55 protein-coding genes, 1 pseudogene and 1 riboswitch (1 of these 57 only partly in view) are annotated in these 55,686 nt (G+C 54.8%); of the genes and pseudogenes, 32 read left to right on the top strand and 24 right to left on the bottom strand.

Annotation, left to right across the window (positions count from 1 at the left end; genetic code table 11):
* The 3 genes and pseudogenes from ACR6JA_RS20810 to pnuC form a co-directional block, all read left to right on the top strand.
* Nucleotides 1-68 (top strand): annotated as a pseudogene (locus ACR6JA_RS20810) (integrase); the annotation flags it as partial.
* Nucleotides 69-256: 188 nt separating this feature from the next.
* Complete coding sequence (gene nadA / locus ACR6JA_RS20815) at nt 257-1,318, top strand: quinolinate synthase NadA (protein ID WP_494494367.1); 1,062 nt, start codon at nt 257-259, stop codon at nt 1,316-1,318.
* Nucleotides 1,319-1,341: 23 nt separating this feature from the next.
* Nucleotides 1,342-2,058 (top strand): nicotinamide riboside transporter PnuC, encoded by a 717-nt coding sequence (gene pnuC / locus ACR6JA_RS20820; RefSeq protein ID WP_213713403.1) that lies wholly within the window; start codon nt 1,342-1,344, stop codon nt 2,056-2,058.
* Here pnuC and zitB read toward each other — a convergent pair whose 3' ends face one another.
* On the bottom strand, nt 2,059-2,994 hold the full coding sequence (zitB, locus tag ACR6JA_RS20825) for a CDF family zinc transporter ZitB (protein WP_213713405.1): 936 nt from the start codon (nt 2,992-2,994) through the stop codon (nt 2,059-2,061).
* 124 nt (nt 2,995-3,118) lie between these two features.
* On the bottom strand, nt 3,119-3,451 hold the full coding sequence (locus tag ACR6JA_RS20830) for a YbgS-like family protein (RefSeq protein WP_494494368.1): 333 nt from the start codon (nt 3,449-3,451) through the stop codon (nt 3,119-3,121).
* A 318-nt stretch (nt 3,452-3,769) separates the two neighbouring features.
* On the opposite strand from ACR6JA_RS20830, the gene aroG reads away from it, so the two are divergent.
* Nucleotides 3,770-4,822, top strand: a complete 1,053-nt coding sequence (gene aroG / locus ACR6JA_RS20835; protein ID WP_494494339.1) for a 3-deoxy-7-phosphoheptulonate synthase AroG — start codon at nt 3,770-3,772, stop codon at nt 4,820-4,822.
* A gap of 225 nt (nt 4,823-5,047) precedes the next feature.
* Here aroG and gpmA read toward each other — a convergent pair whose 3' ends face one another.
* From gpmA to modE, 7 genes are all read right to left on the bottom strand, one after another.
* A complete protein-coding gene (gpmA, locus tag ACR6JA_RS20840; protein ID WP_008456186.1) occupies nt 5,048-5,800 on the bottom strand; it encodes a 2,3-diphosphoglycerate-dependent phosphoglycerate mutase in 753 nt (250 codons plus the stop codon).
* Nucleotides 5,801-6,009: 209 nt separating this feature from the next.
* On the bottom strand, nt 6,010-7,050 hold the full coding sequence (gene galM, locus ACR6JA_RS20845; protein WP_494494340.1) for a galactose-1-epimerase: 1,041 nt from the start codon (nt 7,048-7,050) through the stop codon (nt 6,010-6,012).
* Nucleotides 7,044-8,192, bottom strand: coding sequence for a galactokinase (gene galK, locus ACR6JA_RS20850; protein ID WP_213716657.1), 1,149 nt, complete (start codon nt 8,190-8,192; stop codon nt 7,044-7,046). Before galK ends, galM begins: the two co-directional genes overlap by 7 nt.
* Nucleotides 8,189-9,241, bottom strand: a complete 1,053-nt coding sequence (galT, locus tag ACR6JA_RS20855) for a galactose-1-phosphate uridylyltransferase (protein ID WP_213716658.1) — start codon at nt 9,239-9,241, stop codon at nt 8,189-8,191. The genes galK and galT overlap by 4 nt, the downstream gene beginning before the upstream one ends.
* A gap of 9 nt (nt 9,242-9,250) precedes the next feature.
* Nucleotides 9,251-10,267, bottom strand: a complete 1,017-nt coding sequence (gene galE, locus ACR6JA_RS20860; RefSeq protein ID WP_008456192.1) for a UDP-glucose 4-epimerase GalE — start codon at nt 10,265-10,267, stop codon at nt 9,251-9,253.
* Nucleotides 10,268-10,476: 209 nt separating this feature from the next.
* A complete protein-coding gene (modF, locus tag ACR6JA_RS20865) occupies nt 10,477-11,955 on the bottom strand; it encodes a molybdate ABC transporter ATP-binding protein ModF (protein WP_213716659.1) in 1,479 nt (492 codons plus the stop codon).
* A 77-nt stretch (nt 11,956-12,032) separates the two neighbouring features.
* Nucleotides 12,033-12,824, bottom strand: coding sequence for a molybdenum-dependent transcriptional regulator (modE, locus tag ACR6JA_RS20870; protein WP_008456206.1), 792 nt, complete (start codon nt 12,822-12,824; stop codon nt 12,033-12,035).
* Nucleotides 12,825-13,123: 299 nt separating this feature from the next.
* On the opposite strand from modE, the gene ACR6JA_RS20875 reads away from it, so the two are divergent.
* From ACR6JA_RS20875 to modC, 5 genes are all read left to right on the top strand, one after another.
* A complete protein-coding gene (locus ACR6JA_RS20875; protein ID WP_494494341.1) occupies nt 13,124-14,686 on the top strand; it encodes an AbgT family transporter in 1,563 nt (520 codons plus the stop codon).
* A gap of 91 nt (nt 14,687-14,777) precedes the next feature.
* Nucleotides 14,778-14,930, top strand: a complete 153-nt coding sequence (locus ACR6JA_RS20880) for an AcrZ family multidrug efflux pump-associated protein (protein WP_008456213.1) — start codon at nt 14,778-14,780, stop codon at nt 14,928-14,930.
* A 187-nt stretch (nt 14,931-15,117) separates the two neighbouring features.
* The gene (gene modA / locus ACR6JA_RS20885; RefSeq protein WP_494494342.1) at nt 15,118-15,894 is read left to right on the top strand and encodes a molybdate ABC transporter substrate-binding protein; all 777 of its coding nucleotides are present in this window, start codon (nt 15,118-15,120) and stop codon (nt 15,892-15,894) included.
* Complete coding sequence (gene modB, locus ACR6JA_RS20890) at nt 15,891-16,583, top strand: molybdate ABC transporter permease subunit (protein WP_494494343.1); 693 nt, start codon at nt 15,891-15,893, stop codon at nt 16,581-16,583. The genes modA and modB overlap by 4 nt, the downstream gene beginning before the upstream one ends.
* On the top strand, nt 16,583-17,641 hold the full coding sequence (gene modC / locus ACR6JA_RS20895) for a molybdenum ABC transporter ATP-binding protein ModC (RefSeq protein WP_336709390.1): 1,059 nt from the start codon (nt 16,583-16,585) through the stop codon (nt 17,639-17,641). Before modB ends, modC begins: the two co-directional genes overlap by 1 nt.
* Here the strand turns inward: modC and ACR6JA_RS20900 are convergent, their stop codons facing one another.
* Nucleotides 17,642-18,472 (bottom strand): pyridoxal phosphatase, encoded by an 831-nt coding sequence (locus tag ACR6JA_RS20900; RefSeq protein ID WP_494494344.1) that lies wholly within the window; start codon nt 18,470-18,472, stop codon nt 17,642-17,644.
* 128 nt (nt 18,473-18,600) lie between these two features.
* Between ACR6JA_RS20900 and pgl the strand changes: the two genes are divergently transcribed.
* On the top strand, nt 18,601-19,599 hold the full coding sequence (gene pgl / locus ACR6JA_RS20905; protein ID WP_008456226.1) for a 6-phosphogluconolactonase: 999 nt from the start codon (nt 18,601-18,603) through the stop codon (nt 19,597-19,599).
* Between the two features lie 56 nt (nt 19,600-19,655).
* Here pgl and ACR6JA_RS20910 read toward each other — a convergent pair whose 3' ends face one another.
* From ACR6JA_RS20910 to bioA, 3 genes are all read right to left on the bottom strand, one after another.
* A complete protein-coding gene (locus ACR6JA_RS20910; RefSeq protein WP_494494345.1) occupies nt 19,656-20,924 on the bottom strand; it encodes a putative acyl-CoA thioester hydrolase in 1,269 nt (422 codons plus the stop codon).
* A gap of 145 nt (nt 20,925-21,069) precedes the next feature.
* Nucleotides 21,070-21,309, bottom strand: coding sequence for a hypothetical protein (locus ACR6JA_RS20915; RefSeq protein ID WP_008456230.1), 240 nt, complete (start codon nt 21,307-21,309; stop codon nt 21,070-21,072).
* 163 nt (nt 21,310-21,472) lie between these two features.
* The gene (gene bioA, locus ACR6JA_RS20920; protein ID WP_494494346.1) at nt 21,473-22,759 is read right to left on the bottom strand and encodes an adenosylmethionine--8-amino-7-oxononanoate transaminase; all 1,287 of its coding nucleotides are present in this window, start codon (nt 22,757-22,759) and stop codon (nt 21,473-21,475) included.
* 89 nt (nt 22,760-22,848) lie between these two features.
* On the opposite strand from bioA, the gene bioB reads away from it, so the two are divergent.
* From bioB to ACR6JA_RS20945, 5 genes are all read left to right on the top strand, one after another.
* Complete coding sequence (gene bioB, locus ACR6JA_RS20925) at nt 22,849-23,889, top strand: biotin synthase BioB (RefSeq protein ID WP_494494347.1); 1,041 nt, start codon at nt 22,849-22,851, stop codon at nt 23,887-23,889.
* Complete coding sequence (gene bioF, locus ACR6JA_RS20930) at nt 23,886-25,037, top strand: 8-amino-7-oxononanoate synthase (RefSeq protein WP_494494348.1); 1,152 nt, start codon at nt 23,886-23,888, stop codon at nt 25,035-25,037. Before bioB ends, bioF begins: the two co-directional genes overlap by 4 nt.
* Nucleotides 25,021-25,779 (top strand): malonyl-ACP O-methyltransferase BioC, encoded by a 759-nt coding sequence (bioC, locus tag ACR6JA_RS20935; protein WP_494494349.1) that lies wholly within the window; start codon nt 25,021-25,023, stop codon nt 25,777-25,779. The genes bioF and bioC overlap by 17 nt, the downstream gene beginning before the upstream one ends.
* Complete coding sequence (gene bioD / locus ACR6JA_RS20940) at nt 25,772-26,455, top strand: dethiobiotin synthase (RefSeq protein WP_494494350.1); 684 nt, start codon at nt 25,772-25,774, stop codon at nt 26,453-26,455. The genes bioC and bioD overlap by 8 nt, the downstream gene beginning before the upstream one ends.
* 452 nt (nt 26,456-26,907) lie before the next feature.
* Complete coding sequence (locus ACR6JA_RS20945) at nt 26,908-27,426, top strand: helix-turn-helix transcriptional regulator (protein WP_494494351.1); 519 nt, start codon at nt 26,908-26,910, stop codon at nt 27,424-27,426.
* 12 nt (nt 27,427-27,438) lie between these two features.
* On the opposite strand, the gene ACR6JA_RS20950 is transcribed toward ACR6JA_RS20945, so the two are convergent.
* Nucleotides 27,439-28,149 carry an ABC transporter ATP-binding protein gene (locus tag ACR6JA_RS20950; RefSeq protein WP_213716680.1) on the bottom strand — a complete coding sequence of 237 codons (711 nt, stop codon included), beginning with the start codon at nt 28,147-28,149 and terminating at the stop codon, nt 27,439-27,441.
* Between the two features lie 791 nt (nt 28,150-28,940).
* On the opposite strand from ACR6JA_RS20950, the gene uvrB reads away from it, so the two are divergent.
* Nucleotides 28,941-30,956 (top strand): excinuclease ABC subunit UvrB, encoded by a 2,016-nt coding sequence (uvrB, locus tag ACR6JA_RS20955; protein ID WP_494494352.1) that lies wholly within the window; start codon nt 28,941-28,943, stop codon nt 30,954-30,956.
* 10 nt (nt 30,957-30,966) lie between these two features.
* On the opposite strand, the gene yvcK is transcribed toward uvrB, so the two are convergent.
* Nucleotides 30,967-31,875: a uridine diphosphate-N-acetylglucosamine-binding protein YvcK gene (gene yvcK, locus ACR6JA_RS20960; RefSeq protein WP_494494353.1), complete on the bottom strand. Its 909-nt coding sequence runs from the start codon at nt 31,873-31,875 to the stop codon at nt 30,967-30,969.
* Between the two features lie 208 nt (nt 31,876-32,083).
* A riboswitch (molybdenum cofactor riboswitch) is annotated at nt 32,084-32,218 on the top strand.
* Here yvcK and moaA point away from each other — a divergent pair.
* The 7 genes from moaA (at nt 32,174) to ACR6JA_RS20995 (ending at nt 36,307) form a co-directional block, all read left to right on the top strand.
* Entirely contained in the window at nt 32,174-33,196 is a 1,023-nt protein-coding gene (gene moaA, locus ACR6JA_RS20965) for a GTP 3',8-cyclase MoaA (protein ID WP_494494354.1), read from the top strand. It overlaps the preceding riboswitch by 45 nt.
* Before the next feature lie 24 nt (nt 33,197-33,220).
* Nucleotides 33,221-33,733 (top strand): molybdenum cofactor biosynthesis protein B, encoded by a 513-nt coding sequence (moaB, locus tag ACR6JA_RS20970; protein ID WP_494494355.1) that lies wholly within the window; start codon nt 33,221-33,223, stop codon nt 33,731-33,733.
* A gap of 3 nt (nt 33,734-33,736) precedes the next feature.
* Nucleotides 33,737-34,222, top strand: coding sequence for a cyclic pyranopterin monophosphate synthase MoaC (moaC, locus tag ACR6JA_RS20975; RefSeq protein WP_213716690.1), 486 nt, complete (start codon nt 33,737-33,739; stop codon nt 34,220-34,222).
* Nucleotides 34,215-34,460, top strand: coding sequence for a molybdopterin synthase sulfur carrier subunit (moaD, locus tag ACR6JA_RS20980; RefSeq protein ID WP_213716692.1), 246 nt, complete (start codon nt 34,215-34,217; stop codon nt 34,458-34,460). Before moaC ends, moaD begins: the two co-directional genes overlap by 8 nt.
* Entirely contained in the window at nt 34,461-34,913 is a 453-nt protein-coding gene (gene moaE, locus ACR6JA_RS20985) for a molybdopterin synthase catalytic subunit MoaE (protein WP_494494356.1), read from the top strand.
* 90 nt (nt 34,914-35,003) lie between these two features.
* Nucleotides 35,004-35,714, top strand: a complete 711-nt coding sequence (locus ACR6JA_RS20990; protein WP_008456273.1) for a Bax inhibitor-1/YccA family protein — start codon at nt 35,004-35,006, stop codon at nt 35,712-35,714.
* Nucleotides 35,715-35,899: 185 nt separating this feature from the next.
* Nucleotides 35,900-36,307: a YbhQ family protein gene (locus ACR6JA_RS20995; RefSeq protein ID WP_008456275.1), complete on the top strand. Its 408-nt coding sequence runs from the start codon at nt 35,900-35,902 to the stop codon at nt 36,305-36,307.
* Here the strand turns inward: ACR6JA_RS20995 and ACR6JA_RS21000 are convergent.
* From ACR6JA_RS21000 to cecR, 5 genes are read right to left on the bottom strand one after another with little or no spacing between them, the layout of a single operon-like run.
* Complete coding sequence (locus ACR6JA_RS21000) at nt 36,269-37,375, bottom strand: ABC transporter permease (protein ID WP_166875710.1); 1,107 nt, start codon at nt 37,373-37,375, stop codon at nt 36,269-36,271. The genes ACR6JA_RS20995 and ACR6JA_RS21000 overlap by 39 nt on opposite strands.
* A 10-nt stretch (nt 37,376-37,385) precedes the next feature.
* A complete protein-coding gene (locus ACR6JA_RS21005) occupies nt 37,386-38,525 on the bottom strand; it encodes an ABC transporter permease (RefSeq protein ID WP_494494357.1) in 1,140 nt (379 codons plus the stop codon).
* Nucleotides 38,512-40,260, bottom strand: coding sequence for an ATP-binding cassette domain-containing protein (locus ACR6JA_RS21010; protein ID WP_494494358.1), 1,749 nt, complete (start codon nt 40,258-40,260; stop codon nt 38,512-38,514). Before ACR6JA_RS21010 ends, ACR6JA_RS21005 begins: the two co-directional genes overlap by 14 nt.
* Nucleotides 40,247-41,254 (bottom strand): secretion protein HlyD, encoded by a 1,008-nt coding sequence (gene hlyD, locus ACR6JA_RS21015; RefSeq protein ID WP_213716700.1) that lies wholly within the window; start codon nt 41,252-41,254, stop codon nt 40,247-40,249. The genes ACR6JA_RS21010 and hlyD overlap by 14 nt, the downstream gene beginning before the upstream one ends.
* Nucleotides 41,244-41,939: a transcriptional regulator CecR gene (gene cecR, locus ACR6JA_RS21020; RefSeq protein ID WP_494494359.1), complete on the bottom strand. Its 696-nt coding sequence runs from the start codon at nt 41,937-41,939 to the stop codon at nt 41,244-41,246. Before cecR ends, hlyD begins: the two co-directional genes overlap by 11 nt.
* A 253-nt stretch (nt 41,940-42,192) precedes the next feature.
* On the opposite strand from cecR, the gene rhlE reads away from it, so the two are divergent.
* The 7 genes from rhlE (at nt 42,193) to ACR6JA_RS21055 (ending at nt 51,612) form a co-directional block, all read left to right on the top strand.
* Entirely contained in the window at nt 42,193-43,590 is a 1,398-nt protein-coding gene (gene rhlE, locus ACR6JA_RS21025) for an ATP-dependent RNA helicase RhlE (protein ID WP_166995359.1), read from the top strand.
* 168 nt (nt 43,591-43,758) lie between these two features.
* Nucleotides 43,759-44,694: a tRNA dihydrouridine(16) synthase DusC gene (dusC, locus tag ACR6JA_RS21030; RefSeq protein ID WP_494494360.1), complete on the top strand. Its 936-nt coding sequence runs from the start codon at nt 43,759-43,761 to the stop codon at nt 44,692-44,694.
* Between the two features lie 279 nt (nt 44,695-44,973).
* A complete protein-coding gene (locus ACR6JA_RS21035; protein ID WP_494494361.1) occupies nt 44,974-46,302 on the top strand; it encodes an OprD family outer membrane porin in 1,329 nt (442 codons plus the stop codon).
* A 24-nt stretch (nt 46,303-46,326) separates the two neighbouring features.
* On the top strand, nt 46,327-47,217 hold the full coding sequence (gene surE / locus ACR6JA_RS21040) for a 5'/3'-nucleotidase SurE (protein ID WP_494494362.1): 891 nt from the start codon (nt 46,327-46,329) through the stop codon (nt 47,215-47,217).
* Between the two features lie 161 nt (nt 47,218-47,378).
* Nucleotides 47,379-48,218, top strand: a complete 840-nt coding sequence (licT, locus tag ACR6JA_RS21045; protein WP_494494363.1) for a BglG family transcription antiterminator LicT — start codon at nt 47,379-47,381, stop codon at nt 48,216-48,218.
* Between the two features lie 136 nt (nt 48,219-48,354).
* Nucleotides 48,355-50,202, top strand: a complete 1,848-nt coding sequence (bglF, locus tag ACR6JA_RS21050; RefSeq protein WP_213716710.1) for a PTS beta-glucoside transporter subunit IIABC — start codon at nt 48,355-48,357, stop codon at nt 50,200-50,202.
* Between the two features lie 15 nt (nt 50,203-50,217).
* Complete coding sequence (locus tag ACR6JA_RS21055) at nt 50,218-51,612, top strand: glycoside hydrolase family 1 protein (RefSeq protein ID WP_494494364.1); 1,395 nt, start codon at nt 50,218-50,220, stop codon at nt 51,610-51,612.
* Nucleotides 51,613-51,687: 75 nt separating this feature from the next.
* On the opposite strand, the gene ACR6JA_RS21060 is transcribed toward ACR6JA_RS21055, so the two are convergent.
* Nucleotides 51,688-52,608, bottom strand: coding sequence for a LysR family transcriptional regulator (locus ACR6JA_RS21060; protein WP_213716714.1), 921 nt, complete (start codon nt 52,606-52,608; stop codon nt 51,688-51,690).
* A gap of 78 nt (nt 52,609-52,686) precedes the next feature.
* On the opposite strand from ACR6JA_RS21060, the gene ACR6JA_RS21065 reads away from it, so the two are divergent.
* Complete coding sequence (locus tag ACR6JA_RS21065; protein ID WP_213716715.1) at nt 52,687-53,640, top strand: MBL fold metallo-hydrolase; 954 nt, start codon at nt 52,687-52,689, stop codon at nt 53,638-53,640.
* Between the two features lie 38 nt (nt 53,641-53,678).
* Here the strand turns inward: ACR6JA_RS21065 and yohP are convergent, their stop codons facing one another.
* From yohP to ACR6JA_RS21080, 3 genes are all read right to left on the bottom strand, one after another.
* Nucleotides 53,679-53,762 (bottom strand): small membrane protein YohP, encoded by an 84-nt coding sequence (gene yohP / locus ACR6JA_RS21070; RefSeq protein WP_008456306.1) that lies wholly within the window; start codon nt 53,760-53,762, stop codon nt 53,679-53,681.
* 112 nt (nt 53,763-53,874) lie between these two features.
* Nucleotides 53,875-54,612 (bottom strand): class I SAM-dependent methyltransferase, encoded by a 738-nt coding sequence (locus ACR6JA_RS21075; protein ID WP_213716717.1) that lies wholly within the window; start codon nt 54,610-54,612, stop codon nt 53,875-53,877.
* Nucleotides 54,613-54,702: 90 nt separating this feature from the next.
* Nucleotides 54,703-55,170 (bottom strand): nuclear transport factor 2 family protein, encoded by a 468-nt coding sequence (locus tag ACR6JA_RS21080; protein WP_166995375.1) that lies wholly within the window; start codon nt 55,168-55,170, stop codon nt 54,703-54,705.
* Between the two features lie 105 nt (nt 55,171-55,275).
* Between ACR6JA_RS21080 and ACR6JA_RS21085 the strand changes: the two genes are divergently transcribed.
* Nucleotides 55,276-55,686: the 5' portion of a TetR/AcrR family transcriptional regulator gene (locus tag ACR6JA_RS21085; RefSeq protein ID WP_213716719.1), read on the top strand. It continues 159 nt past the right edge of the window; only the first 411 of its 570 coding nucleotides appear in the window; the start codon lies at nt 55,276-55,278; its stop codon lies beyond the right edge, outside the window.

The raw sequence follows: 55,686 nt of genomic DNA on the forward strand, positions 1-55,686 counted from the left end.
ACCTGACGCCAGAAGAGTACCGGCTGATGGCTGAAAACCCGGAAATCTCAAAAAGTGCGTGGAACTAAAACGGGTGTGCTTACACTGGCACTCATTCCCCACTGCTCTGTTTCTCTCTGAGCATCGAGCAATAACCCACGACATTTCGACTAAATTTCGCTATCTTGTTTAGCATATAAAACAACGAGTGCTGAAGATGGCGTGAATCACGCTTGATTTGGCCTGTAATGTTAAGTCAGTAAAACGAGATTGCATGATGAGCGTAATGTTTGACCCGGAAACTGCGATTTATCCCTTCCCGCCGAAACCCACGCCTTTGAGCAGGGATGAAAAACAATTTTATCGTGAAAAAATCAAGCGCCAGCTTAAAGAGCGGGATGCGGTGATGGTGGCTCACTACTACACCGACCCGGAAATCCAGTCTCTTGCGGAAGAGACCGGCGGGTGTATTTCTGACTCGCTCGAGATGGCTCGATTCGGCGCTAACCACCCGGCGTCCACGCTACTGGTCGCAGGGGTTCGTTTCATGGGCGAAACGGCGAAAATCCTTAGCCCCGAAAAAACCATTTTAATGCCTACCCTCAATGCCGAATGCTCACTGGATCTCGGCTGCCCGATTGAGGCGTTCAATGCTTTCTGCGACCAGCACCCGGATCGCACGGTGGTCGTCTATGCTAATACCTCTGCCGCGGTAAAAGCCCGGGCGGACTGGGTCGTGACATCCAGTATTGCGGTAGAACTGATAGAACATCTCGACAGCCTGGGTGAGAAAATCATTTGGGCACCGGATCGCCACCTTGGCAGCTACGTTCAAAAGCAGACCGGCGCCGATGTGCTGTGCTGGCAGGGTGCCTGCATCGTGCATGATGAATTTAAAACTCAGGCGCTGGCGCGGATGAAGGCGCTGTACCCGAATGCAGCGGTGCTGGTTCATCCTGAATCACCGCAGGCCGTGGTGGATATGGCCGATGCTGTAGGCTCGACCAGCCAATTGATCAATGCTGCTAAAACTCTGCCGCACCAGCAGCTTATTGTGGCTACAGATCGCGGGATATTTTATAAAATGCAGCAGGCGTGTCCGGACAAAGAGCTACTGGAGGCGCCAACCGCTGGAGAAGGGGCAACCTGCCGCAGCTGTGCACATTGCCCGTGGATGGCAATGAACGGGCTTAAAGCGATTGCTGAGGGGCTGGAGCAGGGCGGGGCCGCACACACGATTGAAGTGGATGCGGCGCTGCGTGAAGGCGCGCTGGTTCCACTTAATCGCATGCTCGACTTTGCGGCAGAATTGCGTCGAACGATTAAAGGCAACGCGTAACAGCATTACGCTCTGGGGAGTTCATGGATTTTTTTAGCACGCAGAACATTCTCGTCCACATCCCCATTGGGGCGGGCGGGTATGACTTATCATGGATTGAAGCCGTGGGAACGCTGGCGGGATTGCTATGTATCTGGCTTGCCAGCCTGGAGAAGATAGGCAACTATGCCTTCGGGTTAATTAACGTCACGCTGTTTGCCATCATTTTCTTTCAGATTCAGCTCTACGCCAGCCTTCTTTTGCAGCTGTTCTTTTTTGTGGCGAACATTTACGGCTGGTACGCCTGGTCGAGGCAAAGCAGTAACCATCAATCCCTGCTGCATATTCGCTGGCTACCTTTGCCTAAGGCAATTGCATGGCTGGTGATTATCGTCGCAGCGATTGGGTTGATGACGCTGTTTATCGATCCGGTCTTTGCCTTCCTGACCCGGGTTGCGGTGTCTGTGATGCAGAGTCTGGGGCTGAACGTCACCTTGCCGGAACTACAGCCAGACGCCTATCCGTTCTGGGACTCGTGCATGATGGTGCTGTCGATTGTGGCGATGATACTTATGACCCGGAAATACGTGGAAAACTGGCTGCTGTGGACGGTCATTAACGTCATCAGCGTGGTTATCTTTGCCCTGCAGGGCGTTTACGCGATGTCGCTGGAATACCTCATTCTGACTTTCATTGCGCTCAATGGCAGCCGGATGTGGATTAACAGCGCGCGGCAGTCCGGCTCGCGCGCCTTCTCCTGATCAATGGTGATGATGGGCGTGGCCGGCGTGGTGGTCATGCTCATTCAGGTCGCAGTCCGGGCCGTGACAAACCTGATACTCCATCTGTACCGTGGCATGCTCTATCTGATACTCGTGCTCGAGGAAGTGATGTATGCGCGCCAGCAAAGCATCATGATCGTGAGGCGGTACAACCTGAACATGCAGCGTCATCAGCGGTTTTTCACCTACCAGCCAGATATGGACGTGATGCACGTTACGCACTTCTGGTATCGAGCGGGAAAGATTGCGCTTCAGGGCTGCAATGTCTATGGCGCCCGGCGCACCTTCTAATAGCTCATTGACGCTCTCTTTCAACAAACTCCAGGCGCTACGTAGCACCAGGCAGGACACCAGCACCGACAGGATGGGGTCAATCGGCGTCCAGCCGGTCCAGAGAATCACCACCGCGGCCACAATTGCCCCCACTGAACCCAGCAAATCACCCAGAACATGCAGCGCTGCCGCGCGGACGTTGAGGTTTTTCTCTCCGCTGCCGCTGTGCAGGATCCAGAAAGAGACCAGGTTCGCCAGCAGCCCGGCGATCGCAATGGTCAGCATTGCCCAGCCTGCAATAGGCTGAGGATTTGAGAAGCGCTGAATCGCTTCCCAGACGATAAGTATGGTGATAACCACCAAAGCGATAGCGTTTACAAAAGCGGCAAGCGTCGTCAGGCGTAGCCAGCCAAAGGTATGCCGGGCGTTGGGCGGCCGACGAGCAAAATGCACGGCCAACAAAGCAAACAGCAGCGCCGCTGCGTCGGTGAGCATATGGCCGGCATCGGCCAGCAGAGCCAGCGAGCCGGAAAGCAGGCCGCCGATAACTTCGGCAACCATAAAAATCGCCGTGATGAGGAAGGCAAACAACAGGCGTTTTACGTTACTGTCTGAAGGTGTGTGTTGGTGTGAATGCGCCATAATCTCTCACAAATATCAGTCGCGGTGAGCTAATTATAACCGTTTCCTGGTTTCAACTTGTTGAAAGATGCCGATAAAAAAAGAGAGCCGTCTGGCCCTCTTTCAACTATTTTTTGTGCGGGAACTACTGCGAGGTTCCGTCGACTTTTTTGTTCACCTCTTGCCCGCTCTTGGTCTCAACTTTTTTGTTGGTGTCCGGGCAGCGTCCATCTTTGCACATGCTGTTTTTGTGTACTTCGCTCTTGCTCATTTTGTGGTGAGAGCTGTTGATCTTGTCATTGCTGACGCCGTTCGGCGCTATTTTCTGATGTGCATCAGGCGCGACCTGGCCTGCTTCGGCACTGGCGTTTGCCTGCCCGTTATTTGCGCGCGACGCAGAGTCCGCGGCATAAACGATTCCGCTGCCCAGTGTCAGCGTGGCGGTTAATAGCAGTGTAGTTAACTTTTTCATATTGATGCTCCTGGTCTGGTCGTTATGGCTGGATAACGTCTTCCAACGGTGCAGTGAATAATGCTGAAAAGCCCTGCAGGGCAGCCGTCTGCATCGGGATTTAATTTTCAAAATAGTATTCCATATTGAAAATTTAATATTTTTCAGCGTTAACAGTTGAAAAGTGTAGTTATCAGGAGTGCGTTCGCCATGTTTTCGCTGTTTTTTCCAACTTTTCAGGATTAATCTGTGATAAGTGTAAAAGCCCGTTTACACTTGTGGTTATGCGAGTTAGATTGAAAGGATTGCAACGAAGAAAAATATCAGGACGACCCCGGAAATATCATGAATTATCAGAACGACGACTTAAGAATTAAAGAGATTAACGAGCTTCTCCCCCCTGTAGCGCTGTTGGAAAAATTCCCCGCCACTGAAAAAGCCGCCCACACTGTCTCTCAGGCGCGTAAAGCGATCCATAAAATCCTTAAAGGCAGCGACGATCGCCTGCTGGTGGTGATTGGGCCATGCTCCATTCACGACACGAAAGCCGCGAAAGAGTACGGCACGCGTCTGCTGGCATTGCGTGAAGAGCTACAGGGCGAGCTGGAAGTGGTGATGCGCGTCTATTTTGAAAAACCACGCACTACGGTGGGCTGGAAAGGCTTGATTAACGATCCGCACATGGACAGTAGCTACCAGATTAACGACGGTCTGCGTATTGCGCGTAAACTGCTGCTGGATATCAACGATTCCGGCCTGCCAGCGGCGGGGGAATTCCTCGATATGATCACGCCTCAGTATCTGGCGGATCTAATGAGCTGGGGCGCTATCGGTGCGCGTACCACTGAATCACAGGTGCACCGCGAACTGGCTTCTGGCCTCTCTTGCCCGGTTGGCTTTAAAAACGGCACCGACGGCACGATCAAAGTTGCGATTGATGCCATCAACGCCGCTGGAGCACCGCACTGCTTCCTGTCCGTAACCAAGTGGGGCCATTCCGCTATCGTCAACACCAGCGGGAACGGTGACTGCCACATTATTCTGCGTGGCGGCAAAGAGCCTAACTACAGCGCGAAGCATGTGGAAGAGGTCAAAGCTGGCCTGGTTAAAGCGGGGCTTGAGCCACAGGTGATGATCGATTTCAGCCACGCCAACAGCAGCAAACAGTTTAAAAAGCAGATGGATGTTTCTGCCGACGTTTGCGGCCAAATTGCCGGCGGCGAAAAGGCCATCATCGGCGTGATGATTGAAAGCCATCTGGTAGAAGGCAACCAAAGCCTGGAGAGCGGCGAGCCGCTGGTCTACGGCAAAAGCGTTACCGACGCCTGCATTGGCTGGGATGATACAGAAGTGGCGCTGCGCCAGCTTGCCGCTGCGGTAAAAGCTCGTCGCAACTAATGGCCTGATTTGAGCAATAAAAAAGGCGTGGTGCTTACCACGCCTTTTGTTTGCTGACAAAGAGGGAAAAATCGTGGTTTTTCCCTCTTTGTGGTTATCAGCCGAAAATCAATGAATTGATTTTCCTGTTTTTCAACAAGCCTTCTGGTATTTCTTCTATAACCATAGGTTTGTCAGCAGTCTTGGGGCGTGGTGCTTACCACGCCTTTTTTTATGGGCGGCGAATTACTTCGCTTTGCCCTGGTTGGCTACTGCGGCGGCTTTCGCTGCGATTTCGTCAGCGTTGCCCAGGTAGTAACGTTTCAGCGGTTTGAAGTTCTCATCGAACTCATAAACCAGCGGCACGCCGGTAGGGATGTTCAGCTCGAGGATCTCATCTTCGCTCAGGTTATCCAGGTATTTAACCAGTGCGCGCAGGGAGTTACCGTGAGCCGCAACGATAACGCGCTCGCCGGATTTCATGCGTGGCAGAATGGACTCATTCCAGAACGGCGTTACGCGGTCGATGGTCAGCGCCAGGCTTTCGGTAGTTGGCAGTTCGCTGTCGGTCAGTTTAGCGTAACGTGGATCGTGGCCAGGGAAGCGCTCGTCGTCTTTAGACAGCTCTGGTGGGGTGATTGCGAAGCCGCGACGCCACTGTTTAACCTGCTCGTCACCGTATTTTTCAGCGGTTTCAGCTTTGTTCAGACCCTGCAGGGCGCCGTAGTGACGCTCGTTCAGTTTCCAGGATTTCTCGACCGGCAGCCAGGCCTGGTCCAGTTCATCGAGGATGTTCCACAGAGTGTGGATGGCACGTTTCAGCACAGAGGTGTAAGCGAAGTCGAAAGTGAAGCCTTCGTCCTTCAGAAGCTTACCGGCAGCCTTAGCTTCGGTACGACCTTTATCAGACAGATCAACATCATACCAACCAGTGAAGCGGTTTTCGTTGTTCCACTGGCTTTCGCCGTGACGAACCAGTACCAGCTTAGTAACAGCCATGATTTACTCCTTAATGAGCCTGGGATTAATGATAACAATTATCATTATATTGCCGCGCCATAAGCCACGGCAATGATAAACGTTTAACATAGCGAAAAAGCGCGTGGAGTGTAAGGTGGTTGTAAAAGGTTGTTATATTTTTGGCTCGATCTGGCGGGAAAGTCAGCGATTTGGTGAGAAATTGCCCTTAATCAAAAGGGCAAGAGGTTTTAATGGGGCTGAAACTGGTATTCCGTAATGCTGAGATACGTCTCATCCGGTTTTAACCAGCAGTCCGGCTGCGGCCATTCCGGGTTATTTGGGCTGTCCGGCAGGAAGCCGCTCTCCAGCGCCAGACCGTTCCAGTCGCTGTAGTTTTCTTTATCGCGTGCAGGGGTGCCCGCCAGATAGTTTCCGCTATAGACCTGTAGCGCGGGTGCCGTCGTAAACACGTTCATTTCCAGCGCACCGTCGGTGGACCAGACTCGTGCAACGGGTTGGCTGAGATCGCCTTTGGCCTGCAGCAGAAAAGCATGGTCGTAGCCTTTGGTGATTTGCTGATCGGCGTCGGCCAGAAAATCTTGTGCAAGCGTCTTAGGTTCACGAAAGTCAAAGCCGGTGTTGACTACTTCTTTCAGGTCTCCAGCAGGCAAGCCGCTGGCGTTGACCGGTAAATAGCTGTCGGCCAGCAATTGAAGTTTATGCTGCCGCACATCGCTTTGAACGCTGTCAAGATTGAAGTAGGCGTGGTTGGTGAGACCGACCGGGCACGGCTTATCGACGGTGGCACGAAGCTCGATGCTGATGCGGTTATCTTCCGTTAAGGCATAGCGCGCCGTGGTGTGTAATTTACCGGGGAAACCCTGATCGCCGTCGCAGGAATCTAGCGCGTACGTCACAGCCTGCTCATTTTGCACGGCAATGCGCCAGCGTCGTTTGTCGAAGCCTTCCGGCCCGCCGTGAAGCTGATTTTCGCCCTGGTTAATCTCAAGCTGGAGCATTTCACCGCCAACGGTAAGCTTCCCTCCAGCAATACGGTTAGCGTAGCGCCCGACGGTCGCACCCATAAAGGCACTTTGCTGTAAATACTGCTCAGGCGAAGCGCAGCCCAGCAGCGTTTCCCGCACGCTACCGTCTTTGAGCGGCACCCGACAGGAAAGCAAGGTCGCGCCCCAGTCCATCAGCGTGACAACCATCCCCGCGCTATTGCGCAGGGTGGTAAGCCGAAACGGCTGGCCATCCGGCGCCAGCTGCGGCGTCTCTTTTAGCATTGACCTGCTCCTTCGGAGGCTTTGCAAATGTAGAAGGTTTCTTTAATCCCGGTTTTGCTCTCGTACTGTTCTTCCACAGCCTGTTTCACGGTCGGGACGAGATCTTCAGGCACCAGTGCGACAATACAGCCCCCAAAACCACCGCCGGTCATACGTACGCCACCTTTCTCGCCAATCGCCGCTTTGACGATCTCTACCAGAGTATCGATTTGTGGCACGGTGATTTCGAAATCATCGCGCATGGAGGCGTGAGATTCTGCCATCAGCTGGCCCATGCGAACCAGATCACCTTTGGCAAGTGCATCTGCGGCTTCCACGGTACGGATATTTTCTGTCAGCACGTGACGAACGCGTTTGGCAACAATTGGATCCAGCTCGTGCGCTACGGCATTGAATTTTGCCAGCTCAACGTCGCGCAGGGCTTTCTGGCTAAAGAAACGGGCACCGGTTTCACACTGTTCGCGGCGGGTGTTGTATTCGCTACCCACCAGCGTGCGCTTGAAGTTACTGTTGATGATGACTACTGCAACGCCTTTTGGCATGGAGACCGCTTTCGTTCCCAGGGAGCGGCAATCAATCAGCAGGGCGTGGTCTTTCTTGCCAAGGGCGGAAATCAGCTGATCCATAATGCCGCAGTTGCAGCCGACAAACTGATTCTCTGCTTCCTGGCCATTGAGCGCCAGTTGAGCGCCATCCAGAGGCAGGTGGTACAGATGCTGGAAGACTTTGCCGACCGCGACTTCCAGCGAGGCTGACGAACTTAACCCTGCGCCCTGCGGTACATTGCCGCTGATCACCATATCCACACCGGAAAAGTTTTTATCTCGCTTTTGCAGATGCTTCACTACGCCGCGAACATAGTTAGCCCACTGTTGCGTGTTATGCGAGACGATAGGGGCATCAAGGGAGAAACTGTCCTGTTGATTGTCATAATCAGCGGCAACAACTCGCACGATACGGTCATCTCGTTTGGCACAGCTGATAACCGTCTGGTAATCAATGGCGCAGGGCAGCACGAAACCATCATTGTAATCGGTGTGCTCACCAATCAGGTTTACACGGCCCGGGGCCTGAATAGCGTGGGTGGCCGGATAGCCAAATTGTTCAGCGAACAGACGCTGGGTTTTCTCTTTCAGACTCATAATGACGCTCCTGACTGGCGGAAATGGATATCACTGACGGCACGCAAGCGTTCTGCGGCTTGCTCTGCGGTTAAATCTCGTTGGGTTTCGGCCAGCATTTCATAGCCGACCATAAATTTACGTACCGTGGCGCTGCGCAGCAGCGGCGGGTAGAAATGTGCGTGAAGCTGCCAGTGCTGATTGCTTTCACCGTTGAACGGCGCGCCGTGCCAGCCCATTGAGTAGGGGAAGGAGCACTGAAAGAGGTTGTCATAGCGGCTGGTGAGTTTTTTCAGCGCTAACGCCAGGTCAGCACCTTGTTCTGCGCTGAGGTCGGTAATACGCAGGACGTGGGTTTTGGGCAGCAGCAGTGTTTCGAACGGCCAGGCTGCCCAGTAAGGGACGACGGCCAACCAGTGTTCGGTTTCAACCACGGTGCGTCTACCGTCCGCCCGTTCACGCTGCACGTAGTCCAGCAGCATTGGGGTGCCCTGGTGGGCGAAATATTCACGTTGTAGGGCGTCTTCACGGGCGACCTCATTAGGCAAAAAGCTGTTTGCCCAAACCTGTCCGTGAGGATGTGGGTTGGAGCAGCCCATGGCCGCGCCTTTGTTTTCAAATACCTGAACCCACGGGTATGTCTGCCCCAGCTCAGCGGTCTGCTGTTGCCAGGTTTGTACGACTTCTTCCAGAGCGGGAAGCGTAAGCTCTGGCAATGTTTTACTGTGGTCGGGAGAGAAGCAGATAACCCGGCTGGTACCGCGCGCGCTTTCGCAACGCATCAAGGGATCCTGGTTCGCTGGGGCATCGGGCGTGTTTGTCATCAGCGCCGCAAAATCGTTGGTAAAAACGAAAGTGCCGGTGTACTCGGGATTTTTATCCCCGGTAACGCGCGTATTCCCTGGGCAAAGAAAACAGTCCGGATCGTGCGTCGGAAGTTTTTCTTGCGCAGGTGTTTCCTGCGCGCCCTGCCAGGGGCGTTTCGCCCGATGTGGCGAAACCAAAATCCATTGACCCGTTAGAGGGTTATAGCGGCGATGCGGGTGATCGACCGGGTTAAACTGCTCCATCACATATCCTTAATCTTCATAACCTTGGGGATGGCGTGACTGCCAGCGCCAGGTATCGTCTGCCATTTCCTGCAGCGAACGGCTGACACGCCAGTTGAGTTCTTTGTCGGCTTTGGTGGCGTCGGCCCAGTAGGCCGGCAGATCGCCATCACGACGAGGGGCAAAGTGGTAGTTCACCGGTTTACCACAGGCTTTGCTGAAGGCGTTCACCACGTCGAGCACGCTGCTGCCGACGCCTGCGCCCAGGTTGTAAATATGGACGCCTGGTTTACCGTTAAGTGCCTGCATAGCGGCGACGTGGCCGTCGGCGAGATCCATCACGTGGATGTAATCACGCACGCCGGTGCCATCTTCGGTTGGGTAATCGTTACCAAAGATAGCCAGCGAGTCACGGCGGCCTACGGCAACCTGTGCGATGTACGGCATCAGGTTATTTGGGATGCCCTGAGGATCTTCACCCATATCGCCCGACGGATGGGCGCCAACCGGGTTGAAGTAGCGCAGCAGCGCAACGCTCCAGTTTGGCTGAGCTTTTTGCAGGTCGGTAAGAATTTGCTCAACCATCAGCTTGCTTTGGCCGTAAGGGCTGGCGGGTTTACCGGTAGGGAAACTTTCTACATAAGGGATTTGAGGCTGGTCACCGTAAACGGTAGCAGAAGAGCTGAAGATGAAGTTAGTGACATTTGCCGCGCGCATGGCGGCGATAAGCTTCAGGGTGCCGGTCACGTTGTTGTCGTAATACTCCAGCGGCTTATTCACCGATTCGCCGACGGCTTTCAGACCGGCAAAATGGATCACAGCGTCAATACGATGATCGTGGAAAATTTCTGCCAGCAGGGCTTCGTCGCGAATATCACCATTGATAAACAGCGGATGCTTGCCGCCCAGACGTTCAATTTCTGGCAGTACGCTGCGTTTGCTGTTGCAGAGGTTATCGAGGATCACCACGTCATGACCGTTTTGCAGCAATTGTACGCAGGTATGACTCCCAATGTAACCGCTACCACCTGTGACCAAAACTCTCATTTTTCGCTCCATATAGCCTATGGGTTAAGATAACCATAGCATAACAGATGGCTGAAAAATGTGATATGCACCAGATTAGTGGTATCGTTTACACTGCGTCAGTAATACGGCTAAAACAGTATACAAGGCATTGTAAAACAGACAGGTAGAATAAAAGCGTACGGCTATTCCGAAAGTCAGGTCAGGAATAGCCGCCGTGTGTTGCGAGATTACGCGGGAAGAATTTTTTCCAGCTGGTAGCCGTATTTGTCGCCGTCGGGTATGAACGTCAGCCGATGGGTAATGCACTGCGGCGCATCTTCGGCGTGGTGGGACACAAACAACAGCTGCGTTTCTCCCTCGCCAATCAAAATATCGACAAAGCGGCGTATCAGCTGCCGGTTGAGCGGATCCAGCCCTTGCAGAGGCTCGTCGAGGATGAGCAATGTGGGGTGCTTAACCAGCGCGCGGGCGATCAACGCCAGGCGCTGCTGTCCCCAGGACAAACTATGGAATGGCGCATCGGCGGTGGCGTTATCCATCCCTAACATATGCAGCCATTCTCGGGTCAGCTTCTGTTGACGATCTGAAACGGCCTGATAGATCCCAATGGAGTCAAAATAGCCCGACAGAATAACGTTTCGCACGGTGGTGCTCACGCGGTAATCCAGATGCAGGCTGCTGCTGACGTATCCAATGTGCTTTTTGATATCCCAGATTGTCTCGCCGCTGCCCCGGCGGCGGCCAAACAGCGTCAGATCGTTGCTGTAGCCCTGCGGATGATCGCCAGTGATCAGGCTGAGTAGCGTTGATTTTCCTGCGCCGTTAGGGCCGACAATTTGCCAGTGCTCGCCGGGATTCACTGACCAGCTAAGTTTGTGCAGGATAGGGCGATCGTTGTATTCCACCACGCCATCGTTAAGCACAATACGAGGCTGGTTTTCCGGCAGTGTATAGCGAGCGGAAGGATCGTCAGCTTCCGGGAGCGCCACGCCCGCCAGCTTCTCGCTGTGGGCTAACTGAGCGATGAGCGCCTGCTCAAGTAGCGCCTGCTTTTTACCGCTTTCTGTCAGCGTGCAGTCCGCCAGCACGCCGGCAAATTGCACAAAATCCGGGATTTCATCGAATCGGTTCAGGACCAGAACCAGGGTGTAGCCCTGGGCGCTAAGCTGCTCGAGAAGGCTTGCTAACTGCTGGCGGGATTTCACGTCCAGCCCGTCGAACGGCTCATCCAGGATCAGCAGTTCTGGCTCTGACATCAACGCCTGGCAAAGCAGCGTTTTGCGCGTTTCCCCCGTCGACAGGTATTTAAAGCGGCGAGTGAGCAGATGTTCAATGCCAAACAGTGCGGCCAGTTCGCCGCAACGAGCCTCGTCGACCACCTCTTCCTGTATAATTTCTGCGGTGGTGCGGCCGGTGTCGTCTTCGTCGGCGCTTAGCATATCGGTGTTATTACGCTGCCATTCGTCGCTGACCAGCTTTTGCAACTGTTCAAAAGAGAGATGAGCAATGCGGGTGAAGCCGCAGTGGCGTTCGCCCTTCATGATGGGCAGGCTACCGGCCAGCGCACGGGCAAGAGCGGATTTGCCGCTGCCGTTCGCCCCAACAAAGGCCCAGCTTTCTCCGGAGCGGAGGGTAAGGTCGTTCAGGGTAAGGGTTTTTATGTCGCTAAGGTGAAACGTACCTTGCGAAATTTGCAACGCAGACATGTTTTATCCCATTTTTTGCAGCGATGAAGCTACAGATTTACGGCGTGTCTGCGTTGATGTCAATGAGAAGCGGACTTTTAGCAGAGTGTGGCGACAATCACCCTGTCTGCATTGAAATATGCTGTGACCTTAGCACCTTCTGCCAGCGCCTGTTGTTCTACGTGGATATTCGGCAGGGTGGCACACAGCGTCTGGCCATCCGCCAACTGAACCAGCACTTCACTTTGTTCTTTGCCCTGCTCAATGCTGCTGATTTTGCCCGGCAACTGGTTATCGGCATTGCCCGCCGCATTAGCATCAGTCGTGACGTCTATCCACGGCGCTTTGATAAGCACCAATACTTCTTTGCCTTCATCCAGCCCAAGTCGCTCTGCGCTTTGGCGGGTAATCGCCGCTTTCAGACGAGTTTCACCGTCAGCCAGCAGAATATCGACGTGCTGCTGAACCTGTTCGTCATCGCGTTTAAGTACCGTACCAAACAGCTGATTGCGGGCGCTTGTTTGCAGCGAAAAGCGGGAAATGGCGGCGAGCAGACTGTCTAAAGGCAGGGCATCATCCTGCAGAACATCAAAGGCCTTTTGTTGAATTTGCGCGAGCAGATCGTAAAGCTGAATAAGGCGCTCGCCGTATCGTGTCAGGACGGCACCGCCGCCGCCTTTGCCGCCGGTAGCGCGATCAACCAGGCTTGATTCTGCCAACTGGTTCATTTCGTTAATGGCATCCCAGGCGCTTTTGTAACTGATACCCGCCAGTTTTGCACCCTGGCTAATGGAACCCGTGTGGCGAATTTGTTTAAGCAGCGCAATGCGTCGCGGGTCGGCGAACAGCCGTTGCTGGAGTTTCAGCGTTAATAAAATTTCAGCCTGCATAGTTTCTCCGCGCCGCAAACCGGCTCAGCGTTTCCCTTTGTAATCATGGGGAAAATTATATCAGCTCGCCGCCAGGGGACAAATCGTTCCTGATTGAGCACAGCAATTTCATGGTTACTTTTCGATTATATCGAGTTAATAACCAGTTTTTTTCTTTTTATTAGATTTTAATTTTTATTAACTAGGTCTTATTTAGAGATTAATTTCATTAAAAGAATAGTTTCGTCTTGTGATTACCCCTATTATCCCTGCCGTACATTGGATGACAGAACAGACATATCTCGGGATTGGGGGCAACTATGAGTACGCTGACAACAAAAGGAAATGAGGCAAAAGAGAACCGCTTACTGAACGGTTTTCTTAATGCCATTGAAAAAGCCGGTAACCGATTGCCTGAACCCGCGCTGATTTTCTTCTATTTTTTACTGATTGTGATGGGGCTGTCCGCCGTGCTGTCACAGCTGGAGTTTGACATCGTTAATCCGGTAACGCAGCAGGCCGTGCAGATCAATAATCTGCTTTCCGCCGAGGCGTTAACGCTTACGCTTTCTACGATGGTGACCACTTTTACCAGCTTTGCTCCTTTAGGCATTGTTCTGGTGGCGATGCTGGGCGTCGGTGTTGCTGAAAGCTCCGGCTTTATTAACGTTGCGTTGAAAAAAATGCTGCGCGTTACGCCGAAAAAACTGCTGACGCCGATGCTGATTTTTGTCGCTATGTTTAGCCACGTCGCGGCGGATGCGGGATATGTGCTGGTGATCCCTCTCGGTGCCATTATTTTTATGTCTGCCGGGCGCCATCCTTTGGTGGGGATCGCGGCGGCATTTTCCGGCGTATCCGGTGGCTTTGCGGCCAATATGGTGCCAACCGGGAACGACGCGCTGCTGCAAGGTTTCACCCAGGCCGCAGCTCAGCTGCTCGACTCAACGTATACCGTGAACACGCTGTGTAATCTGTTCTTCGGGATCGGCTCAACAATATTGATTACTCTCGTTGGCTGGTGGGTGACGGAGAAAATCGTCGAGCCCCGGGTCAGTAAAATGGCGGTTGATGGCGACTTTAAGCATGATGAAGACATGTCCAGCGTCACGCCAGAAGAGAGCCGGGCATTCCGTCGTGCGGGGCTGGTGATGCTCCTGAGTTTGCTGGGGCTAGCCGCTGCCGCCTGGCCTGAAAGCTCAACGCTACGAAGCTCTGCAGGCGCGTTAACCGACTTTGGGGCGCCCATCATGAAGTCTATCGTCCCGCTTATCTTCCTTATTTTTATTCTGCCGGGCATTGTCTATGGTTTTGCGGCGGGCACCTTCAAATCGGGGAAAGATGTCATTGGGGCGATGAACGACTCAATGAGCAAAATGGGTTCTTATATGGTGATGGCGTTTTTCTGTGCGCTGTTTATCAAAGCCTTCAGCGATTCGAATATTGGTACACTGGTGGCGCTGGCGGGGGCGGACGGCCTGAAAGCCATGGCGCTGCCGGGAGAGGCGACAATCATCGGCATGGTGCTTCTGACGGCGCTGGTTAATCTGCTGATTGGTTCGGCTTCGGCAAAATGGGCGCTGCTGTCGCCTATTATGGTGCCGATGCTTATGGCCGTGGGGATATCGCCAGAGCTTACGCAGGCGGCATTCCGCATCGGTGATTCTTCCACAAACATTATCACGCCGATGATGGTGTTCTTCCCGCTGATCGTGATTTACTGCCAGCGCTATGTGAAAGGCGCTGGCGTGGGCACGCTGGTGTCGATGATGATGCCTTATTCTATCGCCTTCCTGGTGAGCTGGAGCCTCTTCCTGCTGGTATGGTGGGGACTTGAAATGCCGCTTGGTATTGCGGCACCTTATACCTGGTCAGCCGGATAAGCCGAGGTAGGCGGGCAAATGGCACAAAAGGAGAGTGCGTTTTTCTCAACCGACGCTAGAATAATCATTCTCGCTTTTGCCGGAGGCAACTATGTTCGAGTTATTGAAAAGCCTGGTGTTTGCCGTGGTCATGGTGCCGGTTGTGATGGCAGTGATCCTCGGTCTCATCTACGGATTGGGTGAAGTGTTTAACGTCTTTTCAAAAGTCGGTCATCGCGACCAACAGCCGAAACAGCATCACTGATTCCCTGAAGGCCCGGCATTTGCCGGGTTTTCTCTTTCTGCCGCCTTAGCGCCCTCTACATACTCTCTTTCCGTTGATCTCCGTCAAGAACTTTAAAGCCCTTCTTCTTTCTGCCGATAAATTCTGTATCTTCCGCATTGCAATCGTTATATTTCACGTTACATAACGAAACAAACGGAGTGAAAACATGAATCAACGTTGGGTTCGCCTTGCCCTGGGCGCGGCATTATCTGTTTCTCTGGCAGGCCAGGCACTGGCTGAAAGTAGTAAAATTACCGTCTTTGCGGCGGCGTCGTTAACCAATGCGATGCAGGATATTGCCACGCAATATCAGAAAGAGAAGAAAGTTGAGATCGCTTCTTCTTTTGCCTCTTCCTCCACCCTGGCTCGCCAGATTGAAGCGGGGGCGCCGGCCGATCTGTTTATTTCTGCCGATCAGAAATGGATGGATTATGCTGTTGAGAAAGACACCATCAAAACGGACACTCGCAAAACGTTACTGGGTAACAGCCTGGTTGTCGTCGCGCCGACCGCCAGCAAGCAGGGCGACATCACCATTGATGCGAAAACCGACTGGGCATCGCTGCTGAAAGGTGGCCGTCTGGCCGTGGGCGATCCCGATCATGTTCCTGCGGGGATTTACGCCAAGGAGGCGCTGCAAAAGCTGGGCGCATGGGATAGCTTATCCAGTAAACTTGCTCCGGCGGAAGATGTCCGTGGTGCGCTGGCGCTGGTTGAGCGCGACGAAGCGCCGCTGGGCATCGTTTACGGTTCTGACGCCGTCGCTGGAAAAGGCGTAAAAGTCGTGGGGACCTTCCCGGAAGATTCCCACAAGAAAGTGGAATACCCGATTGCGATTGTGAAAGGCCACGATAACCCGTCAGTGACCGCGTTCTATAGCTATCTGAAAGGACCGGAAGCGGCGAAAGTCTTCCAAAAATACGGATTTACGACGAAACAATGATATTGAGCGATCCCGAGTGGCAGGCGGTACTGCTAAGCCTAAAAGTCTCATCTATTGCGGTACTCTTCAGCCTTCCTGTCGGGATCTTCTTTGCCTGGGTGCTGGTTCGTTGCCGCTTTCCGGGCAAAGCCTTGCTCGACAGCCTGATTCATCTTCCCTTAGTCCTGCCGCCGGTGGTGGTGGGCTATTTGCTATTGGTGGCTTTTGGCCGCCGTGGTTTTATTGGTGCCTGGCTATATGACTGGTTTGGCATTACCTTCGCCTTTAGCTGGCGAGGGGCGGTGCTGGCGGCGGCGGTGATGTCTTTCCCGCTGATGGTCAGGGCAATCCGCCTTGCGCTGGAAGGGGTTGATCTCCGTCTTGAGCAGGCCGCCAGAACGCTGGGCGCAGGGCGCTGGCGTGTTTTTTGCACCATTACTTTGCCGTTAACGTTGCCGGGTATTATTGCGGGTACCGTGCTGGCCTTTGCCCGATCGCTGGGCGAGTTTGGCGCGACAATTACTTTTGTGTCCAACATTCCCGGTGAAACCCGAACGCTGCCTTCGGCTATGTATACCCTGATTCAAACTCCCGGCGGAGAAAGCGCCGCCGCACGTTTGTGCCTGATCGCTATCGTGCTGGCGATGGTCTCACTGCTGGTGGCCGAATGGCTGGCGAGAGTCAGCCGCAAGCGTACGGGGGCAAACTGATGCTGGAACTTAACTTCGTTCAGACGCTGGGTACGCACCGGCTGGAAATCAACGAAACCCTGCCGGGCCAGGGCATCACGGCTGTTTTTGGTGTTTCTGGGGCAGGGAAAACCTCATTAATCAATGCGATTAGCGGCCTGACTAAGCCGGAGAAGGGGCGTATCGTGCTGAACGATCGCGTTCTGAGCGATGCCGAAAAACAGCTTTATCTGCCGCCGGAAAAACGCCGGGTGGGCTATGTCTTCCAGGACGCGCGCCTGTTCCCGCACTACCGCGTTCGCGGCAATTTAAAATACGGCATGGCAAAAAGCATGGCCGGCCAGTTTGATAAGCTGGTGGCATTGCTCGGCATCGAAGAGTTGCTGGAGCGTTTTCCCTGGAGCCTTTCCGGCGGTGAAAAGCAGCGTGTTGCCATTGGACGGGCACTTCTGACCGCGCCGGAACTGCTGCTGCTGGACGAGCCGCTAGCCTCTCTGGATATTCCCCGTAAACGTGAATTGTTGCCTTATCTCCAGCGGCTCGCCCGCGAGATCAATATTCCCATGCTGTACGTGAGCCACTCGCTGGAGGAAATCTTACATCTGGCGGATAAAGTGCTGGTGCTGGATGCGGGAAATGTTAAAGCGTTTGGTAACCTTGAAGAGGTTTGGGGCAGCAGCGTGATGCATCCGTGGCTGCCTAAAGAGCAGCAAAGCAGCGTGCTGAAAGTGACCGTGCTTGAGCATCATCCTCATTACGCTATGACGGCGCTGGCGCTTGGCGATCAGCACCTGTGGGTGAACAAAATCGACAAACCGGTGCAGGCCCCACTGCGCATTCGCATCCAGGCTTCTGACGTCTCGCTGGTGCTTCAGCCGCCGGTTAACAGTAGTATTCGTAACGTGCTGCGGGCAAGGGTTGCCCAGTGCTTTGACGACGAAGGGCAGGTGGAGGTTCAGCTCGAAGTGGGCTCCCGCACGCTGTGGGCGCGCATCAGCCCCTGGGCCCGGGACGAACTGGCGGTAAAACCCGGCCAGTGGCTGTATGCGCAAGTGAAAAGCGTGTCGATCGCAACCTGATTACAACACGTACTTATAAAGCGTTTCGGCGATGCCGGTTTCAAGATTCGTGCCGATAGTCATATCGGCGCGGAATTTAATTGCGTCGTCAGCATTGCCCATGGCCACACCCATCCCGGCGCTTTCCAGCATGCTCAGATCGTTGTAGTTGTCACCGAACGCAATCACCTGATCCATGGCCAGACCCTGAGACGCTACCCACTGAGCCAGACGGGCGCCTTTACTGTTGCCACGCTGGGCGACGTCAACCTGATCGTGCCACGACCACTCACAGGAGAGATCCAGTTCGCGCTCTACCTCAACGGTAAACTGCTTGAGCTTAGGAATATCTGAATCCGTCAGGGCGAATTTCCAGATAGCCTCCACATCCTGAGCCGCCTCTTTGAGTGAAGGCACGCTACGGAAAACCGGGCGCTGCTGCTCAGGTAATGATTGCGCCCAGGTTTGGGTGCGGGCGACGTGGGCTTTGACGTGTTCTGAGCTTTCGAGATAAAGCATCGCATCGTCGACGTACATCAGGCCATGTACCCGGTGAGCTGCCAGTAAATCCACCATTTGTGCGGCCTGCTCCGGGCGAAGAGGATCGGATGCCAGAACCTTTTTTGCATGATAATCATACAAATAAGTGCCATTGCAGCAAATTGCAGGTGTATCCAAAGCCAGTGCCTGATAAAAAGGATGTATGGCGACATGATGGCGACCCGTTACGATAACCACTTTCACGCCCGCTTCGCGAGCTTGCTGAAGGGCCGTAATGGACTCCGGGAGAATGGTTTTTTGCGGGGTCAGTAGGGTGCCATCGAGATCGAGAGCAATTACGCGATAACTCATTTAGGGTTCCAGTCATTATTCATAAGGTTCGTTCCGATGGTACACCGCTCACGCTATAGCGCAAAATAGCTCGCGCCGTGAGCCGGCCTTATGATGCTTACTTACGACGTCAGGAGGAAAGTAAAGTCATGAAACAGACAGTTTATACCGCCAGCCCGGAAAGCCAGCAGATCCACGTCTGGACGTTGCACGCCAGCGGTGAAATGACCCTTGTGCAGGTGGTTGATGCCCCAGGGCAAGTTCAGCCGATGGTTATCAGCCCGGATAAACGCTTCCTGTACGTTGGCGTGCGCCCCGAGTTTCGCGTAGTGGCTTACCGCATTACGCCGGATGATGGCTCTCTGACAGAAGCTGGCGTGGCACCTCTGCCGGGCAGCCCAACCCACATTTCTACCGATCGCAAAGGCCGCTTCTTGTTCAGCGCGTCATACAACGCGGCAAACGTGGCGGTGATTAGCCTTGAAAACGATGGCCTGCCGGGCGAAACCGTCGATGTGGTTGAAGGGCTGGACGGCTGCCACTCGGCGAATATTTCCCCGGATAACCGCACGCTCTGGACGCCTGCGCTGAAGCAGGATCGTATTTGCCTGTTCACGCTGTCCGATGACGGCAAGCTGGTGGCGCAAACGCCTGCTGAGGTCACGACGGTTGAGGGCGCAGGCCCGCGCCACATGGCGTTTCACCCGAACCAGCAGTATGTGTATTGCGTGAACGAGCTGAACAGCACCGTTGATGTCTGGGAACTGCGCGACCCGCACGGCAAAATTGAATGCGTGCAGACGCTGGACTTTATGCCGCCAGGTTTCACCGGTACCCGCTGGGCTGCCGATATCCATATCACCCCGGACGGTCGCCATCTTTATGCCTGTGACCGCACCGCCAGCATCATTACCGTCTTCAGCGTTTCCGAAGATGGCAGCGTGCTGAATATCGAAGGCTACCAGCCTACGGAAGAGCAGCCTCGCGGTTTCAACGTTGACCACAGCGGTAAGTACCTGGTTGCCGTTGGGCAGAAATCCCATCATGCCGCCGTGTACAAAATTAACGGCGAGCAGGGGCTGCTGGAAGAAAAAGGCCGCTACGCCGTCGGGCAGGGCCCAATGTGGGTTGTGATTAACGCGCACTGATTGTCAGCCATAAAAAAACCTCGCCGCGGCGAGGTTTTTTCTTACTGAACTAAAAATTACTTCTCTTCGACGACCGGGCTGCCTACACCACGGTTATTGAACTCCCACATGCGGTTGAAGCTCGGGTCATTCAGATCGCGTTTGATCGCGCCTTTATCGTCTTTGGTGCCAATGTTGCCAGCGAACGGACGCTTGGACTCCAGCGCATCGCCCCACGGTTTAGCCGTGTTGAAACCTTCGTTGATCACGCTGTCGCGGATCACAACCTGGCCATTTGCGGCCTGGCCTAAATCCCATGAGCGACCCAACTGAGCGTCACCGGCTGCGGTAAAGCGGCTGTTGATTGCCAGGAAGCCGTAGTAGATGTTTGGCAGCGTGGCTGGTGCGAACACGGAACCTTCTTTGGTGCGGCTGTTCACCAGGCGGAAATCAGTGTTATCAAACACCACGGCACCGCGGCCTGCGACCACATCCACATCGCCTTCAATGTAGCTGTTGGTCACCAGCGTACGCGGCTGACGATTGGTCAACATGCGGTTCTGAACATCGCTGTTGGTGACGAAGAAGGTGTTCTGGCGGCCCAGCAGGTGAACGTTATTCAGCTGTACTTTATCGCCATCGCTGCGCAGCGCCACGGCCTGGTGATTACCGGCGTCCACGCTGTCACCCAGGGTGTTCTGGATGGTCAGGTTCTGGAGCTGCAGGCCATTATTCTGTGACCAAACGGCAGCGGAACACATCACGCCCACAGTCGCGCCGCGGCGGCTCTGGCAGTTATCGAACATGTACCAGGCGGGTTTCCCTGGCATGTATTTCCCGCCCGGGTTAACGGTGCGACGCCAGGTTGTCGGGTCGATTTCAGAGTCCAGCGTCAGGCCGATTTTGACATCATCTGCGTTGCCGGAGGTACCGTACAGCGTCACGCTACCGGAAGCCGCAGGAATATACACCGTACCTTCATATTGACCCGGCATGATGGCGATATACAGGCGAGAGCTGCTGTGCTTGATAATAGCAGCGTCCACCGCGGCCTGGACTGATGTGTGGGTGACGCCAGGCGTACCGGCAGGGCCAACCACGAAATCAGGCTGCTGAGGCGTGCGAATTGAGGACGGCGCCCACGGGGCTTCATTTGGGTTCATCGCGGTGAAGTAGCGCGCTGCCACAAAATTCTGTGCTTCGTCAGCCGCCAGGATAGGGCGGGACTGGGTTCCCGGCGCCACCTGAGTAGACGGTTTGTCCTGGGGTGGGGTTGAGCTACATGCACTCAGCGCCACGGCGAAAGCCAGGGCTGCGGCGCGACGAGAAACCGATAATGTGTTCAAGGTTGCTCCTTGCTGTACGGTGGAATAGAGGGTTATTTCAAAACCTGCTTTTTATACTAAGTTGAGCGAAACGGGAAGCCGATTTGTGCAAATCGGCTTCAGAAAGGGGGGAGCGGGTATTTTTCGGCGATGAAAAAGCGATTTGTTATTCTTTTTCTACTTCGTACTGACCGTTTTTTTTGCGAATAATATATTTGTGGTCATCATCGCAGGAGACGGTAAGTGAACCTCCGAATGCGGCGGGGTACACGCTGTTCACGGTATCGCACTGATAACCCGCCTGGCGAATCACTGACTGTGTCTCCGCCTTTAGCTGGGGCGAGCCGGTATCGGCCAGGGCGCTGCCTGCCATCAGGCAGAAGCTGAGTACAACGGTTCTCTTCATTTCTGTCTCTCTGTGATGTGAATCTGGTGAAAGGTTAATCGGCAGCGAGACGGGAAGGGATTAATAACTTAACTGGATTTATTTGAGTAAATTCATTCCAGAAATCGATTAGCGGAAGGGCAGACCAGGCCGGCAAGCGATACCGACCCGGTTGAAACAGAAACTAGTGGAAAAACTCAGGATTTTTTACCGCCTGCGCGACGGCCACAATTAATTTATCCAGCTGTTCAGGGCCGATGATATAAGGCGGCATCAGGTAGATCAGGCGGCCAAACGGCCGGATCCACACGCCCTGTTCGACAAAGAAACGCTGCAAAGCGGCCATATCTACAGGCCGGCGTGTTTCCACCACGCCAATAGCACCCAGTACGCGCACGTCGGCTACGTTTTCGTTCGCCGTCAGCGGCAGCAAACCTTCCCGAAGCTGCTGCTCAATCGCCAGAACCTGCTGCTGCCAGTCTCCTTCCGCCAGGAGCGCCAGGCTTTCACTGGCAACCGCGCAGGCGAGCGGGTTCCCCATAAAAGTTGGGCCGTGCATAAAGCAGCCGGCTTCACCGTCGCTGATGGTTTCTGCGACATGGCGGGTGGCAAGCGTTGCGGAGAGCGTCATTGTGCCGCCGGTTAGCGCTTTGCCGAGACACATGATATCCGGTGAAATATCCGCGTGGTCGCAGGCGAACAGTTTCCCGGTGCGGCCAAAACCTGTCGCGATCTCGTCGGCGATCAGCAGAATCCCCTCCCGGTCGCACATGCGGCGGAGGCGTCGCAGCCATTCAGGGTGGTAAAAACGCATGCCCCCCGCGCCCTGGACGACAGGCTCCAGAATAACGGCGGCAATCTCTTCGCGATGTGCAGCCATCAGGCGGGCAAACGGCACGATATCCATCTCGTTCCATTCATCACCAAAGCCGCACTGCGGAGCAGGGGCAAAAAGATGCTCAGGCAAATAGCCCTGCCACAGGCTGTGCATCGAGTTATCAGGATCGCAGATTGACATCGCACCAAACGTATCGCCGTGATAGCCATTGCGGAAGGTCAGAAAACGCTGGCGAGGCTGTCCCCTGGCGTGCCAGTACTGCAGCGCCATTTTCATGGCGACCTCAACGGCGACGGAACCGGAGTCCGCCAGAAACACACATTCCAGCGGGGCAGGTGTCATCGCGACCAGCTTGCGGCACAGCTCAACGGCAGGTGGGTGCGTAATACCACCGAACATCACGTGTGACATGCTATCAATCTGGCGCTTCATGGCCTGATTCAGTCGCGGGTGGTTGTAGCCATGAATAGCCGCCCACCAGGAGGACATGCCGTCGACGAGCATGCGTCCGTCAGCCAGCTGCAGCTCACAGCCCGCCGCGGCCACAACGGGATAAACCGGGAGCGGCTGGCTCATCGAGGTGTAAGGGTGCCAGATATGTCGCTGGTCAAACGCTAAATCATCAGGGGTCATAGGGTGACTTGTAAACCATTTGAAAAACATTTAGGTTTACGAGTATAACGTCAATCGATTTCCCATAACACCCCTTTTGGAGAGGCCCCATGGCTCACCACGCACGCTGGACAATGTCGCAGGTCACTGCTTTATTTCAAAAACCTTTGTTGGATCTGTTGTTTGAAGCGCAGCAGACGCATCGCCAGCATTTCGATCCCCGGCAGGTACAGGTCAGCACTTTGCTGTCCATAAAAACCGGCGCTTGCCCGGAAGATTGTAAATATTGCCCACAAAGCGCCAGATATAAAACAGGCCTGGAGTCTGAACGCCTGATGGAAGTTGAGCAGGTGCTGGACTCCGCCCGCAAGGCTAAAAACGCAGGTTCGACACGTTTTTGTATGGGGGCCGCCTGGAAGAACCCGCATGAGCGCGATATGCCTTACCTTGAGCAGATGGTGCAGGGCGTTCGTGCTATGGGGCTGGAAACCTGTATGACGCTCGGTACGCTAACCAATGAACAGGCGCAGCGCCTGGCCTCCGCTGGGCTGGACTATTACAACCACAATCTGGACACCTCCCCGGAATTTTACGGCAACATCATCACGACCCGAACCTATCAGGAACGTCTGGACACGCTGGATAAAGTCCGTGATGCAGGGATCAAAGTTTGCTCCGGTGGGATTGTCGGCCTGGGTGAAACCGTCACCGACCGCGCCGGACTGCTGCTGCAATTAGCGAATTTGCCAACGCCACCAGAAAGCGTCCCTATCAACATGCTGGTGAAAGTGAAAGGCACGCCTCTGGCGGATAACGAAGACGTGGATGCCTTTGATTTTATTCGTACCATCGCGGTAGCACGCATCATGATGCCAACCTCCTACGTGCGCCTTTCCGCAGGCCGTGAGCAGATGAGCGAGCAGACGCAGGCGATGTGTTTTATGGCCGGTGCAAACTCTATTTTCTACGGCTGCAAACTGCTGACGACGCCGAACCCAGAAGAGGACAAAGACCTGCAGCTGTTCCGCAAGCTGGGGCTTAATCCGCAGCAAACTATCACCGAAATGGGTGACAACGAACAGCAGGAGCAGCTCGCCGGGCAGATCCTGAACGCCGATACCGACAATTACTACAACGCGGCGGCGGTATGAGCTGGCCACAGCGAATCTCCGGGGCTTTAAGCGAACGGCGGACCAGCGCCAGCCTTCGCACCCGACAGGCCAATACGCTCGGTAACGGGCGTATTTTTTCGGCCAACGGTCAGGAATATTTGAATTTTTCCAGCAACGATTATCTGGGACTGAGTCATCACCCGCAGATTATGGAGGCCTGGCAAAAAGGCGCGACGCAGTTCGGCGTTGGCAGCGGCGGGTCTGGCCACGTCACGGGGTATAGCCGTGCACATCAGGCGTTTGAGGAACAGTTGGCGGATTGGCTCGGCTTTGAACGAGCGCTGTTGTTTATCTCCGGCTACAGCGCAAACCAGGCGGTGATCTCCGCGCTGGCGCAAAAAACGGACACGCTTATCGCCGATAAACTTTGCCATGCCTCAATCATGGAAGCGGCGATGCAAAGTCCGGCTCAGCTACGCAGATTTCATCACAACGACGTTCAGGCCCTTGCCACGCAGCTGAGTAAACCGCATGAAGGTGAACAGCTTGTCCTGACCGAAGGCATCTTCAGCATGGACGGGGACAGCGCGCCGCTGGCTGAAATAGCACAGGCAACAAGACAAGCAGACGGTTGGTTAATGGTCGACGACGCGCACGGTATTGGTGTCCTCGGCAAAGAAGGGCGTGGCAGTTGCGATCGGCAAAAAATCAAACCGGATATTCTTGTCGTCACCTTTGGCAAAGCGTTTGGCGGCAGCGGTGCGGCGGTATTGTGTGACGAAGACGTTGCAACTTACCTGCTGCAGTTTGCCCGCCACTTGATATACAGCACCGCTATGCCGCCGGCGCAGGCCGTGTCGCTTCAGGCCGCGTTAAAGGTGGTTCAGCATGGCGATGAGTACAGAGCAAGGCTTGCTGAAAATATTCTGCGTTTTCGGCAGGGTGCTGCCCGACTCTCGCTGAATCTGGCGGATTCAGGTAGCGCGATACAACCTCTGATTGTGGGTGAGAATCAGCGCACGCTGGATCTCGCCTCCCGCCTGAAAGAGCGGGGCTTCTGGTTAACAGCCATTCGCCCGCCTACCGTTCCCCCCGGCAGTGCCCGCCTGCGCATCACCCTCACGGCAGCGCATACTTCTGGGGACATAGACGCATTGCTGGAGGCGCTTGATGACGCAGCTTGTTGATAAAGCCGCCGTCGCCGCAGCGTTTAGCCGGGCGGCAGGCACCTACGAGCGTTTCGCCGAGCTGCAGCGTATCTGCGGCGATAATCTGCTGGCCGAGCTGGAAAACCGCCGCGCCGTAAGCGTGCTGGATGCAGGCTGCGGTACCGGCTGGTACAGCCGAATTTGGCGGGACAAAGGAAGCGAAGTGCTGGCGCTGGACATCTCGAAAGCGATGCTTGAGCGGTGCCAGCAAACCCAGTCGGCGCATCGCTTTCTTGAGGGAGATATCGAGTCTATTCCGCTGGCGGATGACCAGGTGGATCTGGCCTGGAGTAATCTTGCCGTTCAGTGGTGCAGCGATCTGCAGCAAGGCTTATCCGAGCTTTATCGCGTGACGAAACCGGGTGGGTGCATTGCGTTCAGCACGCTTGCGGCAGGTTCACTGCCTGAACTGCACGAGGCCTGGCGCGGGGTAGACGAACGGGCGCATGCCAACCAGTTTTTATCCCTGGCCGAAATTGACCAGGCGTGTCGCCCATGGCGTTACGTATTAACCAGCCGCACCGTCAGCCAGCGTTTTCCTGACGTCATGAGCGCCATGCGTTCGCTAAAAGGCGTTGGGGCAACACACCTGCACGATGGCCGCAAAAACACTCTGCTGACGCGTGGGCAACTGCAGCGGCTCAGCGAAGCGTGGCCCCGGCAAGACGGGCAGTTCTCTCTTAGCTGGCAGATAATTTTTGGAGTAATTGAACGTGATTAAAAAATGGTTTGTGACCGGCACCGACACTGAAGTTGGGAAGACCATCGCCAGCTGCGCGCTGCTTCAGGCGGCGAATACTGCGGGGTATCGCTCTGTGGGCTATAAGCCTGTGGCCTCTGGCAGTGAAATGACCCCGGAAGGCATTCGCAACAGTGATGCGTTAGCGCTGCAGCGCAATAGTTCGGTTAAATTGCCGTATGAGGAGATCAATCCGTTGGCTTTTCTTGAGCCGACCTCCCCGCACATCATTAGTGCTGAAGAGCAGCGCCCCATTACTTTTTCTGCTATGTCTGAAGGTCTAAAGAATCTTACCGGAAAAGCCGACTGGGTTCAGGTTGAGGGGGCTGGAGGCTGGTTTACCCCGCTGTCTGACACCACGACATTTGCCGAATGGGCCATCAGCGAGCAACTGCCGGTTATTTTAGTGGTGGGCGTGAAACTTGGCTGCATTAATCATGCAATGCTCACGGTACAGGCGGTGCTGGCCGCCGGTTTACCGCTGGCAGGCTGGATAGCAAACGGTGTTCAACCCGCAGGAAAAAGGCATGCGGAATATCTTGCCACGCTCAAACAGCGGCTGCCGGCCCCGCTGCTGGGGGAAATTCCCTGGCTTAAGGGGATCAGCGATCAAACCGAGCTTGGTCACTACCTCGATCTCTCCGTTATTACGATCTAAGCCGCAAGGCGACTGCAACAAAAGCCAGGCCCGCAGCAAAGCCTCGGGCTGGCTCCCGCTTTAACCTTTTCACCACAGACAAAGATTCATTCCAGGCTGCAACGTCTATAGAGTATTTCATACTTTGAGTTGTCACATGACAACCTTTATGAGATGCTTTTTTAGCCGGAGGAGATATGGCCAGAAAACGGCACCCGCAAAAAGAGATAGAGGCGGCATTAAGCTACGCAGAATGCCAGGGTTGGCGGGTCAAAGAGGGCGGTTCGCATTGCTGGGGAGAAATGTATTGCCCCTGGAACGATAAAACATGCCGGTGCGGCGAGTTTTGTATCAGCTGTGTCTGGAGCACGCCTCGCAACGCAGAGAACCATGCCAGACAAATTCGCAGGCTTGTGGATGGATGCGCCAATAGGGCATCACGTAGCGTCCTGCATTAACAAGGAGAAGGCTCCATGGCGGAATATACGTTCACGCTTGTTTTTACTCTACCTGAAGGGAAAAAAGATCCGGAGAAGTGGGTTGCTGCGCTGGGCGCAGGAGGGTGTGATGATGCCCTTGTTGGCATCGGTGTGACGGGGCGTGTTGCTCTGAATTTCATCCGCGAGGCCGACACAGCAGAAGAAGCCTTACTGAGCGCGCTGAAGGACGTTTCAGGCACTATTCAAGGCGCGTTATTGGTTGAAGCTGCCCCTGATTTAGTGGGGTTGAGTGACATCGCGGAACTGTTAGGCGTGTCCCGGCAGTATATTCGCAAAGTTATGGTTTCCCGGGAGGCGTTTCCAGCGCCAGTACATGACGGGAAAACAGCACTATGGAATCTCGACGCGGTTTTACGCTGGATGAACAGCTCTGGCGTGAAGCCCATACCTTCGCCTTTGTTGGATATCGCGAAAGTGACGCGGCAGTGCAACCTGCATCGGGCGATGACGGAGCTCAACCCGGTTTTTCAGGAAAAATTGAAAAATTTGTAGTAGAGACTGCGTTCAGGGATCTAACCAGCCCGCCACGAGCTTGTCGTCCAGCTGGGAGACATTCCCTTGCGCGACATTTCGGCCTTTATGCAACAGGCAAAACTTGTCTGCAACCCGGCGTATAAAAGGCAGCCGCTGTTCGACCAGTAAAATGGTCAGGCCGAAGTCGCGGTTTAAGCGACGGATGAGGTTGCCCATTTCTGTGATAAAGCGGTGCCCTCCGCCGAGAGTGGGTTCATCCAGTATCAGCAGCCTTGGCTCTAAAACCAATGCCCGGGCAAGCGCTAACTGTTGCTGCATATCCCCGCTAAGTTCGCCGCTTTTTACCTGCCGCAGGCTATAGAGCTCGGGAAAAAGGTCATCAATCAGCGCAGGAATGACCCGGGGTCGATGATGACCCGCCATCATCGCTATCTGAAGATTTTCCTCAACGCTAAGCTGGGAGAAGATGCGCCTGTCCTGGGGAACGTAGCCGATCCCAAGCGCAGTTCTGCGCTCCACGGGTTTATTCACCAGGTCTTCAGGCGGCTGTCCCGCCTGTTGCCACAGCATACTGCCGCTTTGTACTGGCAAATAGCCGGTAATGCAGTTTACGAGCGTGGTTTTGCCCTGGCCTGGTGCGCCAAGCACGCAGGTGCATTCTCCCGGGGTCAGCTCGAGGTCGAGGTTCCACAGTATGTGGTGGTCACCGTAAAACTGATTAACAGCACGTAAGCTAAGCATGGCTCATCTCCTGGGTTAGGGAGTCGTTTCCCCCCTGGATATGCTGCAATTAGCTTGCCAGCTTGGTGATAATGCCTGAAAGCATCACGCTATTCAGGATAAAACTGAGTATCGGTTTCCTGAAAGGATAAAGCCGACGTGCAAGATGAGATCTTGCTGCACTCGACGGGTGCTAAAAAGTACGAATTTGGTGCAATAAAATGCCTTTTAACCTCAGGATATATCTCGATTTCGGGATCTTGCTCAATATGGCCGGGTATAGCGAAATCGAATGAATAAAAGCAAAAAAATTAGCGAAATTTTTTTTTCGCCCCTGGCACAGGAAGATCAGGGGTTTTTCCGAGTGGCTAAGCAAAAGGGCTTGCTGCAGTTATCCACCATTCCTGTGGATAACCTTGTGTATTAGAGTTAGAAAACTTGACGAAAGCGAGAGCGGGCGCGGCCTGCGGCCAAATTGGCGCGAAACCGGTCTTTGTGAAATATTCATTTGAATTCAAGTTGTTAAATAAAAGCAACAGCTGCAATAAAACTGTCAAACATTCGGGCAGAGGTATCCTTACCTCCCTTGACAAATGTTAAAAGGCGAAAAAATTTGGGGATAACCGGTCGCGGCTGGAGATTTATCTGGCGAAGGGGCAAATTCTGGGCAAACAAAGTGGCAAAAAGCAGTCGTTAGCAGGCGTAGCAAAAATGAGAACTGGTGTTTTATACAGTTTTTATACTGGCAAAAATCCCGCTGCCGGGTAAAATTACTCTCCGGCCCGCTCGTTTCTTCATCAGGTAGCCCGTTCATGAGTAAAGCGTTCAAACTGAATTCCGCATTTAAACCTTCTGGCGACCAGCCTGAAGCAATCCTTCGCCTGAAAGACGGGCTTGAAAACGGGCTGGCGCACCAGACGCTGCTGGGCGTAACGGGGTCGGGTAAAACCTTCACGGTAGCAAACGTGATTGCCGATCTTCAGCGCCCCACGATGGTACTGGCGCCAAATAAGACGCTGGCGGCGCAGCTTTACGGTGAAATGAAAGAGTTCTTCCCGGACAACGCCGTTGAGTTTTTTGTCTCTTACTACGATTACTATCAGCCTGAAGCATATGTGCCAAGCTCGGACACCTTCATTGAAAAAGATGCGTCGGTGAACGAACACATTGAGCAGATGCGTCTGTCGGCGACCAAAGCGTTGCTTGAGCGGCGGGACGTCATCGTGGTGGCATCCGTGTCGGCGATCTACGGTCTGGGTGACCCGGACCTGTACCTGAAGATGATGCTTCACCTGACGAAGGGTATGATCATCGATCAGCGGGCGATCCTGCGCCGTCTTACGGAGCTACAATACACCCGCAACGATCAGGCATTCCAGCGCGGTACGTTCCGTGTAAGAGGGGAGGTGGTCGATATCTTCCCGGCTGAATCAGACGATCTTGCGCTGCGTGTAGAGTTGTTCGACGAAGAGGTTGAAAGGCTGTCGCTGTTCGATCCACTGACCGGGCAAATCGATCAAACTATTCAGCGTTTTACTATTTACCCTAAATCGCACTACGTTACGCCGCGCGAGCGTATTGTGCAGGCGATGGAAGATATCAAAGTTGAGCTGGCCGAGCGCCGCAAGTTCCTGCTGGAGAATAACAAACTGCTGGAAGAGCAGCGTATTGCCCAGCGTACCCAGTTTGATCTCGAGATGATGAACGAGCTGGGTTATTGTTCGGGCATTGAAAACTACTCGCGCTTCCTCTCCGGGCGAGGGCCTGGCGAACCACCCCCAACGCTTTTTGACTATCTTCCGGCAGATGGCCTGCTGGTGGTGGATGAATCCCACGTCACTATTCCGCAAATTGGCGGCATGTATCGCGGCGACCGTGCCCGTAAAGAAACGCTGGTGGAATATGGTTTCCGCCTGCCGTCGGCGCTGGACAACCGCCCGTTAAAATTTGAAGAGTTTGAAGCGCTGGCCCCGCAGACCATCTACGTTTCAGCGACGCCGGGCAACTATGAGCTGGAAAAATCTGGCGAGGACATCGTTGACCAGGTTGTTCGTCCTACGGGACTGCTCGATCCGGTGATTGAAGTGCGTCCGGTGGCAACGCAGGTAGACGATTTGCTTTCTGAAATTCGTAAACGTGTGGCCATCAATGAACGCGTGCTGGTGACGACATTAACCAAGCGGATGGCGGAAGACCTGACCGAATATTTAGAGGAGCATGGTGAACGCGTACGCTATCTGCACTCGGATATCGACACCGTGGAGCGCATGGAGATTATCCGCGATTTGCGTCTCGGTGAATTTGACGTTCTGGTGGGGATCAACCTGCTGCGAGAAGGTCTTGATATGCCGGAAGTGTCGCTGGTTGCCATTCTGGATGCGGACAAAGAAGGTTTTCTGCGTTCCGAGCGCTCGCTTATTCAGACCATTGGCCGTGCGGCGCGTAACGTTAACGGTAAGGCGATTCTCTACGGCGATAAAATCACGCCGTCAATGGCCAAAGCGATTGGTGAAACCGAACGCCGCCGTGAGAAGCAGCAGCGCTACAACGAAGAAAATGGCATTACGCCGCAGGGCCTGAACAAACGAGTCGTGGACGTTCTGCAGCTTGGCGAAGGCATGGCGAAAACCAAAGGGCGGGTTAAAACCAAAGCACGCAGCGTGATTGAAGATGATGAAGTTTTGCTGACGCCGAAAGCGCTGCAGCAGAAAATTCATCAGCTTGAAACGAAGATGCTGGAACACGCGCAAAATCTGGAGTTTGAAGAGGCGGCGCAGATACGCGACCAGCTTCACAAGCTGCGCGAACTCTTTATCGCTGCCTCATAAGCGGCGAGGTTTACCCGAGCTGCTGCACGGCCTGTTCGAGGGCTGCCCGCAGCAGCTGGCGGTCGTGGCGATACCGAATGTCACTGGCTTCCAGCGGCTGTTGAATAACCAACCTGTCGCCCACTTCGCTGACGTCAACCTGTGGGCCAACCAGCACGGCATCGATAACGCGTTTTCCGATATGCTGTTCCATCAACTCAAGCTTTTGGCGCAGGGAAAGGCTGGCTGCGGCAGGGCTTAGCTCTTTGCCCAGGTTGCCGATATACACCATCGGCGCTGGCGTGCGGCGCAGCGCCTGATCCATCTCTTCAAGCAGCAAAATCGGCATCAGGCTGGTGTAAAAGCTGCCGGGGCCAATCAAAATTAAATCGGCTTCAGCGATGGCTTCTAAGGCTTCACGCGTGGCCGGGACTTTCGGGTAGACCGCCAGATCCTGCGGTGGATTGAGCAACTGGTCGATACTCACTTCGCCATACACGGCGTTGCCCTGGTCGTCGGTCGCCATTAAATCGACCGGATGCTCCGACATTGGAATCAGCTGCGCATCGACATTTAGCAGGTTGCGAATTAAATTGATTGCCTCCAGAGGGCGCACGCTGAGGTGATCCAGCGCCTTTAACATTAGATTTCCGAGGTTATGGCCTGAAAGTTCGCCGTTACCGCCAAAACGGTACTCAAACATTGTTGATGCCACGCTTGGTTCAGTGATCAACTGATTCAGGCAGTTGCGCATATCTCCCCAGGCAATCCCACCCTCAGAGCGTCGAATACGTCCGGTTGAGCCGCCGTTGTCGGTGGTGGTGACGATGCCGGTTAAACGTGAGCCGAGGGATGAAAGGGATGACATGACGCGACCCAGGCCGTGTCCACCGCCCAACGCGACAACCCGATCAAGATCTGCAAGCGTGCGATTACGCATAGAAAAGATAATCCTTAAGAGGCATACAGGCGCTTAAGGTAGCGTAAAAGCGCCAAAAAAACGATTCTTGCTCTGTGGATAATGATGCATATCAAAGTAAAAGTTAGCTTTTTAAGTACTCTGTAGCGAAATTAAGCAATCATCTCGTTATGTATGGATTTATATAGCGAAAACTGATATAGCGTGAAGCCAGATGTCGCGCTACTATCGCAGTAACACACACTCAAGCCATGGTACCTAAGTCATAAGATAAGGTGCCCTGGCCGCAGCCCCTGAGGTTGCCAGGGTGCAGGAAGAAATGACTGCATCTCCCGTATTTGGAAAGGTGTATTCAGTGTCCCAGCTTACCGATGCTTTTGCGCGTAAGTTCTATTACTTGCGCTTATCAATTACCGACGTCTGCAACTTTCGCTGCAGCTATTGCCTGCCCGACGGCTATAAGCCGCACGGCGTGGCCAATAAAAGCTTCCTCAAGGTCGATGAAATCCGTCGCGTTACCCGGGCTTTTGCTGCTCTGGGTACCGAAAAGGTGCGCCTGACAGGCGGGGAACCTTCTTTGCGCCGCGACTTTACCGAAATCATCGCCGCGGTGCGTGAAAACGCGTCGATTCGCCAGCTTGCGGTGACGACCAACGGCTATCGCCTGGCCCGGGATGTTAACGCCTGGCGTGATGCGGGGCTGACCGCCCTGAACGTTAGCGTCGACAGCCTGGACGCTCGTCAGTTTCATGCCATTACCGGCCAGGATAAATTTCGGCAGGTGATGGAAGGCATTGACGCGGCTTTCAGCGCGGGGTTTGAGCGAGTAAAAGTGAACACCGTGCTGATGCGCGACGTAAACCACAATCAGCTCGAGACTTTCCTTGCCTGGATCAAACCGCGCCCCATCCAGCTCCGCTTTATTGAGCTGATGGAAACCGGCGACGGCGGCTCGCTTTTCCGCAAACACCATATTTCCGGTAAAACCATTCGCGACCAGCTGCTTGAGCGCGGCTGGGTTCACCAATTGCGTCAGCGCAGCGATGGCCCTGCCCAGGTGTTCTGCCATCCCGACTACAAAGGCGAAATCGGGCTCATCATGCCGTATGAGAAAGATTTCTGTGCCAGCTGCAACCGGCTGCGAGTTTCGTCCGTCGGTAACCTGCACCTCTGCCTGTTTGGCGAGCAGGGAATTGCGCTGCGGGATCTGTTGGCGGATGACGCCCAGCAAAGCGAACTGGAGGGGCGTATCTCTTCCGCGCTGGCACAGAAAAAGCAAACCCATTTCCTGCATGACGGTAACACCGGCATCACCCAAAATCTGTCGTATATCGGCGGCTAGAGCCTGCCCACAAGGAGAATATCGATGAGTCAGGTAAGCGCAGAGTTTATCCCGGCACGTATTGCTATTTTGACGGTGTCCAGCCGTCGTGGTGAAGATGACGACACTTCGGGTCACTATCTGAGTGAAGCCGCCACGGAAGCGGGGCATCAGGTGGTAGACAAAGCTATCGTCAAAGAAAACCGTTATGCCATCCGGGCCACAGTTTCGCAGTGGATTGCCGATGAGCAGGTTCAGGTGGTGTTGATCAACGGCGGCACCGGGTTTACCGACGGAGACCAGACGCCGGAGGCGCTTCTCCCGCTGTTTGACCGGGAAGTTGAAGGTTTTGGCGAGCTGTTTCGTATGCTCTCCTTTGAAGAGATTGGCACCTCTACGCTGCAGTCACGCGCCGTTGCGGGCATGGCGAACAAAACGCTGATTTTCGCCATGCCTGGCTCAACGAAGGCCTGCCGAACCGCCTGGGAAAATATCATTCAGCCTCAACTGGATGCCCGTCAGCGCCCGTGCAATTTCCACCCACATATTAAGAAGTAAGTTATGTCGCATTTGACCCATATTAACGCCGCCGGGGAAGCACATATGGTGGACGTGTCCTCCAAGGCTGAGACGGTTCGTGAGGCCCGCGCCGAAGCGTTTGTGACAATGCAGCCGGCAACGCTGGCGATGATTGTTGACGGCAGTCACCACAAAGGTGACGTTTTTGCCACCGCACGCATCGCGGGGATCCAGGCCGCTAAACGTACCTGGGAACTGATTCCGCTGTGCCATCCGCTTTTACTGAGCAAAGTAGAAGTGCAGCTTGAGGCTCAGACTGAGCAAAACCGCGTTCGCATCGAGTCTGTGTGCCGCCTGACGGGAAAAACCGGCGTAGAAATGGAGGCATTGACTGCGGCCTCCGTCGCCGCGTTGACCATTTATGACATGTGCAAAGCCGTACAAAAAGACATGGTCATCGGCCCTGTCCGTCTGCTGGAAAAGAGCGGCGGAAAATCCGGCGATTTTAAGGTGGCAAACGATGCTTAATGTTCTGTTTTTTGCCCAGGTACGCGAACTGGTCGGCTGCGACAGCCTGACGCTGGATGAAGTCTACGGCGATGTGGAGCAACTGCGTGCGGCATTGGCCGACAGAGGAAGCCGCTGGGCGCTGGCGCTGGAGTCCGGCAAGCTGCTGGCCGCCGTCAATCAAACACTGGTGAGCTTTGATCATCCGCTGGCAAAGGGCGACGAAGTGGCCTTTTTCCCACCGGTGACCGGAGGTTAAATGGACAGCACCCGTATTATTGTTGGCCGCGAGAGTTTCAACGTCGGCGAAGAGTATCAGTGGCTTTCTCAGTGCGATGAAGACGGTGCGGTCGTGACATTCACCGGTAAAGTTCGCAATCACAACCTTGGCGACAGCGTTAGCGCCCTGACGCTTGAACATTATCCGGGCATGACCGAAAAAGCGCTGGTTGAAATTGTCGCCGAGGCCAGAAGCCGTTGGCCGCTGCAGCGCGTGACGGTGATTCACCGCATCGGCGAACTGTGGCCAGGCGATGAAATTGTCTTTGTCGGCGTGACGGGTGCGCACCGCAGCTCAGCGTTTGAAGCCGCCCAGTTCATCATGGATTACCTGAAAACTCGCGCCCCGTTCTGGAAACGTGAAGCGACCGCCGAAGGCGACCGCTGGGTCGAAGCCCGGGACAGCGATAAGCAGGCGGCTAAACGCTGGTAGGCTACGCGGTCTGCGGGATGTGTTAATCTTAAAGCGGGTGAGCCAAACAGCTCGCGTCAGAAGCTTAATTCACAACAAAGAGGAAGCATCATGGACCGATTCCCGCGTCCCAATGAGACTATCGTGCAGCGTGCCAATACGGGCCTTCAGACCTTTATGGCGCAAGTTTACGGCTGGATGACCTGCGGTCTACTTTTAACCGCCTTTATCGCGTGGTACGCGGCGAATACCCCGGCGGTGATGGAGTTTGTCTTCTCCAGTAAAATCACTTTCTTTGGTCTGATCATCGTTCAACTGGGGCTGGTTTTTGTGCTCTCCGGCATGGTGCACAAGCTGAGCGCTGGCGTGGCGACGTCGCTGTTTATGCTTTACTCGGCGCTGACCGGGTTGACCATGGCGAGCATTTTCCTGGTTTATACCTATTCGTCCATCGCCAGCACATTTGTGGTGGCGGGCGGGATGTTTGGTGCCATGAGCCTCTATGGCTATACCACCAAACGTGACCTGAGCGGCTTCGGCAACATGTTGTTTATGGCGCTGATCGGAATTGTACTGGCTTCGCTGGTTAATTTCTGGCTAAAAAGCGATGCGCTCATGTGGGCCATCACCTACATCGGCGTGGTGGTGTTTGTGGGCCTGACCGCATACGACACGCAGAAACTGAAAAACATCGGCGAGCAAATTGATACCCGTGACGCGCAAATGCTGCGTAAGTACTCGATTCTGGGTGCCCTGACGCTGTACCTGGACTTCATCAACCTGTTCCTGATGCTGCTGCGTATCTTCGGTAACCGCCGCTAATCTACGCATTCCCTCTCCTTCGGGGGAGGGAGTTTTTCCCTCTGTTTTGCTTTTCCTCTCGCGACTTTTACCTGCCTGAACGGAAATATATTGCAATATCTGTCACAAAAAGGGGGCGTATTGAGGAAATTTCCGTACACTTGCGTACTCTGATTAACAGGAAGAAATACTCCAGGAGATAAAGCATGAAGTGGCAACAACGTGTAAGAGTGAGAACCGGACTGGGTTGCTGGCAGATTATGCTGCATCTTGCGGTGGTCGCTGCGCTGCTCGTTGGCTGGAAAACCGCGACCCTGATCCCCGTGGGCGTAGGGCTGTGCCTGCTTTATGTCGCCACCGTGGTGCTGATGTTTATCTTCCAGCGTTTTCACACCGGCTTGCTGCGCGATATCGGTGATTTTCTTGAAGAGCTGACTACTACATGGTATTTCGGTAACGCAATGATTGCGCTGTGGCTGCTGTCGCGCGTGGTACAGAGTCACCTTCTTTTGGCGCTCGCCGGCCTGGCAATGCTCGCCGGGCCAGCTATCTTCTCTCTGCTCGCGAAAGACAAATCACGCAATCTTACGCCTAAACATCCAGTACGCCGCTGAACCCGTTGTGGCCGCAATCACCAGCAGCGGCCACAAACTCTGCCAGACAATCCCAAAGCTCGCATCCTTCAGGTAAATCTGCTTGGTGATATCGGTAAAATGACGAATCGGGTTTATCCACGTCAAATCCTGCAGCCACACCGGCATGTTTTCCACCGGTGAGACATAGCCGGAGAGCAGGATCGCCGGCATCATAAAGACAAACACGCCAATAAACGCCTGCTGCTGGGTTGAGCAGAGGGCGGAAATCAGCAGCCCGAACCCCACCAGAGACAGCCCGTAGATAATCATCGTGAAGTAAAACAGCAGCAGCGAGCCGGAGAAGGGGATGTGGTAGCCCCAAATTCCTACCGCCAGCACAATGGTGGCCTGCACCAACGCGACAATCTGCGCGGGAACCGCTTTGCCAATAAAAATTTGCCAGGTGGCCAGGGGAGAAACCAACAGCTGATCGAGTGTGCCTTGCTCGCGTTCCCGGGCCACGGAGAGGGACGTTACAATCATTACGCCGATGGTGGTAATCATCGCAATCAGCGACGGCACCACAAACCATTTGTAATCGAGGTTAGGGTTATACCAGTTGCGAATAGTCAGTTCACTGTTGTTGGGTTTGGGCAGGCCGGTCATCAGCTCTTGCTGATAGTTATTGACGATTTGCTGGAGGTAATTCGCGGCAATCTGCGCGCTATTTGAGTTACGCCCGTCGAGCAGAATCTGCAGCTTCGCCGGATTCTGACTGGCAATATCGCGCGAAAAATTTGCCGGGAAGCGAATCAGCAGCAGCGCTTTTTGGTTGTCTATCGTCGGCTGTATTTCCTGCGGGCTTTTCAGCAGCAGCACGTGGCTGAAGGCGCTGGCACGGGCAAAGCGCTGGGTCAGCTCAATCGAATGGTTACCGTTGTCTTCGTTATAGATAGCGATGGTGGCATTGGTGACCTCAAGCGTGGCGGCAAACGGGAACAAAAGCACCTGCAGCAGCACCGGCAAAATCAGGATGGCGCGGGTCTGCGGCTCGCGTAGCAGCGACTGCAGCTCTTTGCGAATCAACGTCCATAAACGATAAAACATGCTTTCTCCCTTAATCGAGCCGACGTTTGGTTTTCAGCGCCGTCAGGCCGATAAACATCACCGCCGAGGCAATCAAAAACAGCGTGTTGACGATCAACACCGAGGTGATATTCCCCGCCAGGAACAGGCTTTGCAGGGTGCTGACGAAGTAGCGCGCCGGGATGACGTAGGTCACCGCCCGGATAATCGCCGGCATACTGTCTATCTGGAAAATAAAGCCGGACAGCATGATGGACGGTAAAAATGCGGCGTTCAGCGCGACCTGCGCGGCGTTAAACTGGTTGCGTGTAATGGTGGAGATCAGTAGCCCCATGCCCAGCGTGCTGAGTAAAAACAGGCTGGTGATCAGAAACAGCAGTATCAGCGAGCCGCGCCACGGTACGCCTAGAATAAACACCGTCACCAGCATACAAAGCAGCATGGCTAACATCCCCAAAACATAATAGGGCACCAGCTTACAGAGCAGCAGTTCGGTCTTCGTCACCTGCGTGGAAAGCAGAGCCTCCATGGTGCCGCGTTCCCATTCCCGGGCCACGACCAGAGAGGTCAGGATAGCGCCAATGACCGTCATGATGATGGTCACCGCGCCGGGAATGATAAAGTGCTGGCTGATGGCGGCGGGGTTGAACCAATAGCGCAGCTGCACGTCGATTAGGGGCTCAAAGTGCTCTCCGAGATCTTCCGCCCGCTGTTGCTGCCAAAGCTGCCAGATCCCCTGGATATAGCCCTGAACAAAGTTAGCCGTATTGGGCTCGCTGCCGTCGGTGATCACCTGAATCGGGGCAGTTGCGCCGGGGCGGGCCATGTTCTGAGCAAAGTCGGGAGGAATCGTCACCATGCCGCGAATTCTCCCGGCCTGCATGAGCTGAATCAGCTGCTCGCGGTTATCGCTGATGGTGGGCTCAATAAACGGCGAGGCGCTGATGGCGTGGGTGAAATCCAGTGCATCTTCGCTCTGCTGCTCGATCAGCACGCCGACGTGGAGGCGGCTGGAATCGAGATTAATGCCGTAGCCGAAGATAAACAGCAGCAGAAGCGGGATAACCACGGCAATTAACCAACTGCTGGGGTCGCGTACGATTTGCCGGGTTTCTTTCACGCACAGGGCGCGGACGCGGCGCCACGATATCCTTTGGCTATGTTCGCTCATCGCTGTGCTCCTTATCCCACTCGTGAATCAGCCCGATAAACGCCTGCTCCATGGTGGGGTCGGGCGTGTCGTCATCCGCTATCTGCTGTTTTAGGTCGTCCGGTGTGCCGCTGGCAATCAGCTTGCCTCGGTAGACCAGCCCGATGCGGTCGCAGTATTCGGCCTCATCCATAAAGTGAGTGGTCACCATCACCGTCACGCCTTTCTCTACCATGCTGTTGATATGCAGCCAGAACTCGCGGCGGGTAATGGGATCCACGCCGGATGTCGGTTCATCGAGAAACAGAATATCCGGTTCGTGCATCAGCGAGCAGGCAAGCGCCAGCCGCTGCTTAAAACCCAGAGGCAGAGAATCTGTCGTGCTATTGGCGATAGGCTGCAGCGCAAATGCCTCGCTCATGCGGGCAATTTTGTCCTGCTGAGCGCGCCCGCGAAGGCCATAAACACCGGAGAAGAAACGGAGATTTTGTGCCACCGTCAGGTTGCCGTAGAGGGAGAATTTTTGCGCCATGTAGCCCAGGTGCTGGCGTGCTTTGCCGGAGCTGGTTTTCAAATCCATGTCCAGCACCAGTGCTTTGCCCGAAGTGGGGACTAACAAACCACACATCATCTTGAAGGTGGTGGACTTGCCGGCGCCGTTAGGGCCAAGCAGCCCGAAGATTTCACCGCGCTTAACGGCAAAGTTAACGTGGTCGGTAGCGGCAAAGTCGCCGAACTTTTTGGTTAACTCTTCGGCCTGAATCACCGTCTCGCCTGACTCGCCGTCAACGGTATGAAGAATATCGCCCAGTGGCGATTCGTTCGCGGCTGCGCCACCCAGTAAATCAATAAACGCGTCTTCAAATCGCGGGTCAGTTTCTTTCAGGCTGGACTCGGGCACGCTCAGGGCATTTGCCAGATCGTTCACTTTCGCCTCTTTGGCAAGGATCAGCCGCACAGAGCGCCCCTGAATCACGCCGTCGCTGACCTGCGGCAGCTTCAGCGCGCGCTGAAGTAGCTGGCGATTATTCTCCTGCTCGTGGCTGACCAGCAGTGAACGCCCGGCCATCTTCTGTGTCAGCGCTTTCGGCGCACCGTGATAAAGCAGCTCGCCCTCGTTCATCAGCAGGATTTCTCGGCACTGCTCGGCCTCATCGAGATACGATGTGCTCCAGAGGATCAGCATGCCTTCGCCCGCCAGCTCGTGCACCATTTGCCACAGTTCACGCCGGGATATGGGGTCTACGCCTACGCCAGGTTCATCCAGCAAAAGGACTTTCGGCTGGCCGACGAGCGTACAGGCGAGACCAAGCTTTTGCTTCATCCCGCCTGAGAGTTTGCCCGCCAGCCGCTCGGTAAACGGCCCGAGAGAGGTGAATTCCAGCAGTCGGGCAAAGGTGCTTTTACGCTGCTCCCCGGTCACGCCTCGCAGGTCGGCATAAAGCGTCAGGTTCTCCATTACCGTCAAATCTTCGTACAGGCCAAATTTCTGCGGCATGTAGCCCAGTTCAGCGTGCAAAGCGCGATCGTCTTTAATCGGGTCGAGGCCGATCACCGAGGCGGCGCCTTCGCTTGGCTGCAGCAATCCAGCCAGCATCCTCATTAGCGTAGTTTTCCCCGCGCCGTCCGGGCCGACCAGGCCGGTGACTGCCCCAGCATGAATTTCGCAATCCAGGCTGGCGACGGCCGGTTTTTCAAGGCCAGGGAAACGCTTCACCAACCCCTGCAGATGAATGACCGCGTCATTGCTGCTCATGCTGAGTTCCACCGTTGAATTTCACCGTAACGGGCATGCCCTGACGCAGCGCGTCATCTGCATCGGTCACGATAATGCGTAAGCGGTAGACTAAATCCGTGCGCAAATCGGGAGTTTCAACCGTTTTTGGAGTGAACTCGGCCGTTGGAGACACAAATCCCACTTTGCCGTGGTATGGCTTGTCCGGGCGGCCATCGGTGTAAATCAGCAGTTCGCTGCCGGGTTTGGCCTGCCCGAGGTTGGTTTCGTCGATATAGGCGCGAACCCACACCGGGCGCGTGAGGGACAGGGTGAGTACCGTGCTGCCTGCGTTAAGCATGCTGCCGGGTTCAACGGCACGGGTCAGCAACGTGCCGTCAGAAGGTGCAATCAGAGTGGTATCCTGCAGATCTAGCTGCGACTGAGCCAGCTGTGCTTTGGCTTGCTGAAGGCTGGCCTGCGCCTGAGCGATTTCCTGCGGGCGGTTGCCGCTGCGGTACTGACTGAGCTTATCCTTGGCCGCTTTCAGCGTGGCTTTTGCCTGGTCGCTGGACGAGCGGGCGTTGGCTAAATCATTCGCCGAGATGGTTTTGGTCGCCCACAATCCCTGTTGGCGCTGGTAGAAGTTTTGCGCGTAATCGTAGGCTGCCTGCGCCTGGTTAACCTGCGCTGCAGCCTGGGCTATTTCTTCGTTGCGGTAGCCCGCAATAATCAAATCGTACTTAGCCTGGGCGGCCGCAACGTTGGCTTCAGCCTGGCGCAAAGCGTTTTCATACGGTGCTTTATCTATCAGCCCCAGCGGTTCACCGGTTTTGATTGCATCGCCTTCATCTACCTCAAGCGCCGCGAGTCGCCCTCCCACGCGGAAGCTAAGGTTAACGGTGCGGATATCCACGTTGCCGTAAAGCGTTAGCTCGCTGTTTTGCTGGCTCTGATACCATTTCCAGCCGCCAAACGCCGCGGCCACGAGCACTAGAATCACAATGACGGCAATCACCGGCTTCTTATTGTTCATCACTAGCTTTTCCTCTGTTTACGGATAATCCCTGCAGGATGAAATCAACGTGGCTCAGCACCACGCGGCTTATTTGCTGCACTTTGGCCTGGTCAAACTGAGGCCAGCCGGTGCGCAACAGAATCGTTTCTCGCCCAAGCCGGAAGGCCAGCACCTGGCCTAGCAGCGTGTGGGTATGCAAAATAGTGTCGGTATCAAAAGGATCTCGTCCGGTGTACTGCGCCACCAGCGTGGTCAGCAGAGTGTGCATCGGGTCGATAACCTGCTGGTGAATAAGCTGATAAGCGGCGGTCGGGGAAAGCTGTTCGCGGGAGATAAATTTGCTCAGGTTGAGCGTGTCGTCGGCGGTCAGCAGGGCGATCATTTGCCCGAGCGCGGTATGAATAAGATGCCGTATTTTCTCTTTGTCCGGTTCGGGCTGACACAGAAGGGCTTCTGCGTGGGCAACATGCTCGTGAAATTTACCGCTGATGAAATCGGCAATCCACTGAGCGGAAGCCATATACAGCGCTTCTTTGGAGCCAAAGTAGTAGGTGATCGCGGCAATATTTTGCCCAGCCTGGGCGGCGATATCTCGCGTGGTGGCGTGCATGCCATATTCAGCGAATTGCGCGATGGCAGCGGTGATGAGCGTATTTTTAGCCTGCTCTCCGCGGCTGGTGACCGGCGTCGGCGAAGGTGTCATACCGACCTCTTAAAATGTTAATCAATCGATTGATTAAGAGTAAGCAAAGTTATCAACCCTGTCCAGTACAAGGCTTTATTCTGCTTGCGGAGAGGAAAATGAGAATTTATGCGGAAGATCACAAAAACTGCTACACTGCACGCGAACGGCGCCGTGGTTTGCGCCTCCTCTCTTCGCCAGCTTAGCGCTGGCGCGTGATGTTCCCCCTGGAAACTACACCGCACAATGCGGTCAGGGCGGTTCTGGAGTTCCTATGTCTTTTGATTCTCTCGGCCTGAATGCCGATATTTTGCGTGCGGTGGAAGAGCAGGGCTATCGTGAGCCTACCCCAATTCAGCGCCAGGCAATCCCGGTAGTCTTATCAGGCCGTGACCTGATGGCCAGTGCCCAAACCGGCACCGGCAAAACCGCAGGCTTTACCCTGCCGCTGTTACAGCGTCTGACCGACAGCGCGCCTCACCTGAAGGGCCGTCGCCCGGTGCGTGCGCTGATCCTCACCCCAACCCGCGAACTGGCGGCGCAGATTGGTGAGAACGTCCGCGACTACAGCAAATATTTAAATATCCGCTCGCTGGTTGTCTTCGGCGGCGTGAGCATTAACCCGCAGATGATGAAGCTGCGCGGCGGCGTGGATGTGTTGGTGGCAACCCCAGGCCGTCTGCTGGATCTTGAGCATCAGAATGCGGTGAAACTCGATCAGATCGAGATTCTGGTGCTGGACGAAGCCGACCGCATGCTGGATATGGGCTTCATTCATGACATTCGTCGCGTGCTGGCTAAACTGCCTGCACGCCGCCAGAACCTGCTGTTCTCCGCGACCTTCTCCGACGACATTAAAGCGCTGGCTGAGAAGCTGCTGCACAACCCGGAAGAAGTGGAAGTGGCTCGCCGCAACACGGCGTCTGAGCAGGTCACGCAGCACGTTCACTTTGTGGACAAAAAGCGCAAGCGGGAACTGCTGTCGCAGATGATTGGCGAAGGTAACTGGCAGCAAGTGCTGGTGTTCACCCGCACCAAACACGGTGCTAACCATCTGGCAGAGCAGCTGCAAAAAGACGGTATCACCGCGGCGGCAATCCACGGTAACAAGAGCCAGGGCGCTCGTACACGCGCGCTGGCGGACTTCAAAAGCGGCGGTATTCGTGTGCTGGTGGCGACCGATATCGCGGCTCGCGGTCTGGACATTGAAGAACTGCCGCACGTTGTTAACTATGAGTTGCCGAACGTACCGGAAGACTACGTGCACCGTATTGGCCGTACCGGTCGTGCGGCAGCCACCGGTGAAGCACTTTCTCTGGTGTGCGTGGACGAGCATAAGCTGCTGCGCGACATTGAGCGTCTGCTGAAGCGCGAGATCCCACGTATCGCATTGCCAGGTTTTGATGTTGATCCGTCCATTCCGGCCGAGCCAATCGTCAACGGTCGTCAGCAGCGTGGCGGCGGTGGTCGTGGCGGCCAGGGCGGTCGCGGTGGTCAAAGCCAGGGCCAGGGCCAGCGTCGCAGTGGCAACGGCGGAAACGCAAATGCTTCCGGTGAGCGTAACAACGGCCCGCGTCGCAGCGGTAAACCGCAGGGCGAAGGTGCTGCGAAGCCGGCAGGGGATAATACCCGTCGCCGTCGCCCACCGCGTAAACCAGCGGCAGCGCAGTAAGTTTCATACCCTCACCCTCTCCCTTAAAGGGAGAGGGGATTAAAGACCCCCGCATTTCTTCTGCTTCTTTGACGGTGGGAACTGGCGGAATCCCAGTTTTTTCCCCTCTCCCCTCTGGGAAGAGAGTCGGGGTGAGGGGATAACTCCACACATATTATCGGATGCGTCATGCGTGTTCTTCTTGCCCCGATGGAAGGCGTTCTCGACTCTTTAGTTCGCGAACTTCTTACCGAGGTTAACGACTACGATCTCTGTATCACCGAATTTCTTCGCGTGGTCGATCAGCTGTTGCCGGTTAAATCTTTCCTCAAACTTTGCCCCGAACTCGATCATGCCAGCCGCACGCCATCCGGTACGCTGGTTCGCGTCCAGCTTCTTGGGCAATACCCGCAGTGGCTGGCTGAGAACGCTGCTCGAGCGGTCGAACTCGGCTCCTGGGGCGTGGACTTAAACTGCGGCTGCCCGTCAAAGCTGGTTAACGGCAGCGGCGGCGGGGCGACTTTGCTCAAAGATCCCGAGCTCATTTACCGCGGCGCGAAAGCCATGCGTGAGGCTGTGCCAGCGTATTTGCCGGTCACGGTAAAAATTCGCCTCGGCTGGGACAGCGGTGCGCGTCAGTTTGAAATTGCTGATGCCGTGCAGCAGGCGGGGGCGACAGAGCTGGTGGTTCACGGACGTACTAAAGAAGACGGCTACAAAGCCGAGCTGATCAACTGGGGTGCCATCGGTGAGATTCGTCAGCGGCTGTCGATCCCGGTCATCGCTAACGGCGAAATCTGGGACTGGCAAAGCGCACAGGATTGCCTTGCGGCGACGGGATGTGATTCGGTGATGATTGGGCGCGGGGCGCTGAATGTGCCAAACCTGAGCCGGGTTATCAAATACAACGAAGCGCGAATGCCGTGGGCCGAGGTTGTAACGCTGTTGCAAAAATACAGTCGTCTCGAAAAGCAGGGTGATACCGGGCTGTATCACGTGGCAAGGATTAAGCAGTGGCTTGGTTATTTGCGTAAAGAATACGCCGAAGCAACGGAGCTGTTTACCCTCATTCGTACGTTAAAAACGTCCGGTGAAATCGCCAATGTTATTGGCGCGTTAAAATAATCTCTTTTAGATAACCCGTTAATTGAACTTTTAATTGGCGGGCATTTTTCTAAATTAATTTATCTTCTTTCATTGTTTCCTGAATAGAGTTCACAAAATTTCATTTTTATTTTATTTAGTGCTGGAGCTGGTTTCAGCATGATGCCATTATAGCCCCATAAATTACACCAAGGATTGCTACTGTTTAACAGGCAAAACCTAAATTCATTCTCCGCGTGTCGGGAAATGAATTTAGGTTTTTTTTTGCTTTTTTTTTTATTAAAACAAGGGACGTTTATCATGTACTCACGCACAAAAATAACCGGTGGCATGATGCTGCTGTTTGCCTTGGGAGGTATGTCCGATGCGTTGGCAAGCTATGCTCACTATGACGGTGGCCTGCTGACGAACAGCCATCTCGATGCCACCTTAAAAAATGTCTGGATGTTGAATACCACCGATGCAATGGCGGACCAGGGGATTGGCGATCAGAACGCCTGGGCTCAGGCGGTGCATCTGGACTGGCAAAGCGGCTGGCTGTGGGACAGCGTGGGCATTGATGCTTCATGGTATGGCGTAGCGAAGCTGTACGCCAACGATGCCTTCTACGGTAGAGACTTGTTGCGCGATAAAAACGGCAAAGCGCAAGGCTTCAATAAGCTTGGGCAACTGTACGCCAAAGCGCGATGGGGCGACGCTGAGCGGCATCTCTCTCTTTGGGCTGGCTGGCGTCAACTCTATAAATTCGGCGCGTTAAACGTCACCCGCAGCCGTGCCGCCCCCAGTACCTGGGAAGGCGTTAGCGCCGAGTTTGCGTGGGGCAACTTTGGCGCAAAGGCCGCCGTTGTGAACCGCTTTTCTGAGCGCGATGAGCCGGAAAAACGCCGCTTTCGCACCCTAAAAACTAACAAGCAAATTGACTACATTGCGACCAGTGAACTGAGCTGGTCTCCTGGAAAAGGTAGTAAAATCAGCTACATTGCTGCCGAGAGCGATAGCTATCTTCTCCGCCACGGGCTTGAAGCGAATGCCGTGGTGCCGCTTAGTAAAGATTTCAATCTCCTGGCGCGAAGCACTTACTACTATGCTCGGGGCCTCAGCGACTGGGAGGGGGCTCGAGGGTTCAGCCGCAGCGCACAACATCTTTTTGCCCTTGTCGGCTATCAATACGGGCGAGCGGAATCTGGCCTCGGTTGGTCGCACACCCGAGCGCCGCTGGATAACGGTTTAGGTCATTTTTATTGGCACTTTGGTAAAAACACCCGGGGTGCCTTTAATAGCAAAGCCGATGGCGAGGGCAACGACTACATCAACGACGGCGAACAAATGCTGTATTTATACAGCCAGTATAAAATCTTGCCTGAATTATTAGTGGGCATCTACGGAAATTACGGTTTTGGCATGCAATACAATGGTGTTGATTTAAAAGAGTGGGAGTATGGGGGGTATTTTCTCTGGCATAGCCCACAGGTTAAAGGTCTGAACATATTCGCCGGGTTTGGACCGAGCTATAGCTGGAAATTAACCTCTGCCAAAATGCCTTCTCTCGATGAGAACAACCATAGCTTCCGTCGCGCCAAAGGTGTGGGCGGAACCGTGCGCGTTGAATATCGGTTCAATTTATTCTGATGACGTTATAAATAAGGAGTGAACATGAAAAAGAACATTATCGCCGGGCTGGTGCTTACGTTAATGGCGGGCTCTGCCTTTGCCGCCGAGCGCCCAATGCGCATTTTGCTGGTCAATGACGATGGCTGTCAGTCCGTTGGCACAACCTCACTGCAGGAAAAGTTGGCGGCGAAAGGATATGACGTCTGGATGGTAGCACCGTCCACCAATCAAAGCGGTATTGGCTCGGCCATTACCTTTAAACCGAATAAAATATTCGACGTTAAAAAGGTGGCCGACAAGCGCTACTGCTTCCCAGGCACCCCCGCCGACGCCCTTGACTTCGGCGTGCTGGGCGTGATGAAAGATACGCCGCCGGACCTGGTTATCTCCGGCGTGAACGACGGTCCCAATACCGGCGTTGCGCAGCTGAACTCTGGCACCATCGGTGCCGCAGCCCGCGCGGTTCGGTATGGTTATCCATCTATTGCCGCCAGTATTGGCTATATTCTCAACGAGCAGGAGATGAAGGCCGGGTGGCCAAGTACGCATAAATTCTGGCCGGACTCAGTCGACTACGTGGTTGGCCTTGTGGATACGCTCGCGAAAACCTGGCAACCGGGTCAGCCGCTGCTACCCGCCGGTTCGGGGTTAAGCATTAACTATCCGCCGTTAGAAAAGAAGGCCATTAAGGGCATGAAATTTGTTGAAAATGAGCAAAATCCGGTGCCTCAGCACTACTACAAACTGTTGCCTGACGGTAAAGCGCAGCAAATCATGAGTGAGAAAGTGCTGACGCCGGTGGACGCTGATACCGATACCGGCTGGCTAAACCGTGGATATATTACCTGGACCGTCTTTGACGGAGAGTGGAATGCGCCGCAGTTTGACGAACAGTATCGCAAACTGTTTGCAGCAGAAACCGCGGCTAACTAGTCAGGCAGTGTCGCGATCGCTATCACGGTTTTCGCCCTACGAGCTTGAGCGATATATCCTCCGTGATAGAGTGCATATGTTGGATTGTTACTGCGCTTAGCAGGCAAAACCTGATCATCTGGCTCTGCCAGAGGTCAGGTTTTTTTGTTTCTGGGGTAACCATGGAAATCGCCAAGATACTGAACAATAACGTAGTGGTTATTCTCGACGAGCACCAGCGCGAACAGGTGGTGATGGGGAAGGGGCTCGGCTTCCAAAAAAAGCCAGGAGATAACCTCGATCGCAGCCAAATAGAAAAAGTGTTTGCCCTGCAAAGCGATGAGCTAGTGGCGAGATTAAGCGAGCTGCTGAACCAGATCCCGCTGGAGGTGATGACCGCCTGCGATCGTATTATTCAACTGGCGCGGGAACGCCTCGGTAAGCTGCAGGAAAGCCTCTATATTTCGCTGACGGATCACTGCCACTTCGCGATTGAGCGGCAGAAAAAAGGCATGGCAATACGCAACGTGCTGTTGTGGGAAATCAAGCGGTTATACCCAAAAGAGTTCGCTTTGGGGCTGGAGGCGATTGGTATCATTCACCGACGCCTCGATGTACTGCTTGCTGAAGATGAAGCGGGGTTCATCGCGCTGCATCTGGTGACAGCACAGCTTGAAGGGGAAATGCCTGAGGTCATGGATATCACCCGCGTGATGCAGGAGATCCTGCATATCGTGAAGTACCAGCTGCAAATTGAATACCAGACCGAGAGTCTGAGCTACCAGCGCTTTGTCACGCATTTGAAGTTTTTTGCTCAAAGAATGCTGAACCGCACCACCGTGGCGGATGATGATGAAGCTCTGCATGCGGCGGTGAAAGATAACTATCCGCTGGCGTGGCGCTGTGCAGAGAAACTTCAGCGGCATCTGGCCAAAAGCTACCAGCGCGAGCTGACCAACGAAGAAATTATGTTCCTCGCTATCCATATTGAGCGAGTGCGCAAAGAGAGCCGCAAGGCTTAAATAACAAAACGGATTGTGACTGCTTCGGCAGGCAAAACCTGAGCGTTAGCTTCCCTGCGGGGCGGCTGGCTCAGGTTTTTTTTTAACTTTACTCAGCAGACATCGCCCGCGGGCGGGACGTAAAAGGAACAGGGTTATGGACTATCAAGGGCTGGCGCAGGCTATCCTGAAACATGTCGGTGGCAAGGAAAACATCGTCAGTCTGGTGCACTGTGCGACCAGGCTGCGTTTCAAACTGAATGACTCCTCGCTCGCAGAGCCTCAGGCGCTGAAGAGCAACCCGGGTGTTATTACGGTGGTGGAGAGCGGGGGGCAATTCCAGGTTGTGATTGGCAACCACGTTCACGATGTTTATACGGCGGTCTGCGTGGCGGCAGGCATCAGCGAAGAGGCCGTAACAAAAGAAATCCAGGGCGAAAAAAGCAACTTATTGAACCGGCTTATCGATATCGTTTCGGCAATTTTTACCCCTTTCCTGGGCGTGATGGCCGCCTCGGGTATCCTGAAAGGGATGCTGGCACTCAGCGTGGTTTGCGGCTGGCTAAATGCCGAGTCTGCGACCTATAAAATCTGGTTCGCTGCCAGCGATTCGCTGTTTTACTTCTTCCCGTTGGTACTCGGTTACACGGCCGGGAAAAAATTTGGTGGCAGTCCCTTTTTGACCATGGCCATCGGGGGCGCACTTACGCATCCGCTGATTATGCAGGCTTTCGAATCTGCCTCTCAGTCTGAACGTTTTCTTGGTCTGCCCGTCACCTTTATCAACTACAGCTCCTCGGTGATCCCAATTATCTTTGCCGCCTGGGTGAGTTGCTGGCTGGAAAAACGTTGCAATAAGGTATTCCCGGCAGCCATGAAGAACTTTTTCACGCCTCTGGTTTGCCTGGGCGCCGTAGTGCCGCTGACTTTCCTGATTATTGGGCCGGCAGCAACCTGGCTGAGCCAAATGCTGGCCCACGGCTATCAGGCTATTTATGCCTTTGCGCCGTGGCTGGCGGGAACCGTTATGGGCGCTATCTGGCAGGTCTGCGTGATCTTTGGCCTGCACTGGGGCCTGGTCCCCATCATGATCAACAACCTTAGCGTGCTGGGGCAGGACACGCTGATGCCGCTCCTGCTGCCGGCGGTGATGGGGCAGGTCGGTGCCGCGCTGGGGGTCTTTCTCTCTACGCGTGATGCAAAGCTCAAAGTTCTGTCGGGCTCAGCGGTGACCGCGGGGATCTTCGGTATCACTGAACCAGCGGTGTATGGCGTGACGCTGCCTAACCGCCGTCCCTTCATTTTTGGCTGCATCGCCGGGGGCATTGGCGGGGCCATTGTCGGCTTTAGCCAAAGCCATCTTTATTCCTTCGGGCTGGCGAGTATTTTCAGCCTGGCGCAGATGCTTCCACCGGGCGGCATGGACAGCACCGTGTGGGGGGCCATCATCGGTACTCTGTTATCACTGCTGCTGGCCTGCGCGCTGACCTGGGCTTTTGGTCTGCCGCGCAGCGCGCCAGCTTCATCATCACCCACGGCCATTGCCGGAGATGAGGACATTCTGGCACCGATGAGCGGCACGGTACTGGCGATGGACCAGGTCCCTGATGCTACGTTTGCCGAGGGGTTGTTGGGTAAGGGCGCGGCCATTATTCCACTGACAAACGAAGTCCGCGCGCCGTTTTACGGTGAAGTCGCCTCGCTATTTCAGACCCGGCATGCCATTGGCTTGCTGAGCGACAGCGGCATTGAAGTCTTAATCCATATTGGCATCGACACGGTGAAGCTGGAGGGGCAGCATTTCACTGCCCACGTCCAGCCGGGAGACAAAATTAAACCCGGCGATCTGCTCATTACCTTTGACCGCGAGGCCATCCTCGCAGCCGGGTACGACCTCTCTACGCCGATAATTGTCAGCAATAGCGAGGATTACCGGGCAGTCACCCGTGTGACGCAGCAGTCCAGCATCAATTCAGGTATGCCGTTCCTGACGGTAGAACGTTAAGCAAAGGAGAGTGACATGACAGCATTTCCGAAGACATTTCTGTGGGGCGGGGCTATCGCCGCAAACCAGGTTGAAGGCGCGTGGCAGGAGGGCGGAAAGGGCATTTCTACCTCGGATGTCATGCAGCAGGGGGTATTTGGCCCATTGAAGGAGCGCGTGCCGGGAGACAGCGGCATTAAAGATATCGCCATCGATTTTTACCACCGCTACCCGCAGGACATTGCGCTGTTTGCCGAAATGGGGTTTAGCTGCCTGCGTATTTCCATCGCCTGGACGCGCATTTTTCCGCAGGGCGACGAGTCTGAGCCAAATGAAGCCGGGCTGGCGTATTACGACAAACTGTTTGATGAGCTGGCGCAGCACGGGATTCAGCCGATGGTGACCTTGTCTCACTACGAAATGCCGTGGTGGCTGGTGAAGCAATACGGCGGCTGGGGCAATCGCAAAGTCATTGACTACTTTGAGCGTTACGCCCGCTGTGTTTTCACCCGCTATAAGCATAAAGTGAAGCTGTGGCTGACCTTCAATGAAATCAACATGTCGCTTCATGCGCCGCTGACCGGCGTCGGGCTGGAAGGCGAGCCGAACAAAGGCGAAATTTATCAGGCTATCCATCATCAGCTGGTTGCCAGCAGCCTGGCGGTGAAAGCCTGCCACGAAATCATCCCGGAGGCGAAAATCGGCAATATGCTGCTGGGCGGCCTGATGTACCCGCTCACCTGTAAACCGGAAGACGTGCTGGAAACGCTGCAGGAAAACCGCAGCTGGCTGTTCTTCGGCGACGTCCAGTGTCGGGGCCGCTATCCTGGCTATATGCAGCGCTATTTCCGTGATAACGGCATTCAGCTTGAAATCAGCGAGAACGACCGCGAAGTTCTGAAAAACACCGTCGATTTTATCTCATTCAGCTATTACATGACCGGCTGCGTGACGGCAGATGCAGAGCTTAACGCGAAATCCCGCAGCAATATTCTCAGCATGGTGCCAAACCCGCATTTGCCAGCGTCTGAATGGGGCTGGCAAATTGACCCGACCGGCATGCGCATCCTGCTCAATATGCTGTGGGATCGCTACCAGAAACCGCTGTTTATTGTCGAAAATGGCCTGGGAGCGAAAGATAAGCCCGAAGCTGACGGCACGATCAACGACGATTACCGCATCAGCTATTTGAACGATCATCTGGTGCAGGTGGGCGAGGCGATTGAGGACGGCGTAGACGTGATGGGTTACACCAGCTGGGGGCCAATCGATCTGGTTAGTGCGTCGAAAGCCGAACTGTCGAAGCGCTACGGGTTTATCTACGTTGATCGCGATGACCAGGGGCACGGCACGCTTGCGCGATCGAGAAAGAAAAGCTTCCACTGGTATAAAGAGGTGATTGCCACGAAGGGCGGCAGCCTGAAGCGCTAAGCCGCGGAAATAAAGCCAGTTTGTCGTCAGACTAAAAGAGGGAAAATACGTTTTCCCTCTTCCCTTTCTGCTCTATTACGCCACATTCACCAGCCGCTGAATAAACCCGCGCAGCCACATCAGCGCGGCATCGCTGTTATGGCGCTGATGCCACAATAAAGCAACCTCAAACGGCGGAACGTCTACCGGAACCGGGCTTGCAGCCAAACCCCAGGTTTTCTGCCAACTGGCTGATAATCCTGCCGGCACGGTAGCCAGCGCGGGCATTTGCATCAGCAATCCTGGCAGCGCAGCAAAATGCGGCGTGGTGTAGCTGATGTGGCGCGTCTGCCCGAGCTTTGCCAGCAGGGTGTCTATCTGGCTGCTGTTGGCTTCACGATAGCTGACCAGCACGTGCTGATGGGCAACATATTCTTCCAGCGGCAGCGGTGCACTGGCCTCGATGTGCTGTGGGTGCCATAGCGTCATAAAATTCATGCTGGTCAACACTTCACGCTCCAGCCAGCGGGCGCTTTGGTTCGCCACGCTGATCGCCATATCCAGCTCGCCGCCTTCCAGCCTTTGGGCGTCGGTAAACGGGTCGCTGGCGACAACGTTAATGCGCATCCCCGGCGCATCCTGCTTCAGCGCGGGAATGAGTTTTGGCATCAGCCACATTTCCACCCAGTCGGTCATGCCGATGGTCACGGTCGCTTTGGCGCTGGCCGGGCAAAACTCAGCCTGCTGGAAAAGAGCGCTTTGCAGCTGCTCCAGCAGAGGCATCAGCTCGGTGTGCAGTTCGCTTGCGCGCGCGGTGGGCTGCATGCGGTGGCCGCTGCGAATAAACAGCGGGTCGTCGAACATATCCCGCAATCTTGCCAGCGCGCCGCTGACCGCAGGCTGTCCGAGGTGCAGCTTGTCGGCCGCCAGCGAGACGCTTTGCTCGCGGAACAGCACGGCAAAAGCGATCAGCAGGTTGAGATCGATTTTGCGGAAATCATTTTCTTTGATAGTCATCATTTCTCCAATCAATTGGCGTGATGATACGCCCGACGGGATACTGGCGGCAAGTTGAACACCTGCCCGGAGAATAAAATGAAAACTTTCCTCATGTTGCTAACGCTTTTAGCCGGCACAATATCCGTTTCTGTCCTTGCCACGCCGCAGGCTATAACGCAGCAGCAATCGCCTGGATATTACCGCATGATGCTGGGGGACTGGCAAATTACGGCGGTGTCGGACGGCACGGTAGTCGTACCGCTGGATAAATTGCTGACGCATATCACGCCGCAGAAGTTACGCCAGCGTATGGCGGAGGACGCGATGACGCCCGCCGCAGAAACGTCGATCAATGCCTTTGTTATCAATACGGGGCGCGAACTGATTCTGGTTGATACGGGAGCCGGGGAATTATTTGGCTCTGCGGGTGGGCACCTGCTGGAGAATTTACGGGCGGCAGGTATTGTCCCTGAAGATATTTCTCTGGTGCTGCTGACCCATATTCATGCCGATCATTCCGGCGGGGTGGAATACCGCGGCAAGCCTGCTTTCCCCAACGCGACGGTTCGCGTGGAGCAGAAAGATGTCGATTTCTGGCTCAACTCCGCTCACCTCAGCGACGTTGAGCCGGGCCAGCGGCATACTTTTGCTGAATCTGAACGTTCGCTTCGCCCTGTAATTGACGCCGGTAAGCTAGCCACTTTTCATGCACCCACTGAAATCCTTCCGGGCATCGAAGCCATTCCTGCCGCAGGGCACACGCCGGGTAGCGTGATTTATCGTGTTAGCCGCGGCGGCCAAAACATGCTGATGTGGGGCGATATTATTCATGCTAAAGCGGTGCAGATGCCCGATCCTGAAGTGGCGATTCATTTCGATGTTAACCAGCAGCAGGCGGTTGCCACGCGTGAGAAGGTGTTAAAACTGGCAGCGGAGGAAGACGACTGGGTCGCGGCGGCGCACATTGCTTTCCCTGGGATTGGTCATGTGAAACAAGAAGGCAAAGCCTGGCGCTGGGTGCCGGTAAACTACAGCAGCAGATCGGATTGATAACCAAAGGCGCCACAACCACGTGGCGCCAGGCGTTTTTAAAAGATCATTTTGAATACGCCGGTCACCACCAGCAGCCCGATGAGGAAGATAATCAGAATGGCCCATAAAATAATTTTCATTAGCGCTCCTTACCTTTTAGTTGGCTCTTTTTGAGTATAGGCAAAGGATACGAAGACGGGGGAGTTGCCTCCCCATAGACGGAATAATCGAGAAAAAGGGTACGACTGAGCTTTAGCGTTGGGGCTTACCTGCCGCGAGCAGGAAGATCATTGGCCGTTCGGCCTCTTCTGCCAGCCCGGGGTTGAGGGCAATTTGTTCGGCTTCCGGGCCCCATTCGTCGAGCTTTTCAATCACAAAGCCGCTTTCAATCAGGGCATTAATCCAGGTGGCCAGCTTGCGGTGCTGTTTCTTCACGCCTTCGGCAAACCAGTTGCTGAGACGCTCGCCTTCCTGCTGATAATGATTCACCGGCCAGCTGCGTTGCCCGGCCCGATCCTGCAGCCAGGTCTGCGTCGCGGGGGCGGTATAGATCGGGTGCTCGGCGGTAAAGACCAGCTTGCCGCCCGGCATCAGGGCCTGTTCAAGCGTGGCAAACAGCGGGCGAATGTCTTCCAGGTAGTGAAGCGCCAGCGAACTGTAGGCCAGATCGAGACTGTTGGCCGGCAGTTGCAGGGCGGAAAGATCCTCCAGGCGATATTCGATCCCGGGGCCTTCGGTCATTTCACGGGCTTTGGCGAGCATGAGCGTCGATACATCCAGCCCGATCGTTTTTGCCGCGCCGGCATCTCTTGCATAGCGGCAAAACCAGCCGTAGCCGCAGCCTAAATCCAGCACCTGCTTGCCCGCCAGTGGCGGCAGCATCGCCTGAACTTTTGCCCATTCAGGCGCGCCATCCAGACCTTTAACAGAGCGGTCCAGCGTGGCATAGCCGGCAAAAAAGGCCGGGTCGTCATAGATATTTTGCGTCATAAATCCTCTTAATCACAGAGGCCATCATTGGCCAGCAGGAATTTTAGACGCGACGCCGCCGGAAAGAAAACCGCTCCGGCGGCAAAACCGTTAAAAACCGAAATGACTGAGCTCAGGATGATCGTCCGGGCGGCGGCCCAGCGGCCAGAAAAAGGCACGCTCGCTCTCTTTGATTGGCGTGTCGTTGATACAGGCGTGGCGGTTAATCATCAGGCCCTGTTCATCAAATTCCCAGTTTTCGTTGCCAAAGCTGCGGAACCAGTTGCCGGAATCATCGTGCCATTCGTAGGCGAAGCGCACCGCAATGCGGTTCCCGTCGTGTGCCCAGATCTCTTTGATCAGCCGGTAGTCCAGCTCCCGCTGCCATTTACGGGTTAAAAAGCCGACGACGGCTTCACGGCCAGCAACAAACTCGGCGCGGTTGCGCCAGTGGGTATTCAGGGCGTAAACCTGCGAGACGCGTTCAGGATCGCGGCTGTTCCAGGCGTCCTCCGCCAGGCGAACTTTTTGTTTTGCCGTTTCGAGCGTAAACGGGGGAACCGGGGGTTTTACTGTCATGGTCTGCTCCTGTGATATGTAGACAGGTCTGTCTACTCTTCTAGACTATCTTGGGTAGACAGATTTGTCTACATACGTCATGATAGATTTTTAACAGGAGAAATCATGCCTACTGCTGCGACCCCCGGCGCCCGCGACCGTATTTTGCACACCGCGCACGACTTGTTTTACCGCGACGGTATTCGTGCCACTGGCATAGACCGAATCATCAAAGAAGCCAGCGTCACCAAAGTGACCTTCTACCGGCATTTTCCGGCCAAAGACGATCTGATCCGTGCCTTTCTGGATTACCGCCATCAGCGCTGGATGACGTGGTTTAGCCGTACGCTGGAAGCGCAAACCGGAGAAGGGAAAGGGTTGATGGAAGCGTTAGCGGCCACCTTGCAAAACTGGTTTGACGACGAGGCATTTCGCGGCTGTGCGTTTATCAACTCGGCGGTGGAAATGGCTGAGGCGCTGCCGGAAACGCTGCCGATTGCCCGGGCCCATAAGCAGGCGATGGTGGAATGTCTGGCG

This window comes from Cedecea sp. B1(4), assembly GCF_059414925.1.

Coding starts and splice junctions, on each gene's coding strand:
- nadA (WP_494494367.1), top strand. CDS start 257: ATGAGCGTAATGTTTGACCCGGAAACTGCGATTTATCCCTTCCCGCCG.
- pnuC (WP_213713403.1), top strand. CDS start 1,342: ATGGATTTTTTTAGCACGCAGAACATTCTCGTCCACATCCCCATTGGG.
- zitB (WP_213713405.1), bottom strand. CDS start 2,994: ATGGCGCATTCACACCAACACACACCTTCAGACAGTAACGTAAAACGC.
- aroG (WP_494494339.1), top strand. CDS start 3,770: ATGAATTATCAGAACGACGACTTAAGAATTAAAGAGATTAACGAGCTT.
- gpmA (WP_008456186.1), bottom strand. CDS start 5,800: ATGGCTGTTACTAAGCTGGTACTGGTTCGTCACGGCGAAAGCCAGTGG.
- galM (WP_494494340.1), bottom strand. CDS start 7,050: ATGCTAAAAGAGACGCCGCAGCTGGCGCCGGATGGCCAGCCGTTTCGG.
- galK (WP_213716657.1), bottom strand. CDS start 8,192: ATGAGTCTGAAAGAGAAAACCCAGCGTCTGTTCGCTGAACAATTTGGC.
- galT (WP_213716658.1), bottom strand. CDS start 9,241: ATGGAGCAGTTTAACCCGGTCGATCACCCGCATCGCCGCTATAACCCT.
- galE (WP_008456192.1), bottom strand. CDS start 10,267: ATGAGAGTTTTGGTCACAGGTGGTAGCGGTTACATTGGGAGTCATACC.
- modF (WP_213716659.1), bottom strand. CDS start 11,955: ATGTCTGCGTTGCAAATTTCGCAAGGTACGTTTCACCTTAGCGACATA.
- modE (WP_008456206.1), bottom strand. CDS start 12,824: ATGCAGGCTGAAATTTTATTAACGCTGAAACTCCAGCAACGGCTGTTC.
- ACR6JA_RS20875 (WP_494494341.1), top strand. CDS start 13,124: ATGAGTACGCTGACAACAAAAGGAAATGAGGCAAAAGAGAACCGCTTA.
- ACR6JA_RS20880 (WP_008456213.1), top strand. CDS start 14,778: ATGTTCGAGTTATTGAAAAGCCTGGTGTTTGCCGTGGTCATGGTGCCG.
- modA (WP_494494342.1), top strand. CDS start 15,118: ATGAATCAACGTTGGGTTCGCCTTGCCCTGGGCGCGGCATTATCTGTT.
- modB (WP_494494343.1), top strand. CDS start 15,891: ATGATATTGAGCGATCCCGAGTGGCAGGCGGTACTGCTAAGCCTAAAA.
- modC (WP_336709390.1), top strand. CDS start 16,583: ATGCTGGAACTTAACTTCGTTCAGACGCTGGGTACGCACCGGCTGGAA.
- ACR6JA_RS20900 (WP_494494344.1), bottom strand. CDS start 18,472: ATGAGTTATCGCGTAATTGCTCTCGATCTCGATGGCACCCTACTGACC.
- pgl (WP_008456226.1), top strand. CDS start 18,601: ATGAAACAGACAGTTTATACCGCCAGCCCGGAAAGCCAGCAGATCCAC.
- ACR6JA_RS20915 (WP_008456230.1), bottom strand. CDS start 21,309: ATGAAGAGAACCGTTGTACTCAGCTTCTGCCTGATGGCAGGCAGCGCC.
- bioA (WP_494494346.1), bottom strand. CDS start 22,759: ATGACCCCTGATGATTTAGCGTTTGACCAGCGACATATCTGGCACCCT.
- bioB (WP_494494347.1), top strand. CDS start 22,849: ATGGCTCACCACGCACGCTGGACAATGTCGCAGGTCACTGCTTTATTT.
- bioF (WP_494494348.1), top strand. CDS start 23,886: ATGAGCTGGCCACAGCGAATCTCCGGGGCTTTAAGCGAACGGCGGACC.
- bioC (WP_494494349.1), top strand. CDS start 25,021: ATGACGCAGCTTGTTGATAAAGCCGCCGTCGCCGCAGCGTTTAGCCGG.
- ACR6JA_RS20945 (WP_494494351.1), top strand. CDS start 26,908: ATGGCGGAATATACGTTCACGCTTGTTTTTACTCTACCTGAAGGGAAA.
- ACR6JA_RS20950 (WP_213716680.1), bottom strand. CDS start 28,149: ATGCTTAGCTTACGTGCTGTTAATCAGTTTTACGGTGACCACCACATA.
- uvrB (WP_494494352.1), top strand. CDS start 28,941: ATGAGTAAAGCGTTCAAACTGAATTCCGCATTTAAACCTTCTGGCGAC.
- yvcK (WP_494494353.1), bottom strand. CDS start 31,875: ATGCGTAATCGCACGCTTGCAGATCTTGATCGGGTTGTCGCGTTGGGC.
- moaA (WP_494494354.1), top strand. CDS start 32,174: ATGACTGCATCTCCCGTATTTGGAAAGGTGTATTCAGTGTCCCAGCTT.
- moaB (WP_494494355.1), top strand. CDS start 33,221: ATGAGTCAGGTAAGCGCAGAGTTTATCCCGGCACGTATTGCTATTTTG.
- moaC (WP_213716690.1), top strand. CDS start 33,737: ATGTCGCATTTGACCCATATTAACGCCGCCGGGGAAGCACATATGGTG.
- moaD (WP_213716692.1), top strand. CDS start 34,215: ATGCTTAATGTTCTGTTTTTTGCCCAGGTACGCGAACTGGTCGGCTGC.
- moaE (WP_494494356.1), top strand. CDS start 34,461: ATGGACAGCACCCGTATTATTGTTGGCCGCGAGAGTTTCAACGTCGGC.
- ACR6JA_RS20990 (WP_008456273.1), top strand. CDS start 35,004: ATGGACCGATTCCCGCGTCCCAATGAGACTATCGTGCAGCGTGCCAAT.
- ACR6JA_RS20995 (WP_008456275.1), top strand. CDS start 35,900: ATGAAGTGGCAACAACGTGTAAGAGTGAGAACCGGACTGGGTTGCTGG.
- ACR6JA_RS21000 (WP_166875710.1), bottom strand. CDS start 37,375: ATGTTTTATCGTTTATGGACGTTGATTCGCAAAGAGCTGCAGTCGCTG.
- ACR6JA_RS21005 (WP_494494357.1), bottom strand. CDS start 38,525: ATGAGCGAACATAGCCAAAGGATATCGTGGCGCCGCGTCCGCGCCCTG.
- ACR6JA_RS21010 (WP_494494358.1), bottom strand. CDS start 40,260: ATGAGCAGCAATGACGCGGTCATTCATCTGCAGGGGTTGGTGAAGCGT.
- hlyD (WP_213716700.1), bottom strand. CDS start 41,254: ATGAACAATAAGAAGCCGGTGATTGCCGTCATTGTGATTCTAGTGCTC.
- cecR (WP_494494359.1), bottom strand. CDS start 41,939: ATGACACCTTCGCCGACGCCGGTCACCAGCCGCGGAGAGCAGGCTAAA.
- rhlE (WP_166995359.1), top strand. CDS start 42,193: ATGTCTTTTGATTCTCTCGGCCTGAATGCCGATATTTTGCGTGCGGTG.
- dusC (WP_494494360.1), top strand. CDS start 43,759: ATGCGTGTTCTTCTTGCCCCGATGGAAGGCGTTCTCGACTCTTTAGTT.
- ACR6JA_RS21035 (WP_494494361.1), top strand. CDS start 44,974: ATGTACTCACGCACAAAAATAACCGGTGGCATGATGCTGCTGTTTGCC.
- surE (WP_494494362.1), top strand. CDS start 46,327: ATGAAAAAGAACATTATCGCCGGGCTGGTGCTTACGTTAATGGCGGGC.
- licT (WP_494494363.1), top strand. CDS start 47,379: ATGGAAATCGCCAAGATACTGAACAATAACGTAGTGGTTATTCTCGAC.
- bglF (WP_213716710.1), top strand. CDS start 48,355: ATGGACTATCAAGGGCTGGCGCAGGCTATCCTGAAACATGTCGGTGGC.
- ACR6JA_RS21055 (WP_494494364.1), top strand. CDS start 50,218: ATGACAGCATTTCCGAAGACATTTCTGTGGGGCGGGGCTATCGCCGCA.
- ACR6JA_RS21060 (WP_213716714.1), bottom strand. CDS start 52,608: ATGACTATCAAAGAAAATGATTTCCGCAAAATCGATCTCAACCTGCTG.
- ACR6JA_RS21065 (WP_213716715.1), top strand. CDS start 52,687: ATGAAAACTTTCCTCATGTTGCTAACGCTTTTAGCCGGCACAATATCC.
- yohP (WP_008456306.1), bottom strand. CDS start 53,762: ATGAAAATTATTTTATGGGCCATTCTGATTATCTTCCTCATCGGGCTG.
- ACR6JA_RS21075 (WP_213716717.1), bottom strand. CDS start 54,612: ATGACGCAAAATATCTATGACGACCCGGCCTTTTTTGCCGGCTATGCC.
- ACR6JA_RS21080 (WP_166995375.1), bottom strand. CDS start 55,170: ATGACAGTAAAACCCCCGGTTCCCCCGTTTACGCTCGAAACGGCAAAA.